Source organism: Bdellovibrionales bacterium (genome assembly GCA_041662785.1).
Lineage (GTDB): Bacteria > Pseudomonadota > Alphaproteobacteria > UBA9219 > UBA9219 > UBA8914.
Genome location: JBAZRW010000005.1, coordinates 1 through 53,809, shown reverse-complemented (window position 1 = coordinate 53,809; position 53,809 = coordinate 1). Strand labels below are relative to the sequence as shown.

At 54.1% G+C, this 53,809-nt stretch carries 63 protein-coding genes and 1 tRNA gene (1 of these 64 cut by a window edge); 30 read left to right on the top strand and 34 right to left on the bottom strand.

Features of this window, described 5'->3' with window-relative positions:
• From ftsA to WC612_05400, 16 genes are all read right to left on the bottom strand, one after another.
• Positions 1-1,195, bottom strand: the 5' portion of a protein-coding gene (gene ftsA, locus WC612_05475) for a cell division protein FtsA (GenBank protein ID MFA6280222.1). It extends 134 nt beyond the left edge of the window; only the first 1,195 of its 1,329 coding nucleotides appear in the window; the start codon lies at positions 1,193-1,195; its stop codon lies off the left edge, out of view.
• Entirely contained in the window at positions 1,192-2,055 is an 864-nt protein-coding gene (locus WC612_05470) for a cell division protein FtsQ/DivIB (GenBank protein ID MFA6280221.1), read from the bottom strand. The genes ftsA and WC612_05470 overlap by 4 nt, the downstream gene beginning before the upstream one ends.
• Positions 2,043-3,005 (bottom strand): D-alanine--D-alanine ligase, encoded by a 963-nt coding sequence (locus WC612_05465; GenBank protein ID MFA6280220.1) that lies wholly within the window; start codon positions 3,003-3,005, stop codon positions 2,043-2,045. Before WC612_05465 ends, WC612_05470 begins: the two co-directional genes overlap by 13 nt.
• A 229-nt stretch (positions 3,006-3,234) precedes the next feature.
• A complete protein-coding gene (murB, locus tag WC612_05460; GenBank protein MFA6280219.1) occupies positions 3,235-4,152 on the bottom strand; it encodes a UDP-N-acetylmuramate dehydrogenase in 918 nt (305 codons plus the stop codon).
• Positions 4,153-4,393: 241 nt separating this feature from the next.
• Positions 4,394-5,875 (bottom strand): UDP-N-acetylmuramate--L-alanine ligase, encoded by a 1,482-nt coding sequence (gene murC, locus WC612_05455; protein ID MFA6280218.1) that lies wholly within the window; start codon positions 5,873-5,875, stop codon positions 4,394-4,396.
• Positions 5,872-7,062 carry a UDP-N-acetylglucosamine--N-acetylmuramyl-(pentapeptide) pyrophosphoryl-undecaprenol N-acetylglucosamine transferase gene (locus tag WC612_05450; GenBank protein ID MFA6280217.1) on the bottom strand — a complete coding sequence of 397 codons (1,191 nt, stop codon included), beginning with the start codon at positions 7,060-7,062 and terminating at the stop codon, positions 5,872-5,874. Before WC612_05450 ends, murC begins: the two co-directional genes overlap by 4 nt.
• A gap of 102 nt (positions 7,063-7,164) precedes the next feature.
• Complete coding sequence (locus tag WC612_05445; GenBank protein ID MFA6280216.1) at positions 7,165-8,283, bottom strand: putative peptidoglycan glycosyltransferase FtsW; 1,119 nt, start codon at positions 8,281-8,283, stop codon at positions 7,165-7,167.
• A gap of 11 nt (positions 8,284-8,294) precedes the next feature.
• A complete protein-coding gene (gene mraY / locus WC612_05440) occupies positions 8,295-9,380 on the bottom strand; it encodes a phospho-N-acetylmuramoyl-pentapeptide-transferase (GenBank protein ID MFA6280215.1) in 1,086 nt (361 codons plus the stop codon).
• Positions 9,381-9,402: 22 nt separating this feature from the next.
• Entirely contained in the window at positions 9,403-10,827 is a 1,425-nt protein-coding gene (locus tag WC612_05435; protein ID MFA6280214.1) for a UDP-N-acetylmuramoylalanyl-D-glutamyl-2,6-diaminopimelate--D-alanyl-D-alanine ligase, read from the bottom strand.
• The gene (locus WC612_05430) at positions 10,824-12,302 is read right to left on the bottom strand and encodes a UDP-N-acetylmuramoyl-L-alanyl-D-glutamate--2,6-diaminopimelate ligase (protein MFA6280213.1); all 1,479 of its coding nucleotides are present in this window, start codon (positions 12,300-12,302) and stop codon (positions 10,824-10,826) included. The genes WC612_05435 and WC612_05430 overlap by 4 nt, the downstream gene beginning before the upstream one ends.
• The gene (locus WC612_05425) at positions 12,271-14,118 is read right to left on the bottom strand and encodes a penicillin-binding protein 2 (GenBank protein MFA6280212.1); all 1,848 of its coding nucleotides are present in this window, start codon (positions 14,116-14,118) and stop codon (positions 12,271-12,273) included. Before WC612_05425 ends, WC612_05430 begins: the two co-directional genes overlap by 32 nt.
• Positions 14,115-14,642 (bottom strand): hypothetical protein, encoded by a 528-nt coding sequence (locus WC612_05420; GenBank protein ID MFA6280211.1) that lies wholly within the window; start codon positions 14,640-14,642, stop codon positions 14,115-14,117. The genes WC612_05425 and WC612_05420 overlap by 4 nt, the downstream gene beginning before the upstream one ends.
• Positions 14,639-15,598, bottom strand: a complete 960-nt coding sequence (gene rsmH, locus WC612_05415) for a 16S rRNA (cytosine(1402)-N(4))-methyltransferase RsmH (GenBank protein MFA6280210.1) — start codon at positions 15,596-15,598, stop codon at positions 14,639-14,641. Before rsmH ends, WC612_05420 begins: the two co-directional genes overlap by 4 nt.
• Positions 15,599-15,603: 5 nt before the next feature.
• Positions 15,604-16,083, bottom strand: coding sequence for a division/cell wall cluster transcriptional repressor MraZ (locus WC612_05410; protein MFA6280209.1), 480 nt, complete (start codon positions 16,081-16,083; stop codon positions 15,604-15,606).
• Between the two features lie 578 nt (positions 16,084-16,661).
• Positions 16,662-17,141, bottom strand: a complete 480-nt coding sequence (locus tag WC612_05405) for a nucleoside deaminase (protein MFA6280208.1) — start codon at positions 17,139-17,141, stop codon at positions 16,662-16,664.
• A gap of 111 nt (positions 17,142-17,252) precedes the next feature.
• Positions 17,253-17,933 carry a hypothetical protein gene (locus tag WC612_05400; protein ID MFA6280207.1) on the bottom strand — a complete coding sequence of 227 codons (681 nt, stop codon included), beginning with the start codon at positions 17,931-17,933 and terminating at the stop codon, positions 17,253-17,255.
• 195 nt (positions 17,934-18,128) lie between these two features.
• Here WC612_05400 and WC612_05395 point away from each other — a divergent pair, with 195 nt between their 5' ends.
• The 4 genes from WC612_05395 to WC612_05380 are packed head-to-tail and all read left to right on the top strand — an operon-like array spanning position 18,129 to position 22,304.
• Positions 18,129-19,316 (top strand): efflux RND transporter periplasmic adaptor subunit, encoded by a 1,188-nt coding sequence (locus tag WC612_05395; GenBank protein MFA6280206.1) that lies wholly within the window; start codon positions 18,129-18,131, stop codon positions 19,314-19,316.
• Complete coding sequence (locus tag WC612_05390) at positions 19,313-21,250, top strand: MacB family efflux pump subunit (GenBank protein ID MFA6280205.1); 1,938 nt, start codon at positions 19,313-19,315, stop codon at positions 21,248-21,250. The genes WC612_05395 and WC612_05390 overlap by 4 nt, the downstream gene beginning before the upstream one ends.
• A gap of 47 nt (positions 21,251-21,297) precedes the next feature.
• Positions 21,298-21,774: a hypothetical protein gene (locus WC612_05385; protein MFA6280204.1), complete on the top strand. Its 477-nt coding sequence runs from the start codon at positions 21,298-21,300 to the stop codon at positions 21,772-21,774.
• A gap of 8 nt (positions 21,775-21,782) precedes the next feature.
• Positions 21,783-22,304: a prepilin peptidase gene (locus WC612_05380; GenBank protein ID MFA6280203.1), complete on the top strand. Its 522-nt coding sequence runs from the start codon at positions 21,783-21,785 to the stop codon at positions 22,302-22,304.
• Between the two features lie 151 nt (positions 22,305-22,455).
• Here the strand turns inward: WC612_05380 and secF are convergent, their stop codons facing one another.
• Entirely contained in the window at positions 22,456-23,373 is a 918-nt protein-coding gene (gene secF / locus WC612_05375) for a protein translocase subunit SecF (GenBank protein MFA6280202.1), read from the bottom strand.
• Between the two features lie 394 nt (positions 23,374-23,767).
• Between secF and WC612_05370 the strand changes: the two genes are divergently transcribed.
• On the top strand, positions 23,768-24,277 hold the full coding sequence (locus WC612_05370; protein MFA6280201.1) for a deaminase: 510 nt from the start codon (positions 23,768-23,770) through the stop codon (positions 24,275-24,277).
• 35 nt (positions 24,278-24,312) lie between these two features.
• On the opposite strand, the gene WC612_05365 is transcribed toward WC612_05370, so the two are convergent.
• Together WC612_05365 and WC612_05360 are read right to left on the bottom strand one after the other, a co-directional pair.
• Complete coding sequence (locus WC612_05365; GenBank protein ID MFA6280200.1) at positions 24,313-25,026, bottom strand: transporter substrate-binding domain-containing protein; 714 nt, start codon at positions 25,024-25,026, stop codon at positions 24,313-24,315.
• A 236-nt stretch (positions 25,027-25,262) separates the two neighbouring features.
• Complete coding sequence (locus WC612_05360) at positions 25,263-25,589, bottom strand: hypothetical protein (GenBank protein ID MFA6280199.1); 327 nt, start codon at positions 25,587-25,589, stop codon at positions 25,263-25,265.
• A 126-nt stretch (positions 25,590-25,715) separates the two neighbouring features.
• Here WC612_05360 and WC612_05355 point away from each other — a divergent pair, with 126 nt between their 5' ends.
• The 3 genes from WC612_05355 to scpB all read left to right on the top strand — a co-directional run bounded on the left by WC612_05355 (position 25,716) and on the right by scpB (position 27,611).
• Positions 25,716-26,072 (top strand): hypothetical protein, encoded by a 357-nt coding sequence (locus WC612_05355; GenBank protein MFA6280198.1) that lies wholly within the window; start codon positions 25,716-25,718, stop codon positions 26,070-26,072.
• An 81-nt stretch (positions 26,073-26,153) separates the two neighbouring features.
• Positions 26,154-26,966 carry a ScpA family protein gene (locus WC612_05350; protein MFA6280197.1) on the top strand — a complete coding sequence of 271 codons (813 nt, stop codon included), beginning with the start codon at positions 26,154-26,156 and terminating at the stop codon, positions 26,964-26,966.
• A gap of 24 nt (positions 26,967-26,990) precedes the next feature.
• A complete protein-coding gene (gene scpB / locus WC612_05345) occupies positions 26,991-27,611 on the top strand; it encodes an SMC-Scp complex subunit ScpB (GenBank protein ID MFA6280196.1) in 621 nt (206 codons plus the stop codon).
• 709 nt (positions 27,612-28,320) lie between these two features.
• Here the strand turns inward: scpB and WC612_05340 are convergent.
• The 4 genes from WC612_05340 to WC612_05325 form a co-directional block, all read right to left on the bottom strand.
• On the bottom strand, positions 28,321-29,808 hold the full coding sequence (locus tag WC612_05340) for a DegQ family serine endoprotease (protein MFA6280195.1): 1,488 nt from the start codon (positions 29,806-29,808) through the stop codon (positions 28,321-28,323).
• A 96-nt stretch (positions 29,809-29,904) separates the two neighbouring features.
• On the bottom strand, positions 29,905-30,771 hold the full coding sequence (locus WC612_05335) for a protease modulator HflC (protein ID MFA6280194.1): 867 nt from the start codon (positions 30,769-30,771) through the stop codon (positions 29,905-29,907).
• Positions 30,768-31,922: an FtsH protease activity modulator HflK gene (gene hflK / locus WC612_05330; protein MFA6280193.1), complete on the bottom strand. Its 1,155-nt coding sequence runs from the start codon at positions 31,920-31,922 to the stop codon at positions 30,768-30,770. The genes WC612_05335 and hflK overlap by 4 nt, the downstream gene beginning before the upstream one ends.
• A 65-nt stretch (positions 31,923-31,987) precedes the next feature.
• Positions 31,988-32,674, bottom strand: coding sequence for a hypothetical protein (locus WC612_05325; protein MFA6280192.1), 687 nt, complete (start codon positions 32,672-32,674; stop codon positions 31,988-31,990).
• 246 nt (positions 32,675-32,920) lie between these two features.
• On the opposite strand from WC612_05325, the gene WC612_05320 reads away from it, so the two are divergent.
• From WC612_05320 to WC612_05310, 3 genes are all read left to right on the top strand, one after another.
• A complete protein-coding gene (locus WC612_05320; protein ID MFA6280191.1) occupies positions 32,921-33,559 on the top strand; it encodes a hypothetical protein in 639 nt (212 codons plus the stop codon).
• A gap of 93 nt (positions 33,560-33,652) precedes the next feature.
• Entirely contained in the window at positions 33,653-33,847 is a 195-nt protein-coding gene (locus WC612_05315) for an antitoxin VbhA family protein (protein ID MFA6280190.1), read from the top strand.
• Positions 33,810-34,421 (top strand): Fic family protein, encoded by a 612-nt coding sequence (locus WC612_05310; protein ID MFA6280189.1) that lies wholly within the window; start codon positions 33,810-33,812, stop codon positions 34,419-34,421. Before WC612_05315 ends, WC612_05310 begins: the two co-directional genes overlap by 38 nt.
• A 400-nt stretch (positions 34,422-34,821) precedes the next feature.
• On the opposite strand, the gene WC612_05305 is transcribed toward WC612_05310, so the two are convergent.
• From WC612_05305 to WC612_05275, 7 genes are all read right to left on the bottom strand, one after another.
• Positions 34,822-35,448 carry a cell wall hydrolase gene (locus tag WC612_05305; protein ID MFA6280188.1) on the bottom strand — a complete coding sequence of 209 codons (627 nt, stop codon included), beginning with the start codon at positions 35,446-35,448 and terminating at the stop codon, positions 34,822-34,824.
• Between the two features lie 81 nt (positions 35,449-35,529).
• Complete coding sequence (locus tag WC612_05300; protein ID MFA6280187.1) at positions 35,530-35,721, bottom strand: Thivi_2564 family membrane protein; 192 nt, start codon at positions 35,719-35,721, stop codon at positions 35,530-35,532.
• Between the two features lie 215 nt (positions 35,722-35,936).
• Positions 35,937-36,212, bottom strand: a complete 276-nt coding sequence (locus WC612_05295; protein ID MFA6280186.1) for a hypothetical protein — start codon at positions 36,210-36,212, stop codon at positions 35,937-35,939.
• Positions 36,213-36,363: 151 nt separating this feature from the next.
• Positions 36,364-36,690 (bottom strand): YdbL family protein, encoded by a 327-nt coding sequence (locus WC612_05290; protein ID MFA6280185.1) that lies wholly within the window; start codon positions 36,688-36,690, stop codon positions 36,364-36,366.
• A 12-nt stretch (positions 36,691-36,702) separates the two neighbouring features.
• Positions 36,703-36,897 (bottom strand): YnbE family lipoprotein, encoded by a 195-nt coding sequence (locus WC612_05285; protein MFA6280184.1) that lies wholly within the window; start codon positions 36,895-36,897, stop codon positions 36,703-36,705.
• Complete coding sequence (locus WC612_05280; GenBank protein ID MFA6280183.1) at positions 36,884-37,909, bottom strand: YdbH domain-containing protein; 1,026 nt, start codon at positions 37,907-37,909, stop codon at positions 36,884-36,886. The genes WC612_05285 and WC612_05280 overlap by 14 nt, the downstream gene beginning before the upstream one ends.
• 51 nt (positions 37,910-37,960) lie before the next feature.
• Positions 37,961-38,036, bottom strand: a tRNA-Thr gene (locus tag WC612_05275).
• A gap of 114 nt (positions 38,037-38,150) precedes the next feature.
• Here WC612_05275 and WC612_05270 point away from each other — a divergent pair.
• On the top strand, positions 38,151-38,570 hold the full coding sequence (locus WC612_05270; GenBank protein MFA6280182.1) for a hypothetical protein: 420 nt from the start codon (positions 38,151-38,153) through the stop codon (positions 38,568-38,570).
• Between the two features lie 15 nt (positions 38,571-38,585).
• The gene (gene pyk, locus WC612_05265) at positions 38,586-40,040 is read left to right on the top strand and encodes a pyruvate kinase (protein ID MFA6280181.1); all 1,455 of its coding nucleotides are present in this window, start codon (positions 38,586-38,588) and stop codon (positions 40,038-40,040) included.
• Between the two features lie 75 nt (positions 40,041-40,115).
• Here pyk and ykgO read toward each other — a convergent pair whose 3' ends face one another.
• Entirely contained in the window at positions 40,116-40,241 is a 126-nt protein-coding gene (ykgO, locus tag WC612_05260) for a type B 50S ribosomal protein L36 (protein ID MFA6280180.1), read from the bottom strand.
• Between the two features lie 218 nt (positions 40,242-40,459).
• On the opposite strand from ykgO, the gene WC612_05255 reads away from it, so the two are divergent.
• The 7 genes from WC612_05255 to WC612_05225 all read left to right on the top strand — a co-directional run bounded on the left by WC612_05255 (position 40,460) and on the right by WC612_05225 (position 44,479).
• Positions 40,460-41,230, top strand: coding sequence for a PhoH family protein (locus WC612_05255; GenBank protein MFA6280179.1), 771 nt, complete (start codon positions 40,460-40,462; stop codon positions 41,228-41,230).
• A gap of 141 nt (positions 41,231-41,371) precedes the next feature.
• Positions 41,372-41,698, top strand: coding sequence for an AtpZ/AtpI family protein (locus tag WC612_05250; GenBank protein MFA6280178.1), 327 nt, complete (start codon positions 41,372-41,374; stop codon positions 41,696-41,698).
• Between the two features lie 11 nt (positions 41,699-41,709).
• Entirely contained in the window at positions 41,710-42,462 is a 753-nt protein-coding gene (locus WC612_05245; protein ID MFA6280177.1) for a F0F1 ATP synthase subunit A, read from the top strand.
• A 56-nt stretch (positions 42,463-42,518) separates the two neighbouring features.
• Positions 42,519-42,749 carry a hypothetical protein gene (locus WC612_05240; GenBank protein ID MFA6280176.1) on the top strand — a complete coding sequence of 77 codons (231 nt, stop codon included), beginning with the start codon at positions 42,519-42,521 and terminating at the stop codon, positions 42,747-42,749.
• Positions 42,750-42,785: 36 nt separating this feature from the next.
• Positions 42,786-43,343 carry an ATP synthase F0 subunit B gene (locus tag WC612_05235; protein MFA6280175.1) on the top strand — a complete coding sequence of 186 codons (558 nt, stop codon included), beginning with the start codon at positions 42,786-42,788 and terminating at the stop codon, positions 43,341-43,343.
• Positions 43,343-43,855, top strand: coding sequence for a hypothetical protein (locus WC612_05230; protein ID MFA6280174.1), 513 nt, complete (start codon positions 43,343-43,345; stop codon positions 43,853-43,855). The genes WC612_05235 and WC612_05230 overlap by 1 nt, the downstream gene beginning before the upstream one ends.
• 9 nt (positions 43,856-43,864) lie before the next feature.
• Positions 43,865-44,479: an exopolysaccharide biosynthesis protein gene (locus WC612_05225; protein MFA6280173.1), complete on the top strand. Its 615-nt coding sequence runs from the start codon at positions 43,865-43,867 to the stop codon at positions 44,477-44,479.
• A 12-nt stretch (positions 44,480-44,491) separates the two neighbouring features.
• Here WC612_05225 and WC612_05220 read toward each other — a convergent pair whose 3' ends face one another.
• On the bottom strand, positions 44,492-45,142 hold the full coding sequence (locus WC612_05220; protein ID MFA6280172.1) for a GGDEF domain-containing protein: 651 nt from the start codon (positions 45,140-45,142) through the stop codon (positions 44,492-44,494).
• A gap of 236 nt (positions 45,143-45,378) precedes the next feature.
• Here WC612_05220 and WC612_05215 point away from each other — a divergent pair, with 236 nt between their 5' ends.
• From WC612_05215 to WC612_05200, 4 genes are all read left to right on the top strand, one after another.
• Positions 45,379-46,260: a DUF1849 family protein gene (locus WC612_05215; GenBank protein ID MFA6280171.1), complete on the top strand. Its 882-nt coding sequence runs from the start codon at positions 45,379-45,381 to the stop codon at positions 46,258-46,260.
• Positions 46,257-46,919, top strand: coding sequence for a tRNA (adenosine(37)-N6)-threonylcarbamoyltransferase complex dimerization subunit type 1 TsaB (gene tsaB / locus WC612_05210; protein ID MFA6280170.1), 663 nt, complete (start codon positions 46,257-46,259; stop codon positions 46,917-46,919). Before WC612_05215 ends, tsaB begins: the two co-directional genes overlap by 4 nt.
• A gap of 1 nt (position 46,920) precedes the next feature.
• Positions 46,921-47,364: a GNAT family N-acetyltransferase gene (locus WC612_05205; protein ID MFA6280169.1), complete on the top strand. Its 444-nt coding sequence runs from the start codon at positions 46,921-46,923 to the stop codon at positions 47,362-47,364.
• An 80-nt stretch (positions 47,365-47,444) separates the two neighbouring features.
• A complete protein-coding gene (locus tag WC612_05200; protein MFA6280168.1) occupies positions 47,445-48,398 on the top strand; it encodes an acetyl-CoA carboxylase carboxyltransferase subunit alpha in 954 nt (317 codons plus the stop codon).
• Between the two features lie 18 nt (positions 48,399-48,416).
• On the opposite strand, the gene WC612_05195 is transcribed toward WC612_05200, so the two are convergent.
• Positions 48,417-49,001 carry a TIGR00730 family Rossman fold protein gene (locus WC612_05195; GenBank protein ID MFA6280167.1) on the bottom strand — a complete coding sequence of 195 codons (585 nt, stop codon included), beginning with the start codon at positions 48,999-49,001 and terminating at the stop codon, positions 48,417-48,419.
• Positions 49,002-49,071: 70 nt separating this feature from the next.
• Entirely contained in the window at positions 49,072-49,494 is a 423-nt protein-coding gene (locus WC612_05190) for a hypothetical protein (GenBank protein ID MFA6280166.1), read from the bottom strand.
• 290 nt (positions 49,495-49,784) lie between these two features.
• On the opposite strand from WC612_05190, the gene WC612_05185 reads away from it, so the two are divergent.
• The 6 genes from WC612_05185 (at position 49,785) to kdsA (ending at position 53,608) form a co-directional block, all read left to right on the top strand.
• The gene (locus WC612_05185) at positions 49,785-50,207 is read left to right on the top strand and encodes a hypothetical protein (protein ID MFA6280165.1); all 423 of its coding nucleotides are present in this window, start codon (positions 49,785-49,787) and stop codon (positions 50,205-50,207) included.
• Positions 50,208-50,332: 125 nt separating this feature from the next.
• Positions 50,333-50,692, top strand: a complete 360-nt coding sequence (locus tag WC612_05180) for a hypothetical protein (protein ID MFA6280164.1) — start codon at positions 50,333-50,335, stop codon at positions 50,690-50,692.
• A gap of 23 nt (positions 50,693-50,715) precedes the next feature.
• A complete protein-coding gene (locus WC612_05175; protein MFA6280163.1) occupies positions 50,716-51,177 on the top strand; it encodes a hypothetical protein in 462 nt (153 codons plus the stop codon).
• A 98-nt stretch (positions 51,178-51,275) separates the two neighbouring features.
• Positions 51,276-51,980 carry a phosphatidylserine decarboxylase gene (locus WC612_05170; protein MFA6280162.1) on the top strand — a complete coding sequence of 235 codons (705 nt, stop codon included), beginning with the start codon at positions 51,276-51,278 and terminating at the stop codon, positions 51,978-51,980.
• A 25-nt stretch (positions 51,981-52,005) separates the two neighbouring features.
• Positions 52,006-52,764 carry a CDP-diacylglycerol--serine O-phosphatidyltransferase gene (gene pssA, locus WC612_05165; protein ID MFA6280161.1) on the top strand — a complete coding sequence of 253 codons (759 nt, stop codon included), beginning with the start codon at positions 52,006-52,008 and terminating at the stop codon, positions 52,762-52,764.
• Positions 52,757-53,608 carry a 3-deoxy-8-phosphooctulonate synthase gene (gene kdsA / locus WC612_05160; GenBank protein MFA6280160.1) on the top strand — a complete coding sequence of 284 codons (852 nt, stop codon included), beginning with the start codon at positions 52,757-52,759 and terminating at the stop codon, positions 53,606-53,608. The genes pssA and kdsA overlap by 8 nt, the downstream gene beginning before the upstream one ends.
• Positions 53,609-53,809 lie beyond the last annotated feature (201 nt).

Below are 53,809 nucleotides of genomic sequence, written 5' to 3'. Positions count from 1 at the left end.
CGGGGCCGGATGTCGCTTCGGCAAGGCCTGTCAAGGTTGGGGACGTGCTGCGCTGTCCCTGATAAGGCCGTGTGATCCGAAGCGGACGGCCAAGACGAACCTGTTTATCCAAAATGCGGCTGGCCAGATCGCGAATGCCCGGAAGCTGGCTAGTGCCGCCTGTCAGCACGACGCGCCTGCCGGCCATCTCTGACACGCCGCTTTTGATAAGGCGTGCGCGGATCATTTCAAAAATCTCTTCAAGGCGCGGGCCGATGATGCGGATCAAATGAGATTTGGGCAGATGGTTGGCGAACTCTGGCGCTTCCTCACCGACTTGGGGCACGTTGATGATATCGCGCTCATCCGCAGGGGAAAGCGTGGCGTTGCCATAAAGCGTTTTTATCCGCTCGGCATAGGAAAAGGTGGTGGTCAGGCCGCGTGCTATATCGTTTGAGATATGAAGGCCGCCGATGGGCAGCCCATCGGAAAAGATCATATGGCCGTCGAAAAAGATGCCGATACTGGTCGTGCCCGCGCCGATATCGATCAGCGTGCAGCCCAAATCCATTTCATCTTCGACAAGGCAGGATAGGCCGCTGGCCAAAGGTGAGGCGACAAGCCGCTCAACCTCCAGATGACAGCGTGCAATGGCGGTTTCCAGCGTGCGTACGGGGCCAAAGGCAGCCGAGATCAAATGATAATCGGCTTGCAGCATATTGCCAATCATGCCGATGGGTTCCCTGATCCCATGGCCGCCATCCAATGCGTAATGAACGGGCAGGGTGTGGAGAAGCTCCATCGCGTGGCCGTCGCTATCTTCGGCGGCCATGGTTTGGGCTTGGGCCACAAGGCGATCCATATCCGCGCCCGTAATCTCACGCCCACCAAGTGGAAGCGCAACCGCAGCGGTTTGAGAAAGGAGCTGTGGCGCGGCGACGTTGACGATCACGCGCTCAATGTTCTCGCCAGCCATTTGTTCGGCTGTCGCAACGGCGGCGGACACAGCGCGGCGCACCGCGTCCATGTCGGCGACAAGACCGGCGCGAATGCCTTCGGACAATTGATGGCCAATGCCTATGACGTGCGGCTGGCCCATGTCATCCAGATGGGCGATAAAGCAAGCGACCTTGCTTGTGCCGATATCCAGCGCGGCAAAAACATCGCCCTGCGTTGCATTTGGTTTGTCAAAAAGCCATTGGGTGATGCGGTTCATTCGCTTGTCTCTCTATATTGCGGCGTCGTGGGTTGCGCTCCTGATTCAATCACGGTGCGATCAGGAAAGCGAAGATCAATTGAGGCGATGGCGCGATTAAGAACATTTTGTTCTTGGATCAAGGTTGTCAGCTTGACCAGCGCTTCATCGACGTTAATCTCCGGCAGACGTATCAGAATGTTGGGATTAAGGAAAAAGTTCCAGCGCCTTTGCCCAACGCGCACGGCGGCCTTTAGCGAACGGGCGACAGGCGGATAATCAAGAAGCAAGGTGAGAAGGGCTTGCGTTTGTTCGGGCGCCGCATTGCCGACGACCAACGGTAGGTTGGTGAATTCTTCGGGCTTGGCAGCGGATAGCTCTTGGCCATCTTGATCGATGACGATGGTCTTTTCATCGTGTTGCCACCGCGCGATGGGCTGACGTTCGGTAAGGCGAATAATGATTTTATTGGGTAGGCTGCGGATAATGGAAACGCTGCGCGTCCATGGGAGCGCCATGATTTTGTCGTGAGCCTCTTGGGGGGCAAAGGTGAAAATGGGGCTTCCCGCCGCGATGCCCAGCGCTGCGAAAAGGGCGGCACGATCCGTATAGTGACGGCCTTCGACCGTTACGTCGCTTACGGCAAAGCCGACGCTTTTTGTGGCGTTCAGAACTGTGGCTTCAAAGCTGGCCAGAAGGCGGTGTGGCCAGCGGTTGTGCCAAGACCAAGAGGCGAAGCTGAGGATGGCCAGCGCGATAAGAACCATAATGGCGAGGCGCGCGCCAAAGCCCAGACGCGGCGAGTCCTCTTCCACCATGCGGCGGCTTTGGGTATTTTGACGAACGCTGCCGCGCAGCGGTTTTTTAACTAGGCGGGGCATGTGGGGTGGTCCAGCATCCATTGAATCAGGTCGTTAAACGACATTCCAGCATATTGGGCCTGCTCTGGCAAAAGGGAAAGAGGCGTCATGCCCGGTTGAGTGTTGATTTCAAGGAAATAAAGGCCTTCCGTCCCTTTTTGAGCATCGTTCCAGCGGAAATCGGCACGCGCCGCGCCGTGACAGCCTGCCGCCCGATAGGCCAAAACGGCCAGTCGCATAGCTTCGTCATAGACCTCTTGGGGTAAAGGGGCAGGGAGAAGATGATCGGTCTCGCCGCTTGAATACTTGGCCGTGTAGTCATAGAAGGCGTGCCCGCCCTTGGGTCGCAATTCGGTCACCGCTAAAGCCTTGGCCTCGTGCCCATGCCCCAGAACCGCGACGGTAAGCTCATGCCCTGCGATAAAGGTCTCGATCAAAACCGTATCGCCATAGATCCAGCCGTCTTCTTCTATCTTTTGCAAGTCTTCTTCGGACGTCACCAGACGCACGCCAACGCTAGAGCCTTCGTTGGTGGGTTTGATGACAAAGGGAGGCTTCATGGGATAGCCGTCCTGCACGATTTTCTCGCGGGTTACGACAACGCCTTGCGGGCAGCGCACGCCCGCTTGGCTGGCCACAATTTTCATCATCGGCTTATCCATGGCGACGGCAGACGCCAAAACGCCCGAATGCGTATAGGGAATGCCGATAAACTCAAGGAGGCCTTGGATCGTGCCGTCCTCGCCCACGCGGCCATGAAGCGCGTTAAAGACGACATCGGGTTTGCCTGTCGATTGCAAGGTGAGCGTTTGAACAAGGCCCAGAGGATCGCGTTGCACATCGATGGCCAGAACCTCATGCCCCAGCTCTTGCAGGGCTTTGCACGCTGCGCCGCCACTGATCAGCGAGACTTCGCGCTCGGCGGACCAGCCGCCCATCAAAACGGCTACTTTCTTTTTGGTCTGGGTCATGGACGTAATCCTTTAGTAAGGGCTGGGGGTTAAGGTGGTATAGAGTCACACTTTCCCCATTAGCGTCATCCTCGACAAGCGATGCGGAAGCATCGCGCAGATCGGGGATCCCGTTTGTTTTCATGGCTGGACGATAAGCGCGAATCTATATCGAAAAAGCGAGAAAATAAACGGGATCCCCGCTTTCGCGGGGATGACGTTGTAGGAGCGCGAGTAACATAATCTCTCCCTAACTTCTAACCCCTATTCTGCGGATTTCCCATTGCAATTCAATACCTGATTGTTCGTGTACGCGGCGGCGGACTTCTTCGCCCAAAGCTTCAAGGTCGGCGGCGGTGGCGCTGCCTGTATTAATCATGAAATTACAGTGTTTTTCCGACATCATCGCGCCGCCACGGGTCAGGCCGCGGCAGCCCGCCTTGTCAATCAGCTCCCACGCCTTATGGCCTTCGGGGTTGGCAAAGGTCGATCCGCCTGTCTTTTCACGAAGGGGCTGCGCGGCGGCTCTTGCCTCGGCGATTTCTTTCATACGTGTGGCGATGACTTCAGGTGGCGCGGCGCGGCCTCGCAGCGTGGCGCTTGTGAAAATCCAGTCTGATGGCGCGGCGCTGTGGCGATAGGCAAAGCCCATTTCCTGTGGCGTAAGGGTGTGGACGTGGCCTGTGCGATCCAGCGCGGTGATAGAGGTCACGATGTCTTTAATCTCGCCGCCATGCGCGCCTGCGTTCATGCGCAAAGCGCCGCCCAGCGTTCCCGGTATGCCAGAGAGAAACTCCAGCCCTGCGATCCCTGCCTTTTGCGCCGCGCGGGCGATGTTCAGATCAAGCGCCGCCGTGCCTGCCGTAATAATCTCGCCCTCGGTGGTAATGGAGGCAAAGGCGGGGCCAAGCTTGACCACGACGCCTGCCACGCCGCCATCGCGGATCAGAAGGTTCGAGGCGACGCCAATGACGGTGAGGGGAATAGTGGAAGGGCATCCCCGCAAAAATGTGGCCAGATCCTCTGTATCTTCGGGCTTGAAGAGAGCCTCGGCGTTGCCGCCGACACCAAACCATGTGTTGTCTTTCAGCGGCGCATTCGCGGTCAGCTTCCCGCGTACGACAGGCAGGTGGGAGAGAAGGTTGTTGGGGAGGGGGGTGTCAGTCATGCGTACACTCTCCCTTCGTAGAAAGGCGTCTTTAATCCCCCTCCCCCTCGCGGGGAGGGGAGGCGAGAACCGCGTAGCGGTGCGAGCGGGGGAGGGGGGGGAGCGACTGGGTGGTTATCTTGCAAATTCGTGACAAGTGGATGCCCCCCCTCCCTATCCCTCCCCGCGAGGGGGAGGGGACACCAGCGAGCTTGAGGCAATGTTGTTGCCGACTCTTGAGGTGCGATGGGTGTATCTAGCATCACGCCCGTCCGGCTTGGGCGGGGGAGGCGAGGAGGGCGGTAAGCTCATCCGGCAGGGCATGCGCCCACGAAGAAACCGTTCCAGCGCCAAGGCAGATGACGTAATCGCCCTCGCTGGCCAGCTCATGGATCGTTTGCGCCAGCGCCTGCGGTGAGGAAAGGGCGATGGCCTCGCGGTGGCCGTGGGCGCGAAGGCCTTCGACAAGCGCTTCCTTATTCGCGCCTTCGATGGGGCTTTCGCCAGCCGGATGCACGTCTGCGATGATCACGCAATCGGCATCGTTAAAGCAGGTGCAAAACTCGGCCATCAAACTTGATAGGCGCGAATAGCGGTGGGGTTGCATCACGGCGATCACGCGGCCTTTTTCGCCCTTGGCTTGCAGTGCGGCTTGCAGCGTCGCTTTGATCTCAATCGGGTGGTGTGCGTAATCGTCTACAATGGTAATGCCGCCCACGCAGCCTGTGCGCGTAAAGCGGCGCTTGACGCCTTCGAACTTGGACAAGGCGCTCCGCATGACGTCGTGGGTAAAGCCCAGTTGCCAGCCGACCGCCAAGGCCGAAAGGACGTTTTGCACATTATGGCGGCCAATAATGGGCAAGAAAAGCTGCGTTAGCGTGGTTGTTTGATCCGTTTTGCGACAGGTAAAGTGGACATCAAAGGTCGAGCCGTCAGGGCTGGCCTTGATATTGACGGCGCGGACATCGGCTTGCGGCGATAGGCCATAGGTGATGATCTTGCGATCCTTGATCCGTGCGACCATCGCTTGCACTTCGGGATGGTCGATGCACAAAACCGCAAAGCCATAAAAGGGGATGTTTTCAACAAAGGTCGCATAGGCACGGCGCACCGCGTCAAAATCTTTGTAATGATCCAGATGTTCGGGATCCATGTTAGTGACGATGCAAATGGTGGCGGGAAGCTTGGTAAAGCTGCCATCGGATTCATCCGTCTCCACAACCATCCAGTCGCCGCTGCCAAGGCGGGCATTGGTTCCATAGGTGTTGATGATCCCGCCGTTGATGACGGTGGGGTCAAGGCCCGCTTCGTCAAACAGCGTCGCGATCATCGAGGTTGTCGTCGTTTTGCCGTGTGTGCCACCTACGCCAACCGCCCATTTCAGGCGCATCAGCTCGCCCAGCATTTCGGCGCGGCGCACGATGGGCAAAAAGGCCTCGCGCGCGGCGATGACTTCGGGGTTGTCTTTTTTAACGGCGGACGAGATGACGACGATGGCGGCGTTGCCAAGGTTCTCCGCGCTGTGCCCGATCATGATGGAAAGCCCCATGCCGCGCAGGCGGCGGGCGTTCGCGTTGTCGGTCAGGTCGCTGCCTTGCACCTTATAGCCAAGGGTGTGCAGGATTTCGGCAATGCCGCTCATCCCTATCCCGCCGATGCCGACAAAGTGGATCGTGCCAACATCAAGAGGGGGGCTGAACAGCTGCGTTTTGTTCGTCGTAAAAGGCGCTGTTGGTAGTATCATGAATAAAACTCGTGCGTTGCTAAAGCCAAAAGGCTTTCTTGGCCGTCCCTATCGGGATTGGCGCTTAGGGCGGCCAGTGTTTTGGGGGTTGGCAGACCCATGGCTTCGTATACACAGTCGGCCAAAGCGTCCGCTGCCGTGATGCTGCCCCAGCCTCGTGCGGCGGCCGCTGTTTTGGCAAGCGTGGCGGGGAGGGCCAACAGCGATTCAAGGCGCATCGCCAAGGACTCCGGCAAAAAGGCTTCTTCGGGAATAAGCCAAGCGCCGCCTGCATCCGCTAAGGCCGCCGCGTTGGCTTTTTGCTCGCCCGCATGGCCGTGGGGGAAGGGGACGAGGATAGAGGGGCGGCCAATCGCGGCCAGCTCGGCAATCGCGCCTCCGCCTGCGCGGCCAATAATCAGATGGGCGGTGGCCATGCGTTCGGGAACGTCTTTGAAGAAGGCTGAGACTTCGGCCACGATTCCTGCGGCGGCAAAGGCCGCGCGGGCGGTTTCAATATCTTCGGCGCGGCATTGCTGCGCGACGATCATGCGGCTGCGTAAGGTTTCAGGCATAAGTCCCAGCGCCTTGGGAACGACATGGCTGAAAACGTTGGCCCCCAGCGAGCCACCAAGCACGAGCAGTCGGATGGGATCGTCTTTGCCAAGAGGGGGATACGGATCACCTCGGTGTGCCGCAAAGGCGGGACGCACGGGGTTGCCCGTAGGGACAAGGCGCGTATCGCTAAGGACGGGGACATCTGCCACATGGGGAAAGGCGGTGCAGAGCGTATGGGCCATGGGGGCCATGGTGCGGTTGGCACGGCCCAGTACGGCGTTTTGTTCGTGCAGGATGATGGGTACGCCCGATCTTACGGCGGCGTAGAGGATTGGCACTGAAGGATAGCCACCAAACCCGACCACCGCCGAAGGGCGCTGGCGGTGGATGAGCCACAGGGCCTGTGCGACACCGACGCCCATGATGGCGATGCTAAGTGCCCTGCGGATCAGGCCTTTGCCCAAGGGGCAAGCGCGAAGGCGGTAAACGGGAAGGGATAGCTCGCCGCCAAACTGGTGGCCGCGTGAGTCTGTGACCAGAGCTACGCGAGCGCCTCGCCCCAGCAACTCGCGGGCGAGCGCTTCAGCGGGAAAGACGTGACCACCGGTTCCTCCGGCAGCCAAAAGGATCAAAGGTGGCGTATCGCGCATGGAACAAAACCCTTTAGACGGTGCAGTGCTTGAAACGCCCTTAATAGAGCCCTTTTCACGATGATCCGCAAGGGTAGGAAGGTCAAAGAGGGCAAAAAAAGATCAAATGTCCATAAGGCCATAGCGTTTGCGGGTGAGGGCAAGGAGCATGCCCATCTGGATCGCGATAGCCCACAGGGACGACCCACCATAGGAGATAAAGGGCAAGGTCATGCCTTTGGCGGGGATTAGGTGCAGGGTGGAGCCAAGATTGATGGCTGTTTGCAGGCCAAACTCGACCAAAAGGCCGCTGACGGCCAGCAGGATAAACAGGTTGTTTTCGCCCCTGAGCTTCCACAGGCCGCGCAGGATGATAAAGGAAAACAAGAGGACGATGACCAAAGCGCCGATGAGGCCCAGCTCTTCCCCCGCGACGGCAAAGATAAAGTCCGCGTGCGCGTCGGGCAGGGACATCTTGACCATTCCTGCGCCCGGGCCTGTGCCGAACAGGCCACCGTGGGTAAAGGCTTCCAGTGCCTTGTCGGTTTGATAGGTATCGCCGCTGTGGCTGATAAAGCGATCAAAGCGCGAGGCAAAATGCGGAAAAAAGGTATAGGCACAGAAAAGACTCGCGACACCTAAAACGGGAAGGGCGGCGGCAAGAACAAGCGGCATCCCCGCCAAAAAGAATTGGGCGAACCAGATCATAGAGACCAGCGTGGTCATGCCGATATCGGGTTGCGCCAAAAGGCAGAGGAGGATGAGCGCGTAGAGCGTCACGTTAACCCCCATCGCCGGAAAGCCAAGACGGCTGCATTGGCGGGAAAAGAGCCACGCGGCAATTACGGTGAAGAAGGGCTTGATAAACTCGGATGGCTGGATGGAAAGGCCAAGGAGGCTCAGCCAGCGCGTTGCGCCTTTAATCTCGACACCAAAAAAAGGTGTGACGGCCAAAAGCGGGAGGAAGAGGAGGACACCCCCCACGGCCAAAGTGCGAACATGGCGCGGCGAGAGAAGTGATAGTGCGAACATCATAAACAGCGCCGGAACCAGCATCACCAGATGACGCTCAACAAAGTAAAAGTTGCTCAGGCCATGTTTGACGGCGACGGCAGGCGTGGCGGCTTGGATCAGTAGAATGCCGATGCCCATCAATATGACGATGGTGGCCAGAGTCCAGCGATCGACTGTCCACCACCAGCGGCCAATAATCGTTTGATCGGTACGGGCAAGAGCTGGCATAATCCGTCCTTTTAACGCAGTTTCAAGGTGGACATGCCGATCAAAGCAAGGATGCAGGCGATGATCCAAAAGCGGATCACGACGGTTGGCTCTGACCAACCCAGTTTTTCGAAATGGTGATGAATCGGCGCCATTTTAAAGACGCGCTTGCCGGTCAGCTTGAACGAGGCCACTTGGATGATAACGGACACGGTCTCCATAACGAAGAGGCCGCCAATGATGGCCAGAACGATTTCGTGCTTGATGATGATGGCAATCACGCCAATGGAACTGCCAAGCGCGAGGGAGCCTGTATCGCCCATAAACACCTGCGCGGGCGGCGTGTTGAACCATAGAAAGCCAAGGCAAGCGCCGACAAGCGCGCCGCAAAAAACGGACAGCTCGCCCGCGCCAGCCACATGCGCGATTTGCAGGTAATTGGCGAAAACCATATTGCCGACGAGATAGGCTATCATCCCAAAGCACAAGGCGACGATGAGGACGGGCACGGTGGCAAGGCCGTCAAGGCCGTCCGTAAGATTGACGGCGTTGCTGGCCCCCACCATGACGAAAACGGCGAAGGCGATAAAAAAGCTTCCTAAAGGCAGCCACAAATCTTTGAAAAAGGGGATCGCGATGTCGGTGATATGGCTGCCTGTCGCCGTGCTCATAATGGCATAGGTTGCTATCGCTGCGATGACAATCTGGATGCTAAGACGAACCTTGGCCGGAACGCCATGCGCGTTGCGCTTGGTGAGTTTTTGATAATCGTCCAGAAAGCCGACCAGCCCAAAGCCTGCCGTCACAAACAGAACAATCCATACATAAGTGTTTTCTAAATCGCCCCATAAAAGCGTGCTGACAATCACAGAGATAAGGATCATCAGCCCCCCCATGGTGGGCGTGCCGCGTTTTTTCAGGTGTGTTTCAGGGCCATCGTCGCGGATGGGCTGGCCTTCGCCTTGTTTAGCGCGAAGCCAGCGGATCAGGCGTGGGCCAAGCACAAAACAAATGATCAAGGCGGTGAGCAAAGCACCGCCTGTGCGAAACGTAATGTAGCGAAATAGGTTGAACGCGATAAACTCATGCGCGTAGGGAAAAAGAAGATAATAGAGCATGGTGCGTTAAGGCCTTTTCTACTTAACTCGCTAATTGATGAGGCAAAGCGGACGGGGCGCTTAGCGCCGCAACGATGATTTCCATATGCATACTGTGTGAGCCTTTGACCATCACGGCGTCGCCCGCGTGGGTTGCCGCTGTCACCAGCGGCGCAAGCGTGGCGCTATCTTCTGCCCAGCCGCCGCGCATGGCAGCGGGGAGGGTGTCGAAAAGATGTGCCATCATCTCGCCGCAGCAAAAGACGTGGTCAATCCGATTTTCAAGAAGGGAGGCCATCAGATCGCGGTGTAGCTCGCTGGATGTTGCGCCCAGCTCTTTCATATCGCCCAGCGCGGCGATGCGGCGGCCTTGGCCTGTTACAGGCGTTTGTCCCAAAGCGGCAATCGCCGCGTGGGTGGAGGCAGGACTGGCGTTAAAGCTTTCGTCGATAAGCGTAAAGGTTCCTTCGCCTGCAAGGGAAACGCTTTGGCGCGTACCGCGCCCTACGGGGGGGCGATAGCCCGCCAGCGCTTCGGCGCAGGTGGCAAGGTCGGTATCAAGCGCGGCGCAGGCCAACAGGCAGCCGAGGGCGTTAAAGGCCAAATGCATGCCGGGTGTGCCAACGCGAAAGGTAATCTTTTGATCCAGAATAACGGCCTCGACCGTCGTGCCCTCACTGTCAGGGGCAAAGGCCAGCAGGCGTGCATCGCTTTTGGGATCTTGGCCAAAACTGAGAATCTGGCGAAGGCCTTGCGTGCGTGCGGCGGCGAGCAGCCGCCCGAAATAGGCGTTATCGCGGTTCAAAACGGCAATGCCGCTTGGATCCATGCCTAAAAAGATTTCGGCTTTCGCGTCGGCAATCGCTTCGACGGACGCAAAATGTTCAAGATGGACGGCTTCGATGGTGGTGATAAGCGCAAGGTGAGGCTTCACGTCGCGTGTCAGCGCTGCCAGCTCACCCGTATGGTTCATGCCAAGCTCTACAATGCCGAACTTGGCCGAAGCGGGCAGCCGCGCCAGCGTCAGGGGGACGCCCCACTGGTTGTTCAGACTGCCTTCATTGGCATAGGTATCATCGATAGCGCCCAGCATCAGGCGCAGTTGTTCCTTGCTGCTTGTTTTGCCGACCGAGCCTGTGACGGCCACGATTTTGGCCTGTGAGCGGCAGCGACCTACGCGGCCCAAATCTTGCAGCGCGGTGAGGGTATCGTCAACGAAGAGAAGGGGGGCATCGGGCGCGACTTGGGGCGGTTGGTGGCCCACGATGGCCGCCGCCGCGCCGCGTTCCATCGCGGCGTGAACATAGGCATGCCCGTCATAGGAATCCCCTTTGATTGACACAAACAGATCGCCCTTTTGCAAGGTGCGGCTGTCGATGCTGACGCCGCCCGCAATCCAGTCTTGGGTGTGCAGACTTTGGCCGCGCACGGCGCGCAAAACTTCTTCGGCTGTCCAAGAAACTTTCATAACCCGTTTAAAACCTTTCGTGCCTCGTCGGCATCGTTAAAGGGAAGTACCTGATCGCCGACGATCTGTCCTTCCTCATGCCCTTTTCCAGCGATAACCAAGACATCGCCTTCTTTCAATGATTCGATTCCGGCTTGGATGGCCTCTGCGCGGTTGCCAATTTCCTTTAAGTGGGGACACGGCACGCAAGCGGCTAAAATCTCTTGCCGGATGGATGCGGCGATTTCGTGGCGCGGGTTGTCGTCTGTCACAATCACGTCATCGGCCAAGCTCTGCGCTATATTGCCCATTAGGGGTCGTTTACCCTTATCGCGATTGCCGCCGCAGCCGAAAACGACGCGCAGCTTGGCGTTGTTGCCATGGGCTGTAACATGAGGGCGCAAGGCGGCCAGAACATTTTCCAAAGCGGCGGGCTTATGCGCGTAATCGACAAAGACCACGCCGCCTGAAGGGGTTGTCCCGATTTTCTCAAGTCTTCCCGCAACGCCCGCCAGCTTCTCCATGGCTTGCACCATGATTTCTTGATCTTCGCCGCTGGCGATAGCAAGGGTCAGGGCGCACAGGCTGTTCCAGATTTGAAACTCGCCGATAAGGGGGAGGGTGATTTCGTACGGTTTGCCCAAAAGCTCAAAGCGCATACGTTGGCCGCCCGTTTCTGGCGCGTTCGCTTTTAAAAGGAGATGGCAGCCACTTCGCCCAAAGCACATGACTTTGATCCCACGCGTTTCGCAGGCGGCTTTGACGTCGGCAAACTCAGGGACATCGGCGTTGATGATGGCTGTGCCGCCATCCGCCAGAAGCGTCGTGAATAGCCGCAGCTTGGCCGCGAAGTAATCGTCCATCGTTTTGTGATAGTCCAAATGATCGCGTGACAGGTTGGTGAACGCGGCTAGCGAAATTGCGACGTGATCCAGCCGGTTGAACTCGATCCCGTGGCTAGACGCCTCCATCGCCACATGGGTCACGCCTTGCGCGGCAATCTCATCCAGCGTTTTGTGCAGCGTGATGGGGTCGGGCGTCGTCAGCGAGCCATAGCGCTGAACCTGCGGCGCAATTAGCCCCAGCGTGCCAAGGCTGGCGGCTTGCTTGCCGCCTTGCGTCCATAGATCGCGCGTGAACTGTACGGTTGAGGTCTTGCCGCTGGTTCCCGTGACGGCGGCGATGGTTTGGGGCTGGCGCGGATAGAAGGTAGCCGCGATGGCGGAAAGCGCGGCGCGAGCATTCGGTACAGTAACGTAAGAGGCTCCCTGTGGCAGGGTGGCGATGTCCGTCCCTTCCTCAACCATAACGGCGACGGCACCCTTGGCGACAGCGTCTTGGATAAAGGCGCGGCCATCGGCGGTCAGCCCCGACACGGCCATAAAGAGGGACCCTTGTTCAATGGCGCGTGAGTCCGCGCTGATGCCGGATATGTCGGCATCAGAACCCTGTAGGTTGGCGCCCTTAATGGGCGCGATTAGATTCGACAGCCGCATAATCATCCGCTTCATCACCAAGGTTGAGGCTTTCTAGTACATCCGATCCCAAGGGGCGCAGCAATTGCCTCTCTGTGGCGGCCATAACATCGGCATCGACAGGGGCCATATCCAGCAAGGGACCAATTTGACTCACGACATTACCGACCACGGGGGCCGCCGTCCAGCCGCCCGTCGCAAAGCCATAGGTTTTAGCGTTGCCTTTAGGGTCATCCAAAAGGGCAAAAACGATATAGCGCGGGGCGGAGGCGGGGAAAACGCCCAAAAACGACGACATACGGGCGTTTTCGCTGTAATGCTTGCCCGTGATTTTATCGGCTGTGCCTGTCTTGCCGCCGACCAGATAGCCCGCCACTTCGGCCTTTTTGGCCGTGCCGTGCTTGACGACAAGGCGCATCAGCGCCCGCATTTGCGCCGAGGTATGTTCTGAGACCACGCGAATCGTCCCCTCTTTTTTTGTGAGGGCGTCGTTCGTGCCTTTGATCAGGGTCGGCTTCACCAGAAGGCCGCCATTGAGCAAAGAGGCGGCGGCAGAGCAAAGCTGCACCGCATTGACGGCGATGCCGTGGCCGAAGGCAATGGTCATGGTGGCCGTGTCGCGCCAGTTAGCGGACGAGGGCACAATCGGCGCGCCGACTTCGGGTAGCTCAAGCGACGTTTTTTCCGTAAGGCCCAGACGCCCAAGGAAAAGGCGTTGTTGCGTCGTTCCAATCTTATTCGCCATACGCGCTGAGCCGATGTTCGAGGATTCCATAAAAATCTCGGCGACGTTCATCCAGTGCTTGGCCGGATGATAGTCACGAATAGTCTTGCTACCGATGACGATGGGTTGTGTGGTGTTGAAACGTTCACCAGCTTTGATTTGGCCTGAATCAAGCGCCATGGCGGTGTTGAAGGTTTTAAAGGTCGATCCCATTTCATAAACGCCCAACGTCGCGCGGTTGAACTTGGTATCATCGTCCGCCGCGCCTGCGCTTTGAGGATTAAAGTCGGGGAGGGAAACAAGCGCCAGAATCTCGCCGTTACTGACATCCATAATCAGCCCCGCCGCGCCGATGGCGTGAAAGGTCTCGACGGCCTGTGATAGCTCACGATGCAAGATAGTTTGCAGGCGAATATCCAGTGTTGTGACCAGCGGTGTGTCTTGGGTTTGAAGACGCTCGTTCTGGTTTTTCTCCAGCCCTGCGATGCCGTCATTATCCGTATCCGTATAGCCCAGAACGTGAGAGGTGATGGACCCTGCGGGATAGATGCGGCTTTCGTCGGGGATAAACTCTAGCCCTGCGATGCCCATTTTGTTGATTTCATAATACTGGCGCGGCGTCAGGTGGCGTTGTAGGGTGATAAAGCGTTTTGATGTTTGAATCTCTTGCGTTAGCGCGGCGACGTCCAAAGCGGGCAAAACAGTTTTAAGTTTTTTGGCCGCGTCTTGGGCATCAAGAATTTTGCGTGCATCGGCCATCAGCATTACGGTCGGTAGCGATGTTGCCAAAACCGTTCCGTTGCGGTCGGTAATGTCCGAACGCGCGGTGATGGAGCCGGTGCCCGAAGCGGCTTGGAGAGGTTGGGTTTCCGCTGTTTCGTGGCCAAGGGTTAAAAGAGCCAGACGGCCCGACACCAGTACGAAAAAAAGGAAGAAAGATAAAAAGACAAGGCCAAGACGGGCGCTCGCTAAGGTGAGGGCGTATTCAGAGGGAGAGGCGGGTGTGCGCGTGTTTTTAGCATCGGCTCGTGCGCTTAACCCAGCGAACAAGCCCGGAAGTGACGGCTGGCTTGTGCTAGAGCGGCGGCGACCATGCTCGCGCCACGATTTCATGGCTCATCGCCGGAATTGGCCAGAGTGTAGGACGTGTCTTGATGCCAAGGAAGACCAGCCGTTTCATGCGCCGACGGTTGGACGCTGGCCGTTTTTTGAAGGATCATGCGCGTGTTCAGACGGTTTTTCTCGTCGCTTGTCGCCTTGGGGTTTGGAGCCGCAGGATGTTGTTCCTTCGCGGTGACGATGGGGGCGGGGGCAGCCTCAGCCACCTTTGTTGTTTCTGTGGCCTCGTTATGGGTCGGCAAAAGCGCCGCCAGCTTGCTCAGCTTTGTGATTTGCGAAGGCGTCGTGGGTTGCAAGGCAAGATACTTACGCGCAGCGACTTCAAGCCGCGCGGGATTGGATAGGAAAACCCATTCGGCTTTTAGGATATGAAGGGAGCGCTGCTGCGCTTCGATTTGCGCGTTAATGTTCTTAAGCTGCTGGACGTTGTGTTCAACCTGATAGCTTGTGTGATAAAGGCCCAGACTGACGAACAACGTCAGGGAAAACCAGAACAGGATGGTTGAGGCGCGTGTCATGCGGCATTCTCCGTTGGGATCGATATGGCCGTTCTTTCGGCAATACGCAACCGAGCGGAACGCGATCTTGGATTCGCATCGATCTCGGCTGCGGAAGGGCTTTGGGGTTTGCGCGAGCGCAAGAGAAAAGTGGGTTCGACCGTTTTCTCGTTCGTTGGTTCATGGCGTGAAGCACGCGGCGCAGTAGAGCTGCGCGAGCGTAGGAATTCTTTGACGCAGCGATCCTCTAGCGAGTGAAAGGACACGATGGCCAGCCGCCCTTGCGGTTTCAGGAGTTGCTCGGCGGCGGCAAGGCCGCGCTCTAGCTCGCCCATCTCATCATTAACGGCGATGCGCAGCGCTTGAAAGGTGCGTGTGGCGGGATCGACGCCGTCCTTGGAACGCGGCACAACATCGCGCACCAGTGCCGCCAACTGCGTGGTGCGGGTGATGGTTTTTTCTTTGCGGGCTTCAACGATGCGTTTAGCCACGCGGCGCGAGAAACGCTCATCGCCGTAGGTGTAAATAATGGTTGCCAGCTCACTCTCGCTGGTTTCGTTGACCAGATCGGCGGCGGTGGGGCCATCACGGCTCATGCGCATATCAAGGGGGCCATCGGCTTGAAACGAAAAGCCGCGCTCGGCTTCATCCAACTGGGGGGAGGAGACGCCAAGATCCAGCGTCACACCATCCACGGCCATGATGTTCTGCCCCGCCATCATCTCTTTCATCGCGCCGAAGGTTCCTTGCAGCAATGTCAGGCGCGGCGCAAAGGCGGCCACCATTTCTTGCCCCGTCGCGATGGCATCGGGGTCGCGGTCAATGCCAATCACGTTCGTTTTTGCGCAATCGAGGATTGCGCGGCTATAGCCGCCACGACCAAAGGTTCCGTCGATATAAATCCCGCCCTCGCGTGGCGCGAGTGCCTCGACGACTTCTTGTAGCATCACGGGGATATGGGTTTGCGACGTTGTCATGGCGGTCAAACGCTCCCTTCCATTTTCAGGGAGGCGGCAGCGATGATTTTGCTCAGCGACAAATCCTTGGCCCTTGCGGCGCTGCGCGTAGCGGCATCGTGCGCGGCGAATTTTTCAGGATTCCAAAGTTGAAAGGTTTTGCGACGCCCGACAAAGACGATCTCGTCCGTGATGCCTACGGCTTCGGTGAGCGAGGGGGGCAGGGACACGCGCCCTTCGCTGTCAAAGGCAACCTGCTGTGAGCCACCGAAGATAGTGGTTTCGATCAACTCATAGGCCTCGGGCGGCAGGTCGAGTTTTTCAAGGCTCTGACTCAGCAGCTCAAGGTGCGCGATAGAGCAGCCATCCAGCGCATCGTATTGCAAAGAGCGGAAGACAACGATGCCTGTCGCATCAGGGCCCAAAACCGAGCGGAAGGAGGCCGGAACCGACACGCGTCCCTTCTTGTCAACCCTATTGACAAAACTGGAAAGGAACACGGCCATAAAAAGCCTCTACAATCAAAAGGTTACACCGTATTTTGCGCTGCGCACCACCGCAACGCACAAAACAGTATGTTTGGGTATATATGGGATAACATGGGTCGTCATGGGAAATCAAGGGATTATGTGATAAAAATGTATTAATTATGTGGAAAAAATAGTTACTAAACGGGAATGACAAAGGATTGATTTCTTCTAGTTTGTCAGGATGAAGTAAACAAAGAGTGAACAAGCAGGTTGTTCTTTGTTTGTTCTTGTTTTAGCTGTGGAGAAGATGGTGTGGCCGCTAGTTTCTTGATCGCAATCTATCTTTACCTCCCCCCTGCGGCGGGATCGACGCCGAAGGGCGTCGATGGAAAAACTTGGTGTTACAACGTAACGCCTTAGTTTTTTCAGGAAGGGGGTTATATAACCTCCTGCCCCCATCATAACCCCCCACCTCGTTTTTCTAAGGCCTTACTGTCCGCCTTCGCGTCTTCAACGCTACGGCGCGACGAGTAAGCCCAAGAAAAACGTTCCTCCCCCGCAAGAGGGGAGGCCTGTATATGTTACTTCTTGAACGACGAAAGGTTTTAGGAAAATCAGCCGACCTTGGGTGCGGCCCATTGCTTTTCCCATGCGCGAACGATAGCCAGTGCCTCGGGTTCAAGCTTTTTCAAATGATCAAGCTTTATAGGTGTCAAAAAAGTGTTGTTGAGGGCGGCCATTTCATAATGCCCGCCATAATATTGGGCGGCTACTTTTTCCTGTGCCAAAGCATAGACAATTCTGACCACGCCGCTCCACATCGCGGCGCTTAAGCACATGACACAGGGCGACATCGCGGCATAGAGGACAGCGTCTTTGAGTTCAGTGGTCTTGAGCGTTGCACAAGCACTGCGGATAGCGGCGATTTCGCCGTGGCTTGTTGGATCGTGCAGAGCCCCGCCAAGGCAAAGCCCCTCGCCAATAACTTCTCCATCTTTGACAAGGATGGCTCCAGAAGGAAAGCCGCCCTTGGCGACGGACTCTTTTGCTTTTTCTATGGCGCGTTCAAGAAAGGGTTGATCAGCGTTTTTCATGTTCCTGCCTTTAACAAAGAAGGATGAGATCACGCGGGCACGACAGCCGCAAGGCTTGGCCTGCGAGGGCTTTCTATAGTCCTAAAAAAAGATTTGTCAAAGGGCTTGCGCTTAGGGGGCGGGGACGGTTTCGACGGTGAAACCTTTTAGCGCATTAGGACTGATAGAATAGCGCCCGTTTTTGCCTTTTGGCTTCTTTTCGACAACGGTTTGTCCATCGGCCATAAAGAAGGTCAAGTCTGGATCGGTATGCACAAGGACGTGAATAGTCGCTTCTTTGTGGGAGGATAGGAAGTCCGCTTTAACAAGGCCTTGTCCGTTATAGAAAAGATCAAGGGACGCCCCATCGGTAAGGATAAGAGATGTCGGGTTCTTAGCGCGAGTGTATAGGACGATTTTTTGCGCCTTAATCCAGCTTTCTCGAACATCTACATCCAGATCAACCATCACTAGCCCAGTTGTTTCGCACTCCAGCTTGGCCAAAGGACCTTTCATGGTGAAATCAAGAGAAATATTATTTGGCAAATAAATCAGAATGGAATCCACATTGTCGTCGCTTGCGGGGCGGTTTTGTTTCGCGGTGAAGCTGCTGGAGTTCTGGTTATAGGTGAAATGACGATCTTCCGGCGTGTTGGTGAAGTACTGGATCAGCAGCGTTTCCGGTGAAATTGTTGGCGCGTTAAGGGAAGGCATCACCTTGACAGGGCATGATGCGTTAACATGCAGCGCTCTGAAAGAAGGGGGTGTGAATTCAAATTGGATTTTGTGAATATTGGCTGTGGGTTGCGTCATGGAATGGTTCCTTTCAAAAAGGGTCGGTGTATTCAAGCTGCCTTTATAAACGCCTTAAGGGGCGGGGGGAACGTGAAAGCATAGTTAATGCCACAATTTCCCCTCTTTTTAAGCTTAACTTGCCGCTTATCGGCTGGGGGAGTAGAAAAGAGTGATATCTTTCCCGCCTGACGCCTCCTTTTTTCAGAAAAGACCATGATGCAGAAAATAAAAGCCAAAGGCTTTATGCTGATCCTTGCCCTTGTTCTTTTGGCAGGCGGGGGAGCCGTTTATTGGTTGGGGGGCAGTGCCTCTAATGAAGAAAAGGCGCCGAGCTTTGCCGTTGTGACGCGCGGGCCTATCGAAGAGACCGTGATGGCGCTGGGCGCGTTAGAGCCGAAGGACTATGTCGATGTCGGTGCTCAGGTGTCGGGGCAGATCAAGAAGCTTTATGTCGATATTGGCGATAGCGTGAAGGCGGGCGATTTGCTGGCCGAGATTGATCCCAAGGTTTATCAGTCGCTGTTGGAAGCGGATCAGGCGAAGCTGGCGTCTCTTGAAGCCCAGATGATCCAGCAAAAGGCGCAAGTCGATTTTGATCGCTTGCAGTTTGAGCGTGCGGGTAAGCTGGTGGGAAGCAAATCCATCAGCCAAGAAGAGATGGAAGATAAAGACAGGACGCTGAAAATCGCCGAGGCCGCTGTGCTGTCGCTCGACGCGCAAATCCGCGAGATCAACGCGGCGTTGGAAAAAGACACGATTAATCTTGGCTATACCAAGATTTACGCGCCGATGGACGGCATCGTGTCCGACCGCACGGCGCGGGAAGGGCAAACGCTTAATGCCAATCAGACGACTCCCACGGTCTTGCAAATTGCCAATCTGGACGTGATGACTATTCGCGCCGAAATCGCCGAGGCCGATGTGTCGCGGCTTAAGCCTGAGATGGCTGTTTCCTTTACGACGCTCGGCTCACGGGATCGCGCGTGGCATGGTGTGATCCGCCAGATTTTGCCGACGCCTGAAATCATCAACGATGTCGTTTTGTACAACGCGCTTGTCGATGTGGAGAATAAGGATCGTTCGTTGATGAAGGGGATGAGCGTTCAGGCCAGCTTCGCGATTGCCTCGGTGGATAATGTGTTGCGCCTGCTGCCTGCGGCGTTGGGCTTGCGTCTGCCAAAGCAGGATAGCGAGAAGGGCAAGGCTTATCAGGTGAGCGTGGACACGCCCTCTGGCGCGGCAGATCGCGTTGTGTTTGTGGGGCTTAGAACCCGCGCCTTTGCTGAAATTCGCGAAGGGTTGGCCGAGGGCGAAAAGGTTTTGCTGGCTGCGCCTGAAGGGGCGAACGGTTCAAAGAAAGATGCGCCGCGCTTGCCGCCTTCCATGGGGGCGCGTTTATGACCCAGCCTTTATTAAGGCTTGAGCATATTTCCCGTCACTATGGCGAGGGCGATACGATTGTGCGGGCGCTTGATGATGTCTCACTAGAGATTCAGGCGGGCGAGTTCGTCGCGATCATGGGCCAATCCGGCTCTGGTAAGACGACGCTGATGAATATCCTTGGCTGCCTTGATCGTCCTACCGCTGGCCGCTATGCGATCAAGGGCGAAGAGGTCGGGGGGTTTGATCGGGATGAACGCGCCACGCTGCGTTCACGCACCTTTGGTTTTATCTATCAGCGCTATAATTTGTTGGCCTCCGCGACGGCCAAGGAAAACGTGGAGCTTCCCGCGATCTATGCCGGTCTGCCCAAGGCCGAGCGTGCGCGCCGCGCGACCCAGCTTTTGGCTCGTCTTGATATGGCAGAACGTCAAGGCAATAGGCCTAATGCGTTGTCGGGTGGGCAGCAGCAGCGCGTGGCCGTTGCCCGCGCCCTTGTTAATGATCCCGTCGTTATTCTGGCGGATGAGCCGACGGGCGCTTTGGATAGTCATAGTGGCGAGGAAGTGATGGCGGTTTTGACTTCGTTGAATGGCGAGGGGCGCACCGTTATTTTGATCACGCATGATGAAAAGGTGGCGTCTCATGCGCGGCGGCAAATCCGTATCGCGGATGGCAAAGTTCTTTCGGATACTGGCGCGGATGCCTCAGTAACGGAAAGCTTGCCGCAGGCTTCGTCAAAGCCAAGAGGCGAGGGCGGCCCCGTGGACGAGATGCAAGAGGCCGCCGCGATGGCGGTTCGGGCTTTGCGCGTCAATATGTTTCGCACTATTTTGACGCTGCTCGGCATTATCATCGGCGTGGCTTCGGTGATCGCGATGCTGGCGATTGGCGATGGCAGCAAGCAAAAAGTGATGGATCAAATTACCGCGATGGGAACCAATTTGCTGATGGTGCGTCCGGGCGCTCCGGGTGTGAGGTCTAGTGGTTCTCTTTCGACGCTGACCGTTCAGGATGCCGAAGCTATCGCGGGACTGGCGAACATTAAAGCCGTCGTGCCTGAGCGCAGCGGTTCGTACACGGCGCGGTATGGCGAGGTGGATTCAAGCGTTTCTGTCACGGGAACCAATCAGGCTATGTCGGCCGTCAACGATTGGCCAGTGGCTGAGGGCAATCCCATCACCGAGGACGATTATCGCCGCATGGCAACCGTTGCGATGATCGGCAAAACGGTTAAGGATTCCTTTTTTCTTCATGGCGAGGATCCGATTGGCAAAATTATTCTCATCAAGAACATTCCTTTTGAGGTTATTGCCGTGATGGATAAAAAGGGAGCTTCGCCCATGGGCTCCGACCGCGATAACGTGATCTTTGTGCCGCTGACGACGGGGACGGTGCGGCTTTTCGGGCGCTCGTTCCTCAGCGGGATTACGGCGCAAGCCGATGACCTTAAAACCATCGATCAAACAGAAAAAGCGATCCATGATTTAGTGTTAGAGCGCCATAGGAAAGAGGACTTTTCCGTTCGCAACTCGGCCTCGTTTATTCAGATGGCGGCTGAAACGCAGAACACGCTGAAAATCATGCTGGGCGCGGTCGCGGCGATCTCTCTTCTGGTGGGTGGCATTGGCGTGATGAATATCATGCTCGTCAGTGTGACCGAGCGTACGCGCGAAATTGGCGTGCGTATGGCAACGGGCGCACGAACGCGCGATATTCTTTTGCAGTTCGTGACCGAGGCCGTGGTGGTCTGCGTCACGGGCGGCCTGCTTGGCGTTTTGCTGGGCGTTGGCGTGGCGCTTATCGTGGACGCTTTGGGCACGCGGGCGATTTTAAGCCTGCCGCCTATCCTGCTTGCCTTTACCTGCGCGGTCTCCACGGGCTTGCTGTTTGGCTATTTGCCCGCCCGTAAGGCGGCGATGATGGATCCCGTCACCGCCTTGGCCAGTGAATAGGAAACTCGCGGCTTGGACGACTCAACCGTTTGTGCTAAGAAAAAAGGATGAATGAAAAAGTCGTTGATCAACTGGATAAAGTCCTTGCGCTAGCCGACTCCGATCATGAGGGGGAGGCTTTGGGCGCGCTTCGCATGGCGCGGCGGATCCTGTCGCGTGAGGGGCTGTCTTTTTCCGATTTGGCAAGGATCGCGCAGCGCTCTGGCTTTTCACTGGCCCGTGGTTTCTTTTCTCCCGCCGATGTGCAGCTTGAGGCCAAGATTGACCGCATGCACGATGAGCTGGATGCCCATGTCGAGCAGAACCAGAGTCTCACCACGCAAATTGAGTTTTGGCGCAAACGCGCTTTTGAATTAGAGCAAATGCTAACCCTCAACCAAGCCGAAACGGCTCGGTGGAAGGAAATGGCGCGTGAGACGGCAGAGCGTCTTTGGGATCTGGGGCAAATCGCGCATGAGGATGCCTTTTCCTCGAAGGAGCCGTTTGACGAACAAGAGGCCGAGCCGCTTAAGGCTGTTGGATAGGGCTTTTTATGGCGCTTGATCTCCAATCGATCCTTATTATCTTAAAGGCCTCGTACCCCGATCCTCTTTGGTTTATGCCCTTGTTGATCCTGCTGGTTTTGGCGTGGGTATCGTTCGTTGATGCGCGGACAGGACGCGTTCCCGATGGGCCTGTCGTGGGCATGTTTCTCGTGGCGCTCTTTTCGTTGGCCTATGTTAGCGGGTGGCATGTCGCGGTTGTGCCCTTCCTCTATGCGGTGGCGGCTGTCGTTGTTTTAAGGCTGTCGAACCAGCTCTATTTCAAGCTGTGCAATCATGATGCTTTTGGCTTTGGCGATGCCAAATGGACGGCGCTGGCTGTCTTGGGCTTTGGGGTTAAGCCTGTCGCGTGGGCGTGGGTTTTTGCGGCGTGGCTCGCGTTAGTGTGGATGGGCCTACGCAAGCTGTGGGCGCGATTCAGCCCGACCTATGCAGGGCACTGCTACGTTCACTTCGCGCCGTTCTTATTTCTGGGCTTGCTGATCGCGCTTGTTGTCCTAAAGACCCTATAGTCTGGCGCATAAAGAAAAAGAAAACTGGATCCCCGCTTTCGCGGGGATGACGGTAGAAGGTTTAACTTAAACACAAATCCTGTCATTCCCGCGAAAGCGGGAATCCCGTTTGTTTTCTTGGACGATGAGTCGTTTAATGCGCCGTTTTGTGTTATTTTTTCTTAAGGTCGATCCGGCGTAAGGCTGGCATATAAAGTAGGAACGATGCCGCCACATAGATGGACGAATAAGTTCCCACTAAAATGCCCCATGTAATTGCGATCGAGAAGTTGAACAACGTCGGCCCGCCGGAGACGAGTAGGGGCATCAGCGCCAGCAAGGTCACGCCCGCCGTCATCAGGGTGCGCGACAGCGTCTGATTGACGGAATCGTTGATGACGTCTTTCAGGCTGGTGGCCTTATGGCGGCGCAAGGTTTCGCGAATGCGGTCGAAAACAACGACCGTATCATTGATGGAATATCCCGCCAGCGTCAAAAGGGCGGCAATGGCCGTCAAATTGAAATCAAGCTGAAAGACGGAATAAAGGCCGACGGTCACAAGCACATCGTGCAACGTGGCGGTAAAGGCCGCTACGCCGAATTGCCATTCAAAGCGAAAGCCGACATAAATAGCGATGGCCAGAACGGCGAATAAAGTGGCGAGGATACCGGCTTGGAAAAGCTCTTTACCGACGGTGGGACCGACGACTTCGACGCGGCGGTATTCATAGCTGGTTCCCATTTTCTCGCGGATAAGCTGGACAGCGCGTTGTTGGGCGTTTTCATCGCCTTCCTGACGTTGCACGAGAACCAATACATCGTTGGGCGAGCCAAACTCTTGCAAGGTCACTTCGCCAAGGCCTAGGGAGCCTAGATCGCCCCGCAAGGCGGCCATATCGACGGCCTGCGTGGCCTTGGCCTCAATCAGGATGCCGCCCTTAAAATCAATGCCGAGATTGAGGCCGTTGAGGGCCAAAGAAACGACGGTGGCTATGGTCAAAACCAAAGTCGCCGAGAAACCCCACCAGCGCTTGGCGACAAAGTCGATTTTCGTGTTATGGGGAACAAAATTCCAAGGGCGCAAAAACATGGGGAGCGATTCCTTTGCTATCTATCGTGTTGCTTTTATCTATAGAAAGCAAAGGGCTCTGTCTAGGGGCAAGACCCTAGGTTATTAATGAGTCCATAAGGTAGCGCACATACAAACATTCTGCGTCATTCCGGCGAAAGCCGGAATCCAGCGCCGAGCGTCCGCGAGGCATAAGAGTTATGTCGGTCAAAAACAGCCTGTTTTCTTATGTTTTTGACTTACATGCGCCGTAGACACGGCGCAACTGGATACCGGCTTTCGCCGGTATGACGCTAAAAGGGAAGTTGCCTTCTTGTGCTTTACTTATGGTCGGATTCATAGAGCCCCCGCGCACCTTAACAATTTCGTAAAAACATTGGGTTATACTACCCATCCCATTCAAGGACGGTGTTTTATGGCTAAAATAAACAAAAATGAGCAACAAGCCGACCATAGCGCGTGGTTGAAGAAGGCCTTGGCCTTTAGCCAACGTGAGCCTCAATGTGGCGGAAGCCCTCATCCGATGGTGAAGGTCGGCGCGATCCTTGTCGATCCTCAAGGCAAAGAGATTGCCCGCGCTACTAATCGTTTTGCGCATGGCGTTGATGAAAGCGTGGCCGAGCGTTATGCGGATGGCTCGCGCTCGCTTTGGATCAATTGCGCCGAGCAACTGGCGATCATTGGGGCGGCGCGCAAGCTAGCTTGCCTGAAGGGGGCGCGGCTATATGTGACGCTTGCGCCTTGCACCGTTTGCGCGGGCCTTATTGCCGAAAGCGGCATCCGCGAGGTCATTGTGCCCAAGGATTCTGATCGCGCCCATGGTCGGCTTAAGGCTAAATGGAAAAAGAGCATCGCCATCGGCCAAACCAAGCTTCAAGAAGCGGGCGTAGCTGTGACGCTGGTTGATATGGGCGAGGTTTCTTAGGTATTCAGCATTTGGTGGATTGCGGCGCAGCTCTGTTATCTTAGGGCTGTTTCTCGAATATAACTGTTCGGGTATTTTTCATATTTGCTTATTGCTTGATCCATAAACCCTGTATTGAAGAGTTCTCGCAAACCGTTGTCGATCATTTCCTTGAAGGCGAATTGATTGTTTGGGATAAGAAGGATGTTTGGCACCGTTACCAACGGTTTATCGGCTTTGACCTTTTCAAGAGTATTCGGGTTTTGTTCCATAAATTCGAAAACAGCGGTCGGTTCTGCAAACGTAATATCGGCTTTTTTTGTCGTCACTTGTAGCATCAGTTCTGAAAAACTGGCCGACTGTGGCAACGATACGGCTTGTGCCAATGGAAAGTAATTGCGCGCGAATGTTGCTGTTTGCTCACCATCCAATACCGATATTTTGACTTCTGGTTTGTTGATGGTCTTCAAACTTGCTTGTGCTAAGGGATCGCCAGTGCGTACCCAGATTTCAACGGGACTATAATAAAGGGGGATTGAGAAATCCGCAGACCTTGTCCGGCTGGCGTTAAGACTGGTGGGGGAGCAAATCATATCGTAACGATTGCTTTGTAAGCCTTCAATTTGTTGCCCCCAGCCAACTTCTTCGACATACTCGATTTTTAATTGAAGATTTTTGGCAAGTTCTTTTACAACGTCGACGTAAATGCCGCTCATTTTACCAGTGTTGGGGTCTTTCATAAACCCAACGGAATAAGGCGTATACCACACCGTATGGTTCCAGTCCGCATAATGCGTTCGTAAACCGTTTCTGTTTTTGTAACGTTTGTTGTGCGCGAGTTGTGTATCGAAAGGCCAAGTGCGAAAAAAGCCATGACAACGGCAAATAAAGAGAATTTGTTATTCATTGTTCCTCTGGGGGCCTGTTGGAAATAGATTTTCTGTGCCGCATCTTAATCTAAAATCCCAGTAGGAACAAGCCGTAGGGGGTAGATTATGCAAGAAATCTAATGCAAAAGGCGCGGGGTTGAGGAAGGGTTGAGGTCGCGCTCGGTCATCTCTAAACGGCCATCCAGATGATTGATGTCCTGCCTCATGCGAAGGGAGGCCTCTGTCAGCGTCTCCAGCCTTTGTTCGTAACGCTGCTGCTGCCGCTCAAGAGAGGCGAGCGTATCACTGAGCCTTTGTGCGGTTTTGATTTGCTGGCTGGCGGTCTCGCCAAGGGTAACGGCCAGTGTTTCGCGAAGTTTCTTCAGCCACAAAACGGCCACAACGACGAAGGCGCAAGCGGCCGCGCCCGTTGAAATCACAAAAACAAGCCCCCAAAGCGACATGATTGGCCTTCCTTTCCAGTCGGGTTGAGAATAGCATGGTTCTTGCCCAAAAACTATGACGCTTACCGTATCTTAGGAATTAAGGGGTATCCTGCCATGGATTTGATCGCGTTAAAGGAGAAAGAAATGTCGGAGCAATACCTTACAGCCAAAATCCATGAGGCGCTTAAGGCGACGAACGGCGATAAAAAGGACGCGCAAAAGCTGCTTATTACATGGGCGGTGCGCGATCAGGCTCTTTTGTTGGGTCTTGCTAAGCCGCACCTTAAGGAACTGGCCTCCGCGCATATTGATCAAGTGTTGCGCGAGACCAAAAAGGGGGGCAAGGACCCGATGTTAAGCAAGGAAGACGTCGCGGCGTTGCTTCACAGCCATACAAAGGGCGAAAAACGCTCTGCCGTCAAAGTGCCCCCGCCCAAATCCTCCCTGCGGCAGGCCTCGGTCATGAACCAGATCGTCGCAGCGTTTAAGATGAAGAAATAAGAGAATTTTCTTGGTGCAACGCGCGGCGATAGAGGGCAAAATCACGCCTTCTTGAAACAATAGGCTCGATTCGCACGCCCCATGAATGATACTTTGCCTCCTTCCCCCGACACGACCTTGCCGCAAGATTTGCCTGTGGCAGCCTCGCCGCAAGACCTTGTGGTTGCCTTTGAGGGCTTTGACGGCCCCATCGATTTGCTTTTGACGTTGGCGCGGGAGCAAAAGGTCGATCTTTCCAAGCTTTCCATTCTGGCGCTGGCCGAGCAATATCTGGATTACATCAACTCGGCGCGCTCGATGCGCCTTGAGATTGCCGCCGATTATCTGGTGATGGCCGCGTGGCTGGCGTATTTGAAATCGCGCCTGTTGCTGCCGGAATTGCAAGAGGACGAAGCCAACCCCGCCGATATGGCCGAGGCGCTGAAGTTCCAGCTGCTCCGCCTTGAGGCGATGCAGAAAGCGGCGCGACAGGTTTTGGATTTGCCGCAGCTGGGCGTGGATTTCTTCCGGCGTGGCCTTCCCGAAAAGCGCGAGGTTGAGGAAAACCCCGTCTATTTCCTGCCGCTTTATGATTTGCTGTCAGCTCTTGGCGCGCCGCAACGCCGCCGCAAGCCCGATCATTACGATATTGCGCCCACGCGCCTTTACAGCATGGAAGAAAGCCTGACACGCCTTCGCCGTATGCTGGGTGGTTTGCCGCAGTGGGGCAGCTTGCAAATGTTCCTGCCCAATATGCTGGGGCATGATACTTTGGAATCGCGCTCGGCCATCGCGTCGACTTTCGCCGCCGTTTTGGAAATGGTGAAAGAGGGCGAGCTGGAAGTGCGGCAAGGACAGACTTTCTCGACGCTTTATGTGAAAAACCGCTCCCCCAACGATGAAAAACAAACGTGACCCTTTATGAATGAGACGACGCCTATGACCGAGATTGAACCTGCCTTGCGCCTTTTAGAGGCTATCCTTTTCGCAAGCGACGAGCCGATGACGCTGCCCATCTTGCAAAGCCAATTGGGCGAGTCCGCCGATGTCCCTGCGCTGTTGGCAGAATTGCAAAAGCATTATGAGGGCAGGGGCGTCAATCTGGTCGAGACGGGCGGCGTGTGGGGCTTTCGCACCGATCCCGCGCTTGCGCCGCTTATGAAGGTGACCAAACAGACGCGCCGCAAGCTGCCCAAGGCCGCTTCGGAAGTGCTGGCGATCATTGCCTATCACCAGCCTGTCACGCGCGGTGAGATTGAAAGCGTGCGCGGCGTGGAGACGAGCCGAGGCACGCTGGATATTTTGTTAGAGCTGGGGTGGATCAGACCGGGCAAACGGCGCGAGACGCCGGGTCGCCCGCTGACATGGAAAACAACGCCTGAGTTCCTTGGCCATTTTAATTTGGAGTCTTTGAAGGACTTGCCCGGTATGGAAGATTTGAAGGCCGCAGGCCTTTTGGATGCGCGGCCTATTTTGGCGACGATGAGCGCGGAGGGCGGCGAGGCCGCTGACCCCGATGATGCCGATTTTGCCAATTGGGTTGACGAGGGCGAAGAGTAAAAAAGAGGCATTTGTCCTTTGAGACACGCTAATGTACTGAAAATAAACAAAACATTTTTGGTGTAAAAATGCGTTTTTTCCTTGACATGTGGGGACGATTCTGCTATTGACATTGCTGTGCGGAGCTGTGTCCGGAATCAGAGTTTAGGGGCCAGAGCGCAGAGTTCAGGGAAGAAGGGGCTTCGTGGTGGCGCGAAGCCTTTTTTGTTGGGTCCCTTTACGTCATCCCAAGACATTTTCTCTTCGCGCGAAAGCGCGAAAGAAAATGGACGTGGGATCCAGTGTTTCTATCGGCAGGCGATGAATGAACGGCGATGCGGGCGGCAAGAGTGTCTGGATCCCAGATCAACTTTCTTTCGCGCATCCGCCTTCGCTGCTCCGCAGCTATGGCGCGACAAGGGGCGCGAAGAGAAAGTTTTCTGGGATGACGGGAGAGAGGGCTTCGCGGGGCAGACAGCGGATGACGCAAAGCGTCAGACGCGTGATGCGGGATCCAGTTGAATTCTCTTTGTTTCGCCAAAAAACAATGATCGGGATTGTTTAAAGGAAAAGTTTTCAACCTGCCTACGCTGCTTCGCAGCTTCGGCAAGGCAGGCTGGTTCCCGCATCTTCGTCCCTCTATACGCGGGACTTCGTGCGGGATGACGAAGAAGTGGATAGGAGGAAATCCCGTCAAGGTTTTATGAGTCATCTCATAGGGCGGTTGGTGTTATTTCTTCTTCTCAAACTTGATGGCGATGAAGCGCAAATCGCCTTGCCGATCAACCAAAAGCAAGATGGGCTTTCCCGCCTCTTTGGCTTCCCCAGCGATAGCGGAAAGCTCTTTGGCTGTTTTGATTTCCTTCTGGGCGGCTTCGCTGATCACGTCGCCAACCTGAAGGCCTGAGTCAGCGGCCACGCTGCTGGATGCAGCCTTGACGATAACGACGCCGCCGACATCCTTGCCGATCTTGAATCTTTTGCGCAAAGCCTCGGTTACGGGCGCAACGTCGATCCCCAAGGATTCAACCTTGTCGGCTTGAGGGGTTGTTGCGGGGGCACCCGTCAAGAGGGTTTCCTCTTTGTCCTCGTCCTCGGCATTAAGCTTAGCGATTTTGATCTCTAGCGAGATCTCTTTGCCTTTGCGAATGACGGTCAGGGGAACCGTCTTGCCAATTTCCGTGTCAGCAACATAACGCGGCAAGCGGTGCATTTCGGAAACCAGCTTGCTGTCATACGTCACGATGATATCGCCAACCTCAATCTTGGCTTTGGCGGCGGGGCCGTCTTTCGTGACGCCTGAGACGAGGGCTCCTCGGGGTGCGCCAAGGCCAAGGCTTTCAGCTATTTCAGGGGTTACGGCTTGAATGCGTACACCTATCCAACCGCGTTTAGTCGCGCCGGTTGCTTTCAGCTGATCAATGACGTTCTTGGCCATCGATGAGGGAATGGCAAAGCCAATGCCGATAGAGCCGCCCGATGGCGAATAGATGGCCGTATTCACGCCGATAACCTCGCCGTTCATGTTGAACATGGGGCCGCCCGAATTGCCGCGATTGATGGGCGCATCGGTTTGTAGGTAGTCGTCATAGGGACCCGAATTGATGTCTCGCGCGCGAGCCGAAAGAATACCCGCCGTGACCGTACCGCCAAGGCCAAAGGGATTGCCGATAGCCAGAATCCAGTCGCCGACACGCGCTTTGTCGCTATCGCCAAAGGTCAGAGCGGAAAGAGGCTTCTTGCTTTCGACCTTCAAGACGGCCAAGTCCGTTTTTTTATCGCTGCCGACTACCGTGGCGGGCAGGTTCGTGTTGTCTTGCAGGATGATGGTGATTTCCTCGGCATCTTGGATGACATGTTGGTTTGTGACGATATAGCCAGCGGGATCGATGATAAAGCCAGAGCCTAGGGCATTGGTCTTATGCTTGCGGGCTGGGGCGCTGCCTTCCTCTTGGGGAAGAATTTTGCCGTTACGTTCTTTAAAGTCGCGGAAGAATTCCTCGAAGGGCGAGCCTTCGGGAAACTGGAATTCAAAAGCCTGCATGGGGTCTTCTTGCGTGACCGTTTGTGTCGTTGAGATATTGACGACGGCGGGCAAAAGCTTTTCGGCCAGATCGGCGAAGCTTTCGGGGCCGCTACGCGCCTGTGCGGTCAGCGGCGAAAAGGCGGCGGCGAGAAAAAGGACAAGAAGGAGGGAATGACGAAGAACGTGGCGCATGTTTCTTAACCTCGCTTTGGGTGGTTTTGAATCCTAGAAGTGTCGAGAGGCTTGAGGAAACCTCTTTAGCAAGAAACTTTGGCCGTTTTGTGGCGCTTACTTGGTGGACGCGCCGCCAAAATAGCGGAAGAACTCGCCGTCAGGATTCAGAATGTAGGTTGTGTTTTCAGGCTTCAGCCCTTCGCGGTAGGCCAGCATGGAACGCCAGAAAGCAAAGAACTGGGGATCGCGCCCCGTGGCCTCGGCCATGATCTCTAACGATTTGCGGTCGCCTTCACCCTTGATCTTTTCGGCCGCGCCTTGCGCTTCGGCTAGAATGATGGTGGCCTGACGGTCAGCGTCGGCCACGGTTTGCGTCGCTTCTTGCTGTCCACCGGCGCGGATTTGCGCGGCCTCTTGCTCACGCTCGGACCGCATGCGGGAGAAAACGGCATCGCTGGTCTTTTCGGGCAGGTCGGTGCGGCGAATGCGCAAGTCAACGATCTCAACGCCGAAATCTTTGGCCTCGGCATTAAGAAGATCACTGATTTTGCTCATCACGCCGACGCGTTCAGGGGAAAGGAGGGTCGCAAGCTTGATCGTGCCGAGCACGCTGCGCAGGGTCGAGTTGAGCATGCTGCTCAATCGGTCATGCGCGGTGCGTTCGGTGCGCAAACGCTGGAAGTACAAAAGGGGATCCTTGATGCGGTAACGGGCGAACGCATCGACCTCCAGCGGTTTTTGTTCGGCCAGCATGATTTCCTGTGAGGGCGCATCGACTGCCAAAACGCGCTTTTCCAAAAAGGCGACGCTTTGGAAAAAGGGAACCTTGAAATGCAGGCCAGAGGTATCCACCACACGCACGATATCGCGGAACTGAAAGACGATGGCTTGTTGCGTTTGTTGAACGACGTAATAGCTATCGCCGATCCCGAAGAGGGTGATCACGATGGCGGCGAGAGCAAGCATAAGGCGGCCGTTCATGGGGCGTTTCCTTCTCGTGTTGAGGCGCGATTTTTCATCATGTCTTGCAAGGGGTACAAAGGCATGGTTCCCGCCCCTTTATCGGTAATGATCTTTTGCGCGTTACCAAGGACAGCTTCCATCGTTTCAAGATAAAGGCGTTTACTGGTGACATCCTTGGATACAACATAGGCGGTCAGAACTTCTTTGAAACGATCCGCATCGCCTTTAGAGACGGCGATCTTTTGGTCGCGGTAGGCCATGGCTTCTTGCACCAGCTTAGAGGCTTGGCCTTTGGCATCGGGAATGACTTTATTGACGTGCGCCGCCGCCTGATTTTGGAAACGCTCCATATCAAGACGGGCGTTCACGACGTCTTGGAAGGAGGCTTTGACTTCAAGTGGAACCGCGACGGTTTGCAGGTTGATCTGTGTCACAATGATTCCCGCTTTGTATTCGTCGGCGATCGCTTGCAAACGCTTGCGGGCTTCCTCGGCAATCTGGGCGCGGCCTTCGGTCAAGGCAAATTGCAGCTTGCTTTGGCCGATGACTTCGCGCATCGCGCTTTCCGCTGCCATTTTGATGGTGACTTCGGGGTCGCGAATTTCGAACAGGTAGTCCTTGACGTCGCCCACGCGCCAGAAAACGGTGAACTGCACGTTGATGATGTTTTCATCTTGCGTCAGCATCATGCTTTCTTCGGGAACGGCGCGCGCGCCTTCCGTATCGCGTGAGAGCTTGCGAAAACCGATCTGGATTTCGTTTTGCGCGGTCACAACGGGGGTCGAAACGCTTTCGATAGGTGAGGGCAGGTGATAGCGCAGCCCTGGTTGTTCGGTGCGGTTAAAAGCGCCAAAGCGCATGACCACGCCGACCTGATCCGCGCCGACCATATAAAGGCCGCTGACAAGCCATAGGCCGACGATTAGGGCTAATCCCGCCGCCGCAGCCTGCAAGTGGCCTTGGGGCTTATAGGGATCGATGAAATCTTTAAATTTCCGCCAAAGCTCTTGAAAGTCGGGGGGCGGGATGACGTTGTTTGGCGGGCCGCCAAGGGGACCGTTGCCATTGTTTTTAGATTGCTGCGCCCAGTTCTTGTTGCGAGGGGGAGGATCATTTGATTCGTTGGGTTTGTTTGACCCCCAAGGGCCGTCATCATCGCTTCCGGTCATAGGCTTGATTCTTTCATGGTGAGCCGAGGGCTCACCATGAAAGAATGAGGGCGGAAAGTCAAATGCTAGAGAAAAGGCGCGTGAAGCGCAGCGGCTAGATTCTGAACGCCTCTGTGAAAATAGCGTCCTGTGCGGGAATATTTAAAGTCGCCTCTTTTGTTGCATCTTTCATTGTTCAGCTCTTTGACTTCATCAGAAGGCTCAAACACAGGATTTTTGAACAAAGGCAAGGGTATCCACACAATTCGCCCCATTTCGCTGATATGTTCTTTTTGCGTTTTAGTGGCAGTTTCAAGGAGTGCGTTGTAGGCCGCTTTGTCCAGATAATCACCGTCACCAAGAGGCTTGACACCGTCCCCGTGATCCGGAAGAACAGCGATTATGGTGTCGCCTAGTTTGCTGGCTCTTAATTCGTGACCTGCCTTAGGATAATGGATTTCAAAGTAAGGCAGCACATAAGCAAAATCTTTACAGAATTTTGATGCTTTTATAGGCTTGAAATAGCCCAGACAGTCCATAAACCAACCCGCAAGAGGCGCTTTTTCGTCGGTATAGTGAAGTCCGTCAACGACAACGCGGCGGATACCAAAAAGCATATGGGCGCTGTTGGCATCATATTTTTTGACGAGTTTTTGGGCATATTGAATAAAATCAACGCATTTTTGATGATAAGACGTGATCGCTTGATGAAGCTCAGTGCCCTGTCGCACGCGGTAACAGTGAAAATTGATTGCGTCGTTGGGGCAAGACATCCAGCGGCCTCCTTTTGTTATAAAAATAAGGGCTTAAAACGAAAAACTCTCTCTGATGGGAGACTATAGTGGAATTGTGGCAATTTTATGGGGGAGGAGAGAGGTGGGGACTGATTATTTACCGCCGCCTTTTTTTTCGCTGATGGCGATGGTCGTTATCCATGTGCTAGCGTTCAAATCCTGTCCGGCACGCCATTCTGGTATGAATCTGAGTGCGGGCTTTTCAAGTTTAGGAGATATGTATCCATGAATACCGTTCACTCAAAAACGATGTTAGTAATTTTTGCTATCATTGCGGTATATTATATTGTTGACTACGCGCTTATTGAACTTAATTTCGGCCCCCCTGAATTTAGAGTACGTATTGTCAACTCTCGTCCTAAGAGACAAAACTCTTTGCCATTAAGACACTATGCTGTGCTGACACATTACGGACTGATTCGTGACCAAACAGGTCCTTGGCCGCCTGCTATTGGTAGCAAAGCAATTATAATCACAACTGAAGGCAGCGCCTTATATACGTGTGATGCTATGTTGAGCTCGCCTAATATTTTATTAATTACCTCGATGAAAAAGCCAAATTTTTTAGAAGCATTTTTTCCTTGGGTTCACAATTGGAAAGAAGACAACATTACACTTAGCGTCTCGGGATGCCGCGATAAGGTCTGTCCAAAACCAGAAATTAACGAATATTTTCTAGTAACAAGTTTGGGACGACACCAAAAAGCGTCTAAAACTGACGTTAAAGATAGTGTCGACTGGAAACCAGGGGATCCTCCCTATAATAGCACAAATGAGTCGTTACCTCAGGAATGCGAAAAGTTAATTATTGAGAACGCAACAATGAATAAGGACGTCTTGCTTTCATCCAAAGCATGGTTCTGATCCACTTTACAGTCCCCAGCTCACCCTGTCCGGCACACCATTCTGGTATGATTGTGGGTACTCTGCTATAATCCCAGATATAAGGGGGGACAAGTGACAGATTTCGAAATGCTGGAAAACAAAAGGGTTCTTAATCACGCGCTTGCACAGCAGCGCCTTGAGGGATTGTCCGTGTCCTCTAAAACCGAAACCGACCTCACCCGTGTTGCCAACGGTGAAATTCCGCTTTCTATCGTTATCAACGAGCTGTATGCCCGCTATGCACACGTCGAAGTACTCCAACGCTGATCATTATATTGATTCTGAAACAGGCGTTCTCAAAAACCGTCTTGGTATCGTACTGGAAGAAGAGCTCGAAAAAGCCGAGGCAGATTTTGCCACCGCGCGTTCCTATGAACTTGGCAAAACGCCTTTAAAGGGCGATTTTGATTTTGATCATCTGCTGGCTATTCATCATTATCTGTTCAGAGATTTGTATGAGTGGGCAGGCCAGCCGCGAGACATCGACATTTCAAAAGGCAGCAACTTCTTTGCGCATCATGCACATATTCATGTTGCCGCGACAACTCTGTTCAACAAGTTGGCGGAAGAAAAACATTTATCCGGATTATCGAAGGAAGATTTCAGCGAACGCGCAGCCTTTTACTTGGGTGAACTCAACGCCCTACACCCTTTCCGCGAAGGCAATGGACGCGTCCAGCGAGAGTTTATCTGTCAACTCGCACAAAAGAATGGCTATGTGATTGAGTGGGGCAACATTGACCAAGCCGCCATGATTCAGGCGAGCATTGAGTCTTTTAAAGGTGATTGCACAAAGTTTGCAGCATATCTTCGCGCCAATATAAAAGATTCCAATAATTGACAATGAAGGGGCGTTTGTCCCGCGCAAGCGCTGGCAAGAGACAGCGTGAGGCTACGGCAACCCCAGTCCTTGCGGATAGTCCGTTTTTGCCTTTGTGGAAGAGGAAAAACGTCGGGCGCGGCTCTCGAACGGCGACGACAGGATATGCACAAGAGGTTGAAGGGTTGCCTTGCAGTGATGATCTTTACCAATCGAATAAGGACGCAAAATCTTTTTTCAAAAAGGCATTGGCGGCACATAAAGGTGATGCCCTATCGCCATAAGTCAGAATTAAGCCATAGAAACAGGAAAGAATTTGTTCATCCTCAACGAATAGGAATGGATACTTCCCAGTGCCCAGGTTTATCCTGTCCGGCACGGCAACAAGGCTTTAAAGCATTATATGGGTGGATCATCCTGCTTATTTTGCTTTGCCGCCATGCGGTTTATAGAAGGCAAATTCGCCAATTTCGGCTGTCTTGATGTATTTCTTAGACCAACTCGGGTTTACTTTTTTATGATGGAAATATGTCGCGCCTTTGGTTTGATCTGTGAGTTGCCGGTTGAGTGCCTTTCGGGCTATTTCTTTGGCTATCGCGTAAGGCGCCTCCTCCTCTGCATCATCTGAACGGCCATCACACCACCATGAGAACTGGCAAGCGCCCTGTTCCTGACCCTGTTTAACGACACCACAAATCGTGTTTGGAAAGCCGTCATGGCCTAGCCTGTTCATCACGACATTGGCGATCGCCTCCATACTGGCAACTTGCTCGCCTCTTGCCTCCCAGTAGATAGTGCGCGAAAGGCAGGTGATTGCATCATTCAAAGACTTTTCACCGTCATGGTCGACCCCTTGTGCCTCAGACCGCGTGATTTTCTCGGATGGCGAAGCGGGAGCCGCCTTGTTGCCCTCGTCCACGATTTCCTTCTCGAGTACTTTCGCCTTGCCCTGAGCGGTTTCTGACATCTGTGTGTGGTCAGCGAAAGCCGGTTGGCTCAAAAGAAAAAGTGTCGCAAAGCAGATTGCTAGAGCTCTTATTCGGCGCATAATCAGACCTCCCATATGTTGAAGGACAGCAATTAATACAACAATGTGCTATGGCCTATCAGAAGCGCGCACTGATCAACATCACTTACCGATATGAAGGCCATTAATCGAGCCCAGCAATCCGAACGTCTGCAGTAACCAAATCACTACAACAATGACGACCACGCCATTCAGGATTTTTTTGATCTTTTCATCCATCGGAATATAGAAGTTGACAAGGCCTAACAGCACACCAACCACGATTAATGTAATCGCTACGTTTACTAAAGACATGTGAACCCCCTATATTGCTTTGTCCTAGGACGAAAATATCAGTGGCCTTTTGCCGTTAATCAGATGACTTACCGCCAGAATAGGGCGAGGAGAATGATTATGGGAATGGGGATGCCAATCAGCCATAGAATAACAGCTCTTCTCATATGGGGTCTCCCTCTCGGTTGAGTTCGATGTAATCGAAAGATTCAAAAACAAAATCTTATATGGGTGACTTATCTTACTGTTGTGTGTGTTTCAGTGGTGCTTTTGTTAAACAAGCCCTCTGGATCTGTGCTTGTCGTTTTATCAATGGTCGCTTTTTTGTTTCCGTCTTCGTCATAATAAACGTCGGTCGTGCTGTTCACAGACCTTTCCGTTCCCACTGAATCTGTAGAGCGTGAGCTTTGCTGATATTTTCCGGGGGGCAGTGATGAAACTTCATCGTGCATACAGCCGAAGAGGATGAAAGAGGCCATCGCCATGCTGCCTATTTTTAAAGCTGTTTTCATTGTCGTCTCCAAAATGTTGTGTTGTCTATGCATTCAACCTTTATTTTGGTCGTCGCCTTATAAATATACAATATGGTGTGTGGCGCCTTAGCTAAGGAAAACGTAAGGCCTGCTTAGAAAACAGTGAAAGGCTTTTCGTTGGGTCTTCGCTTTACTTCTTCTTCCACTCGCCGCTGGGGGTTTGGTAGGAGGCTCCGGCGCCGAGGTTGGTGATAATTTGCTGCGCCGCCAGCTTTGCCACCACGCTGGTGGGTTGGCCGTTTTCCTTAGAGATGCGGGCATATTCCTGCTGCCGTTTGGCGTTGACATCGGCCACAAGGGCTTGGACCTCCGGCGTGGCTTTTAAGGCCTGCGCGTAGCCGTCCGCTTTCTCGCCCACCAAACCGGTGGAGCGGGCGCTGTGTAGATCAAGCGCGAGCGCGGGCGTGGCCGTCAGAAGGCCAAGAAGGATAAGTAAAGTTGCAAGGCGTGATTTCATGGGAGCCTCCTGTTAAAAGACGTTTGGGTTCTTGGCGATGGCTTGTTGCACATCTTTTTGGATCTCGACTTTGATATGCTGCTCGATATTGACGTTCAGGTTGATCTCAATCGGTTTGTCCGGCGCTTGCAGCTGAACGGTTGGCGTACAGGCGATTATGGTCGCCAGCAAGAACGGGAGGGCTATTATCAATCTACTTGTTTTCATTTTGGCCTCGCTCCAGAAGTTTTTGGGGATCAGATAGCCAGATAAGATTTTGCTGCACGAAATTTAGCATATCGCCGGTCAAATGCACATTTAATTCGACGGCTCGACCGTTTTGAACGGCGGGATTGTTTCCATGGAGCGTCATCAGTACCGAAAGCCTGTTGTTTTTATCACTATCCAGACGCACGGAAAAAAGCGTGTAGTGAAGGTCTTTCATCACGTTGCGCACAAAATCAACCTGTGGATTGTCGCCTGGGATAACATCGGGCGACAGGGTTATGATGCCGGGCTCTTGTGCCTGCAAAGTGCCTTCATGAACGGCGATGGTTCCGTCTTTGTCGATGGTTACGGGAAGCGTGCCAGAGATTGTGCCCGTGGCGGAGGCTTTCTGGCCCGTCAATTGTTTCAAAAGTGCATCCGCCGAAACGCGCTCAAGATTCAGTTTCACGTCCAAAACTTGTCGGTCTTCAAGCAGGATTTTCACGTTTTGTGTTGCTACCGTCCCACCGTTCCACGGCATCACGGCGGAAAGGATCGTAAGCTCTCGCTTATTGGGATCGCGGAAAGAATAATCCGTTTGAAAACGAAGCTTATAGGCGTGATCAGCGCTTTCGAACTGGCCTTGAATCGCCACATGGTCTGATTGCGCAAAAATCGTTCCCTTGCCATTCAAAGCGGGGAGGGGGAAAGCGTCGTTTCTAATTTGAAGGTTCTTGACCTGCCATGTCCCCGTTTTTCCCGCGAGAAGATCAAGCGGCGCATAGGTTACGGTTATGTTTTCTGCGCTAAGCGGCACGGGCGCACCAAGCTGCACGTCTTTAAAAGAAAGGCTGTCCTGCTCTTCATTTGAAAGCGTCAGTTGAACATTTTCAAAACCGCGCTCTTCAAGCGCGTTCTTTATTTGGGTCTCAAGCAAAGGCCGCCATGACAACACCACCGCGACAATGATGACAAACACGCTAAGCGCCAGTGCCGCAAAACCAATCTTTGTTTTTTGGGAAAAACCAACCATAACGCATCATAATCGGGAATTATGGCCAAGGTGAGGCTTAGTTTTAAGTTATGGTGCCCCCAACATGATTCGAACACGTGACCTACTGATTACAAATCAGTTGCTCTACCAGCTGAGCTATAGGGGCCTTGGGATGGACGCTGCTTGCGCGTCATGGAGACCTACATACATCACCTTTTTGGTCTTGTCATCCCTCCTTTAAGCTCTTGTCTTCACTTTCAAGAAGCCGTATGAATTAACCATGCGTTTGCGCCTATCCTTTTATTTATCCTTGATCCTTTTGCTGTCGGCCTGTTCCGGCGGGGGAGAGGGGAGTGGAAAACTGCCCACCCGTTATACGCTTCCGGCGAATCCAGGGGGGCGGCTTTGCTCTTTTCAGTGCCGTGAGGCGCAGGATCACTGCCATGAGTCGTGTGGTCTCAAGGAACGCGGCTGCACGAACGTTATGCAAGCGCAAGCGATTAAGGACTATGAGGCCTATACGGTTGAACAGTTCAAGACCAAGCAGCCTGTGGAGCTTCGCCCGCGTGACTTTGAAAGGCCTGAGCGCTGCGTTGCCGAAGAGTGTCGCCACGAATGTCAGGCTGTATATGACACCTGCTTTACGCAATGCGGGGGTAAGGTGATCGAGCCTTCCGCTTGCCACTTTTTTTGTTACTGAAAAGGGAATTAATCTATGACCACGCCCCCGCCTTTGCTTCGTCACCGTTTGCGCCAAACGAAAATCGTCGCGACCTTGGGGCCAACCTCGTCCACCAAGGAAATGATCCGCGCTTTGTATGACGCGGGAGCCGATGTCTTTCGCTTGAACTTTAGTCATGGCACGGCGGCGGATCATAAGGCGCGCATGGACGCCATCCGCGCGGTCGAGGCCGAGGTTGGCCGTCCCATCGCAGTGCTGGCGGATTTGCAAGGGCCCAAGCATCGCCTTGGGGTCTTTAAGGACGGTTCTATCGCCATTAAGGCGGGGCAGGCGTTCCGGCTGGATCTGGACGCGACGGCGGGTGATGAAACGCGCGTGCAGATGCCTCATCCCGAGATTTTTACGGCGCTAAAGGATGGCAGCATTCTTTTGCTGGACGATGGCAAGGTTCGCTTGCGCGTGACAGAAGCGGGTGAGGGGTATGTCCAAACGATTGTCGAAGTGGGAGACAAGCTCTCTGACCGCAAGGGCGTCAATGTGCCGGATTCGGTTATTCCGGCCTCTGTTTTGACGGAAAAGGATCGCCGCGATTTAGAGATTGCCTTGGATTTGGGCGCGGACTGGATTGCTTTATCCTTTGTGCAAAGGCCGGAAGACGTGATGGAAGCGCGGCAGCTGATTGGCAATCGCGCGGCCATTCTGGCCAAGCTGGAAAAGCCCATGGCTATTCAAAGCTTGATCCCGATTTTAGAACGTGCCGATGGCGTGATGGTGGCGCGTGGCGATTTGGGCGTTGAAATGCCGCCTGAGGACGTGCCGCGCACGCAAAAGCGCATCATTCGTGAAGCGCGCAAGTTCGGTAAGCCCGTGATTGTCGCGACGCAAATGCTGGAGTCTATGATCACTGCGCCAACCCCGACGCGGGCGGAAGCGTCCGATGTGGCCACCGCCGTCTATGACGGCGCGGATGCCGTGATGTTGTCGGCGGAAACGGCCAGCGGGCAATACCCGCTTGAGGCGGTCATGATCATGGATCGGATCATTCAACATACGCAGGCCGATGCGATAGAGCAGGATGGCTTGTTGATGGGGAAGGTGGGTTTACTCAGCACGGGGGCCGATGCGATCACGGCAGCGGCGCGGCAAGTGGCCGAGACGATTGGCGCTGTCGCGATTGTTACTTTTACGACTTCGGGATCGACAACATTGCGCGCTGCGCGTGAGCGGCCTAACGTGCCTATTTTGGGGCTGACCTCACAGTTGGCGACGGCGCGGCGGTTGGTTCTTTCCTATGGCGTTCATGCCGCCCATACGCCTGAGGTGACGGGCCTTACCGAGGTTATCAGCACGGCGGTTAAAATCGTGCGCGGGGATGGCCTTGCCAAGCTGTATGATCGCGTGGTCATCACCGCTGGCGTTCCCTTTGGCACGTCCGGCACGACGAACGTGCTGCGTATCGCCGTGATCGATGAAGCGGGGCAGGGGTAGGCTCAATTGGAATCTGTTGGAACAACAAAAAAAGGCGCGGAATCCGCGCCTTTTTGAATCGTCTTATCAGAAAAATTATCCCTGACGCGCCTTATAGCGTGGGTTCACTTTGTTGATAACATAAACGCGGCCTTTGCGCTTCACGACTTTACAGGCGGCATCGCGCTTTTTAAGGGCTTTAAGAGAGTTGGTGACTTTCATGGTCTTGATCCTATAGCAAAAGAATATCTAAAGAGCGCGCAACCTAAGGTTTTGCGGCTAGCTTGTCAAGAAGGGCTTTTTAAATCGTATCCAAAGGGGCATTAACCATAGGGTTTTAGGGAGTTGTTAACCGAAGCGGCCTGAACATAGCTTGGCGTGCGAATCGTTTTTTCTCTTTTTAAATTATGGCGTTGAGCCACACATAGAAGGGAGGCTTTATGACCAAACGGCGTTCGCGTCAGGAAGAAAAAGAATTCCGTCATGAAAGAAGCGGGCGCGAGCGGCGCGATATTCCTGAGTTTGCTCGTGCCGAGCAAGAGGGCTGGGATCCCATCGGCAGTCCCATCACCAGCCGCCGCGAACAGAAATATGTGCGTAAGGTGCGCCCCCAAAACGAGCATCAGGCGGCTTTGATTGAGGCTATGGCTAAGGATAACCTTGTGGTGGCTGTTGGGCCTGCCGGAACGGGCAAGACCTATCTGGCGATCAGCGCAGCGGTTGAGGCGCTTGAGACGGGGAAGGTAGATCGAATCATTCTCTCCCGCCCCGCCGTCGAATCGGGCGAGCATTTGGGCTTTTTACCAGGCGATTTGCAGGAGAAGATGGCTCCTTACCTTAGGCCCCTGTATGATGCCTTGAATGACAGGCTTGGCGTTAAGAAGCTTAAACAATCCCTTATGGATGGAATTATCGAAATCGCGCCTATCGGCTTTATGCGGGGGCGCACCCTTAACAATGCCTTTGTGGTGATTGATGAGGCTCAAAACTGCACTTATGTGCAGATTAAGATGCTCCTCACGCGCCTTGGATGGCATTCCACAATGGTTTTAACGGGCGATCCCGACCAAAGCGACCTTTTGGGCGGGCTTTCGGGCTTGGCCGACATCGCGCAGAAATTATCCGTTGTCGAGGGCGTTTCCGTCGTCCAACTAACGGATCAAGATATCGTTCGTCACCCGCTTGTCGCCAGTATGCTGCGGGTGTTATAAAAGCAGCAAGATTCGCATAGAAATCACACCGCTGGACGGTGATGGCCCTATGATGCGGGGACCCTTATAATGCCCGCTTGACTTAGGCGGTCAGGCCTCCTACTTTGCGGCGGATTTCTCCGTTCGTGAAGGATTAGGTCTATGGTCAACGATAGTGATCGCGGCAGGCTAGAATCCTTGGCTAAGCGGATTGATCAGGCGCAAAAGGTGGCGAATCCCATGCAAAGCGGGAGGGTCTCTGAAGGGGCGAAGGCTCACACCCAAGCGGCGCAGATGATACGGGTCGGATCGGACTTTGTCGCTGGGATCGTTTTGTCGGGGGCTTTGGGGTGGTATTTGGATCGACGCTTGGATACGGCGCCTTGGTTGATGCTCGCGCTTTTGGTTGTTGGTTTTGTTTTTGGGTTCTGGACGATCCTTCGCTTTTTGTCTAAGAAGACAGACGACGATGAAGGACGCAAGGAATAGGGGTTTTACGTATGGGTATGCATTCGCCTATTGAACAGTTTGAGGTTCATGATCTGACCGCGCCGCTTTTTGAGTTGGGCGGCCACGCGATTACATTCACTAATTTTTCTTTAGGCGCTGTGCTGGCCGTTGTTTGCGGCACGCTGCTTGTGCTTTTGCCGATGATGCGCCGTAATGTCATTCCTGGTCGCTGGCAGGTTTTGGTCGAAATGATTTATAATATGGTCGATGGCATTTTGCTGGAAAGCGCGGGGCCGAAAGGCAGGCCTTTCCTGCCGTTCCTTTTCACGATCTTCCTGTTTATCGCGATGAGTAACATTCTGGGGCTTGTGCCTGGCTTTTATACGGTAACGAGTCAACTTGTAGCCAACCTTTGTCTGGCGCTTGCTGTGATTGCCGTTGTTTTGACTACGGGTTTTGTCAAACATGGGTTTCACTTCCTCCATGTCTTTTTACCATCGGGCGTTCCTGGGTTTTTAGCCCCTGTTATTTTTCCGATTGAGATGGTGTCTTTCTTTATCAGACCCTTCAGCCTCTCCCTTCGTCTTTTTGCCAACATGTTGGCGGGTCATATTCTACTTAAAGTTTTTGCAGGCATGACGGCGGCTATTGCGACCTCCGGTTGGGTTGCAAGCGTTGGTGTCTTGCCCTTGCTCTTGAACGTGGCTATTGTGGGCTTTGAAGTGTTTGTCGCGCTTCTTCAAGCCTACATTTTCACGGTTTTAAGTTCGGTTTATTTGCGTGATGCGCTAGAGATGCATTAAGCAGGTAACTGAGATTTCGTCTAATCCTAAACCCAAGTCAGTTAAAGGAGTTCGTTATGGAAGGTTCTGATCTGAAATACATCGGTGTTGGTCTTACGATGCTGGGCGGCGGTATCGGCGCTGGTTACGGTATTTCCACGGTGTTTTCATCGTGGCTGAGTGCCATCGCCCGCAATCCTTCGGCTGATGCCAAGTTGCGTATGGTAGGCTTTATCGGTTTTGCCGGTACCGAGCTTGTTTTGCTGATGAGCTTCGTTGTCGCGGCTTTGTTGATTTTTGTCGTTTAAGGCGTCCCGCGAAACATCTGATAGAAAAGTACGATTATGAAGCGTATTGACGTTCCTGTTGCGGCCTTATGGGGTCTTCTTGTATGGGCTTCTCCGGCTATAGCCGAAGAGCAAGGGTCTAAGACCTTGCCGCAACTGGACGTCGCGCTTTATCCCGGTGTGCTTTTTTGGATGGTGTCGTCTTTTCTTGTTCTTTTTGTGCTGATGACGGTCTTTGGCATTCCGGGTATTCGTAAGACGATTGACAAAAGAAAGCGTCTTTTGACCATCGATTTGGAAGCCGCGCGTTTGGTGAGTGAGCAAGCTGCCGAGGTTGTCAGGGCGTATGAAGAGGATATTCATGACGCTCGCCGCAAGGCTCAAGATACAGTTAGCGCCATCGTTGTGGCCGCCTCGCATGAGGCGGCGGCTCAAAGCGATCAGCTGGAGCAAGAGCTTCGCCATCGCATGATTGTGGCCCAAGAAAACATCGCGCAGGCCAAACAAGAAGCGCTGAAAGAAACACAGGAGCATATCAATGATCTTGTCCATTTGGTTGTGACCAAGCTGATGGAGGCTGGAATCAGTCCATCGCCCGATAAAGGGAGGGCGTAATGCACGAAACATCATCCTTTCTCAATAACACAACATTCTGGTACGCTGTGGCGGTTGTCGCGTTCTTGGCTGTTGCCATGAAATCGATCCGCGGGCCTCTTCTTAGTTGGCTTGATGGCGAGATTGCCAAGGTTCGCTTTGATCTTGACGAAGCCAAGCGGCTTCATGCCGAAGCTGAAGCGACCCTTCAGGATTACAGAAGCCGTGAGCGCGATGCCGTGATGGAGGCTGAACGTATTGTCGAACAAGCGCGCGAAGACGCCAATCGGTTGCGGAGCGAGGCTCAGGATGATTTGCGTTTGATGTTAGAGCGTCACGAGAAAATTGTTGTTGACCGTATTCGTTTGGCACATGAGGATGCTCTGGCCGAGGTGCGCGCCTATATCATTGACGAAGCGTTAAGCGAAGCGCGCGGCAAGCTGAACACCATGGCTGGCGGGGCGGAGACATCGGCGCTTCTTGACAAAATCATTGAGGATTTACCCTCTTTAAAAATAGCCAAGACAGCCTAGGGCCTTTTTATGGAAGAACCCGACGAAACGACATCTAAGCCAGATACCGTTTCCTCCCTTGTCCGTCATCTTGAACAGACCTTGCCTGAGGGGGAGGATATGACGGTTGCGCGCCTTCTGTCTTTTCTTGGTGTGCATGGTTTTATTTTTCTGCTGCTTATCCTTGCCTGTCTGAACATTTTTATTTTTATGTTGCCCGGCCTTTCGATTGTCTTCGGACTTCCGATGGTCATCTTGTCGGTGCAAATGCTTTTGGGACAGCGCGCCCCAATCTTTCCTGCCTTTGTCCGCCTGCGTAAGATTCGCTCAACCCTTTTGCGCCGTGGGCTTCATCTGGCCGTCGTGGGCCTTGAAAAGATTGAGCCGAGAATTAAACCGCGCCTTTGTTTTTTGACGTCGAGCCTTATGATGCGCGTGCATTCTCTGGTGGCGCTATGCTTGGCGTTAATGGTGGCGATCCCCGTTCCGTTTATCAATTTGCCGCCCAGCCTTGGCATGGTTTTTTTGACGATTGGGTTGCTGCAACGCGATGGCGTTTTTATTGCTATCGCTTACGCGGCCACGTTATGGAGCTTCCACCTCTATGAGTCCCTTGGGCAAATGGCCCAGCACCTTGTGGGGTAGGACGCGCTTTTTTTAGGCCATGCCCATTTTCCGCCGCGCCTTGCTGCTGTAGAGCTTCATGTCCGCGGCGATCATCAGCGACTCTGCCGACTCTGTTTCGCAAACAAGCGCAAAGCCAAAGCTGCCACAGAGCGGCAGACTGTGTTCGCGGTGGTGCATCACGCGTTTGTTGAACGCTTTTTCCAAAAGGTCAAGACGCTGCGCCGCATCGCGGGGGGTCAGTTGCGTTAGCAAAACGGCGAACTCATCGCCGCCCAGCCGTGCGACATAATCCGTGCTGCGCACCTCGGTAAGGAGAACGGAAGCCGCCGTTTGCAGATAGACATCGCCAATAGGATGACCATGAAGATCGTTGATTTGTTTGAAGCCATCCAGATCGATCAGGATCAGCAAACCGACATTCTTTTTATTGCGTCGCGCGGCGGATAGCTCGCGCCGCAGAGCCATCATTAAGGCGCGTCGGTTCATAAGGCCCGTCAACTCATCCGTCATGGCAAGCGTTTCAAGCTGGCGAATGCGCTCTTGCTGCGTTTGGATCAAGAGGAGGGCTTCCTCAATATCGATTGATGCCGTTGGCACAAGGGCTGGTTGCAGCTTTGTGGGAAAGGTGAGGGGGATAGAGGGGCGAAGAGTTCTTTGTGTGGCTGTTGACAGGGTTCTCATCGAAAATCTCCATTGGTTATGTCTTATCCACAGGCTGTGCAAAACTCAGGCCAAACAGAGGGGTGATCAACTAACGCGATGATTATAAAAGAAACATTGCCGATACGGCGCAATGCCTTTGCGGTGCGGATCAGCCTTATGGCGCGCAAGATACGAAGGCTGCAGGCATTTTTTGCCGCCCGCGTCTTATTTTCTTCATATATGCGCCCCTGATAATCGTGATAGGCTGTGCCCCCATGATGACACGGTTTCTTTTCTTGATCGCTTTTTGGCTTTCGTTGGCTGTTCCCTGCGTTGCGCAGGAGAAGGCTGGCGCGGGGGCGGTTGCGCCTTTGGCGTCTGTTGTGGCTCCTTCTGTTGTGCCGCATAAGGCGCTGTATAAGATGAGGCTTGGAAAAACCAAGGCGAGCAACGGTGTCGCGGCTATTGACGGCATGATGGCGTTTGATTGGCAAGACACCTGCGATGGATGGGCCGTCCAGCAGACGATGCAACTGCATATTTCTTATGCCGAGGGAGAGGCCTCTGACATCGTTAGTCCCGCCGCAACATGGGAGTCTAAAGACGGACGCTCGTTTGAGTTTCAGGTTAAGCGCTTGGTCGGCGGTGAGGAGGATGAGGCCTTTCGGGGGCGCGTCAAGCTAGACGAAAAAAGAAAGGGTGTCGCGCATTATTCTGTGCCGATGGATAAAAAGGATATTGCGATTAACGGGGATGTTGTTTTTCCCGCTGCGCACACGTTGATGATTTTACAAAAGGCGCAGGCGGGCGAGAAGATGTTCTCCCAGCGCGTTTTTGATGGGGCGGATGTGGAAGGCATTGTTGATATCAGCGCCTTTATTGGCCCGCGCCTTGAGCGTAGGGATGAGGCGACCATCGTGGCCGAGCTTAAGGGCAATCCTTTGTTGACGGAGCAGGCTTGGCCCATGCGCCTCGCTTTTTATAAACCGGATAGGCCGGACAGTGAGCCGGACTATGAAATGGCAATGCTCATGCAGCCCAACGGCATCGCCCGATCGATCAGCATTGACTATGCTGATTTTACCATCGAAGGCTCTTTGGTGAAGCTGGAATCTTACCCCGCTTATACATGTCCCAGTGGGGCAGCGGCGCAATGAGAATTCTATCCCTCGATTGTGCCAGCGCCTTGTGCAGCGTGTGCCTATGGCACGATGGAGCCGTGGCCGCGCAAGCCATCGAAGAGATGGAGCGTGGGCAGGATGCGCGGCTGATACCGATGGTTCAGACGGTCATGACGCAGGCGGGCATAACCTATGCCGACCTTGACCGCATCGCCGTGACGCGTGGGCCGGGCAGTTTTACGGGGCTTAGGATAGGCCTTGCAACAGCGCAAGGGATTGGCTTTGCGGCGGGTAAGCCGGTTCTGGGCGTAGATCGCTTCGCGCTTTACAGGGAACAGAATAAAACTTTTTCAAAGGCCCTGTTGGTTGTTTTGGAATCGCGTCGGCGCGAATTGTATTGCTGCCTTTATCCGGCTAATGCGTTGCCGCTAGAGCCAGCGTTACTGACCGCTGATGAGATTGCCGCTAAACTGGCTCACGACCGTTCCTTGATGATTGCGGGCGATGGCGCTCTTGCGTTAGCGGGGGCGGGCGTGGAAGCTTCGCGCTTTCTGCCGCGCAGCAGTGAGGTTGAGGCTATCACCTGCGCCCGATTGGCCGCAGAAGCGGGCGAGGGTGATCCCGCCTTTTTGCCGCGTCCCTTTTATCTGCGGCCCCCCGATGTGACGGTCAAACGGTGTGAGGGGACGGTTTGATATGGGGAATTCTCGCGCTCTAGTTGACGGGGATGTTCCGGTGCTTGCAGCGCTGGACGCCCTTTGCTTTGGCGAGGAAGCGTGGAGCGAAGAGCAGATTAAGGGAAGCCTTTCCCTGCCCACAACGAAGGGGCATGGCTGGTTTGAGGGGGAGACGATGGTCGCTTTTTACCTTGTCCAGACAAGCGGGGATGAAACGGAAATTCTAACCATCGGCGTTCATCCTTCCCATCGGCGGGCGGGGTTGGGGCGGCAGATGATAGGCCATATTCTGGCTGCGCAAGCGGTGGGCATGGTTTTTCTGGATGTGGCTTGTGATAATATGGCGGCGCGCCGTCTTTATGAGGGCGCGGGGTTTATGCCCTTTGGCTTCCGTCCGCGCTATTACCAGCGGCAAGGGAAAGCGGTCGATGCCATTAATTATTCTTTTGTTTTAAATGGATAGGGCTCCATTCTCTTATTTGCCTTTAAGTGCGTGACCGTGGTAGGTTCAAGGAAGTTTCAGTAACAGCAAGGTTGGTTTTGATGCAAGTGCTAGAGTTTGAAAAACCTGTCGCAGAGATGGAAGCCAAGATCGAAGAGCTTCGCCATCTGTCGGATGACGGCCAAGTGAATATTGTCGATGAGGTTGCTCGCCTTCAAACCAAGGTCGAAAAGCAGCTGCGCGGCCTCTATGGACGCTTGACCCCTGCACAAAAGGTGCAGGTGGCGCGGCATCCCGACAGACCCCATTGCCTTGACTATATTGGCGCGATGGTGACCGATTTTACCGCGCTGGCGGGCGACCGCGCTTTTGCCGAGGATCAGGCGATCATCGGCGGTCTTGGCCGCATCGCGGGGCAGGCCTGCGTGATCATTGGACAGGAACGCGGACACGATACGGAAAGCCGCATCCGTCACAACTTTGGCATGGCCAAGCCGGAAGGTTATCGTAAGGCTCAGCGCCTTATGCATCTTGCCGAGCGGTTCAACTTGCCGATTGTGACCTTTGTGGATACGGCAGGCGCTTTTCCGGGCGTTGAGGCCGAGGCACGGGGGCAGGCCGAGGCGATTGCTCGTTCCATTGAGGTTTGCCTTAGTGTTGAGGTTCCCTTGATCACGGTTGTGATCGGTGAGGGCGGATCAGGCGGCGCGATTGCCATTGCGGCGGGCGACCATGTGATGATGATGGAGCATGCTATTTACTCTGTTATTTCTCCCGAAGGGTGTGCGTCGATTTTGTGGCGCAGCCGCGATCAGGCGGGCGAAGCTGCCGCCGCCCTGCGTCTGACGGCGCAGGATTTATTGCAGCTTGGCGTGATTGACCAGATTATCCCCGAGCCTTTGGGCGGCGCGCATCGCCAGCCTCAAGTCGTTTTTGATGCCGTGAGCAAGGCCATCGCGCATGAGATGAGCGTCCTGATGGGCTATGATGGGAAAACGCTACTAGAGCGCCGCCATGCCAAGTTTCTGGCGATGGGGCAAAAGGGACTGAGCTGAGCCGAGTCTAGGACGGTTCTACCGTCCCCACTTTTCTTCGGGATTACAGCTAAAGGTCGCGGGGGTGTTAAGCGCCTCAAGCATGGCTTCGACCGTTGTCACGGGCTTAAAAATAAGCAGGTTGTCAGGCATGGCGAATTTTTTGTCCACCAGATGATTGATGAGTTGAAAAGCAGGCTGCCAGAAACCATTGACGTCAAAAAACACGACGGGCTTGGTGTGAAGCCCCAATTGTTTCCATGTCAGAATCTCAAACGCTTCATCCAGTGTGCCAAAGCCACCGGGTAAAACAACAAAAGCATCGGCTTTCTCGGCCATCATGTTCTTGCGTGTGTGCATGTCATCAACGACGATGAGTTCCGTCAGGCCGGTATGCTGCATTTCATGGGCGCGGATATGTTCGGGGATGATGCCCGTGACTTCGCCGCCAGAGGCCAAGACGGAATCGGCGATGATCCCCATAAGGCCGACATGCCCTCCACCGTAAATAAGGCGCAGGTTGTTTTGGGCCAAGGCCGTTCCAATAGCATGGGCGGCTTCTTTGTAAACAGCGTCAACGTGGTTCGACGAACCGCAGTAAACGCAAACGGATTCTATGGTCAATGTCTTGTCCTGCTTGGGGTTTTCCAATGGACATTATAGCCTGTCATTTCTTAACAGGTCGTCACCAGAATTATAGAAAAGAGCCAATAAGACGGGTAAAAGCCCTTGATTCCTGCAAAAACTGCGTGAGGGGATGAAAAAGATAGGTCGGTGTTGGCGGGGTAGGAATGGTGTAGGTTCCGCTGACGATAATCTTCATTTCGCGATCAATGCCAAAAGTCACGACGGGCAGGGCGCGTGTGCCTTCTAAAAGGGTAATAAGATTCTCCCTTTTTTCCACCGATGTCACGGAGTAGGGCAAGAACCCCAGCGTGCCCCAAATAACAAGCTGCGCGGTTGCGCCGTTCGGAACATGACGAGCGTTATATAGGACGCCATCGACTTCAAAACTTAGATTGCTGACGTGAGGGACAATGACTTGTCGAATAAATTGGTCTGTATCGGCAATAAGCGATACGCATTTTTTCGAATTCGAATCGTTAGACTCCGTCATAGAGGACAAGACCCCCAATGAGGCAAGAGGGCGACCATATGCGGTGGAGGGGTCAAGGCTGGACATTGTGAGGGACTGTGACCAAAAAGATGAGGTGTCATGGCATTTTAAGCAATAAACTTTAACAGGTCTTTAAAATTGGGAGGGGAATTTTAATAATTTTACGACCTAAATCCGCGCTTCGTTACGGTTCGTTTACGTTCTTTTGCTAGGCTTTAGCTGAGAAGGCCATCGTCATTAGTTAACAAAAGATGAAAGCATTTTGACAAGGTATTGAAAGGGGATGTATCATGAGCAGGAAAATTAACATTGCCAATGGCCTTAGCCACGTTGTCACATTGGCAAAGCAATGGATTGACAAAGTGCCCGTCAACAAAAAAGAGCGCAAATACGAGTGCCTGAGCACTTGTAGAGACAAAGAACATGCCTCAATCATGGAGTATGGCGGACGCGGCATGATCGTGCGCGAAAAAGGAAACCCTGACGGACAATTATATTATGTCGACTCTCTTTCTGATCCGACAAAGTTTGAAGGCAAAGAGTATGCCACAATCGGTCATTATGGCGTTATGAAGCTAAGGAAAGATTTTCCAATAGGTGATCTTTTGGGCACGAAGGATGTTGCCGGTCTTATCGATGCTACAGGCAAATGGGATATTAAGGACGTCATCCCTTTCTTCGATGGACATCCTGACCCAGAAATAGACGAATGATATTCGCACCGATCTTCGTTTTATGCCTTTAGAGGTCGAAGGGCAGTATCATATTAGGATTAGGCAGCTTATCAGAGCAGCGGCTCTCGGTTAATCGTCACTTCTTTTTAAAGCAGGAGCGTACGATGCCGAAAGCTGGCCTTTTTGCAGCCGCCTATCGTGACCGCGTTGTCAGGATTGTTCTTCGCGCAGGTCTTGCCCGTGCCATGGCGCATTTGCCGCTTGGCATTATCTATTCAGGGTCATGGGATAAAGTTTATCAAGAATTGAACGTTGATTATAAAGGCCACCACTTTGCTGATAACAACACCCGTTCCGAAGGCATGGCTTTGCGTCTGCGCGGAACGCGTATTAATCATACGCGAGCTGGGACGTGGCTTGAGACAAAGAATCTGTTCCCTTATTTTGAAGCCGTTTATGCGCCTTTTGTTGATGGCCATCTAAACCCTATATTCTCAAAGAAATTCTTAATGCTTCTTACATAACTGTTTGGGGTGGCGTATCAAAGTTGTTTGCCGGTCTGCCGTTCCGTGAAGTCGCAACAGCGATTTGCGGCGCATCGAAAAGTAAAGTGTTTCGGCGTTATGAACTGCCAACGTTGGTTGCCAATCCATCTATCGAGGTTTTCAATAAAATGGATATGAAGGCTGTTCGGCAGATGTATAACGACGTGCATCCCGACGAAGCCTACAACCTTGCCTGTCTGAGCGAGCTTTCCATGACCTTCCGTCGCGCCGAACAAGAAATGGTCACGCCTGCACCGGCGTGGCAGGATTTTGTGGATAGGTTGCGCTTTTATCAAACCGAGCGTGCCCTTGTGACTTCTGCTGGTGATCTTCCTGTCCTTACCCCCGTCCAAGAACGCCGCAAGCAGGAAATAATCCGTGACTTTGGGCTTGAGCGTTTTTATGCCGTCCATCCTGCGCGTTGGGGCGGAGGAATTGTTCCGGCAAAAGTCCTTGCTCGTTAGGCGATTCGGAATCTTGTGTTTTTTCTTCCATTTCAGTCCTTTTCAAACAAGTCCGAATTCTGCTAGTCTATGCCGCTTCTAACAGCTAGGGGATTTCTATGAAAAACAACGGCTTTCTATCTTTTATTCATCCGGCGGGTTGGCCTTTTATCGGCATCGCTGCGCTTATAGCTGTTTTCTTATCCCTTTTTGGGGGTGTGACCTTGATGGTCGGCCTTATTCTTTTGGGCTGGGTTGTCTATTTCTTCCGCGATCCTGCCCGCGTGACGCCTGTGCGTTCTGGCCTTGTCGTCAGCCCTGCAGACGGGCGTGTGTGCCTGATTGCTGACGTCGTGCCTGAAGCGGATTTGGGCCTTGGTGAGGAACCGCGCACGCGCATCAGTATTTTTCTCAACGTGTTCGATGTGCATGTGAACCGCTCGCCTGTCGATGGCGAGGTGGCCTATATTGGCTACCGTGCGGGCAAGTTCGTGAATGCCTCGCTGGATAAGGCGAGCGTCGATAACGAGCGCAACGCGCTGGCGATCACCATGAGTGGCGAGCATCCCTATGCTGGACAAAAAATGGGTGTTGTGCAAATCGCGGGGCTTATCGCGCGGCGCATTTTGTGCAGTGTTGTTCCATCGCAAAAGTTGCAGGCGGGCGAGCGCTTTGGATTGATCCGCTTTGGCAGCCGCACAGATGTTTATTTGCCTATGGGCATCAAACCGCTCGTTTGCGTGGGACAGCGCGTTTTGGGTGGCGAGACGATTCTGGCCGATATGACAAGCGAGGAGCCTCGTCGCGTTGGCGAAGTGCGCTAATTTTAAGGTCAACAAAAAAGGGTTTATGACCATGAAAGAATATCCTTTATCGCGTCTTTTGCCCAACATGCTCACGATGGTGTCCTTCTTTGGGGGGCTGACGGCGGTTCGTTTTGCGATGCAAGAGCGGTGGGACATTGCCGCACTGGCCATTGTGATCGCCTCTGTCTTCGATATTCTGGATGGTCGCGTGGCGCGGATGCTGGGCACAACCTCCAAGTTTGGGGCCGAGCTTGACTCGCTTGCCGACCTAACCAGCTTTGGCGTTGCGCCTGCGCTTGTTTTGTATCTGTGGAATCTGTCATCGGGCGGTGGCGCGTTTGGATGGACGGCGGCGCTGGTCTTTGCCGCTTGCTCGGCCCTTCGCCTTGCGCGGTTTAACACGATGCTAGAGGACCTTACCGCGCCCAAATGGACAAAGGGCTATTTTACGGGCGTTCCGGCTCCGGCGGGGGCAGGGCTTGTTCTTTTGCCCTTGTTCTTGTTCAACGAGTTCGGCGAGGCGATGCGCCCCGCGCCCGCGCTGCTTGCTGTGTGGATGATCCTTGCGGGTGGCTTGATGGTAAGCCGCCTTCCCACCCTTGCGATGAAGGGAAGGCGCGTGCCCCGCGTTCTTGTCGCGCCGATTATGGCGGCTGTCTGCCTCCTTGTTGCGGGCCTGTTTACCAACACGTGGGTGACGCTGTCGGTGATGTCAGCCCTCTATTTCGTGATGATTCCCGTGGGGTGGTTGAGCTACCGCGCACGCGCCAAAAAAGAAAGCGAAGGAGCCTTCCATGCCTAAATCTGTTGACATTGCTTTGCCCAAGGGCGGCTCGATGACGATTGCGAATGATCGCAAGCTGACGTTTATCGCGGGGCCGTGCCAGATGGAATCGCGCCAACAAGCGCTGGAGATGAGCGCCGCGATTGCAGAGCTGGGCCGCAAGTACGATGTCGGCATGATCTATAAAACATCGTTTGATAAGGCGAACCGAAGCTCGATCAATACGCAACGCGGGATTGGACTTGATGAATCCTTGCCGATTTTTGCCGAAGTGCGTGAGACGTCTGGGCTGCCCGTTCTGACCGATATTCATGAAATCGCGCAAGTTGCTCGGGTGGCCGAGGCCGTGGACGTTCTGCAAATCCCTGCCTTCTTATGTCGTCAAACGGATTTGCTTTTGGCCGCAGGGCAGACAGGCCGCGCGATCAACGTGAAGAAGGGCCAGTTTCTTGCGCCATGGGATATGAAGAACGTGGCCGCCAAGATTGCCTCTACGGGCAATGAGCGCCTGATGCTGTGTGAGCGCGGCGTGAGCTTTGGCTACAACACACTTGTGTCCGATATGCGCAGCCTGCCGATCATGGCCGAGACGGGCTATCCCGTCGTTTTCGATGCGACCCATTCGGTGCAACAACCCGGTGGCAAGGGCGAGTGCAGCGGCGGCGAGCGCCGCTTTGTCTCGGCTCTGGCGCGTGCGGCGGTGGCCGTGGGTGTGGCGGCAGTCTTTATCGAAACGCATCCCGATCCCGATCATGCGCCCTCGGATGGCCCCAATATGGTGGCGTTTAAGGATTTCCCCGCGCTGATCGAAAATCTTCTTGCCTTTGATGCCCTTGCTAAGCAAAGTGGTAAAAACACTTAAAAGGAGAAGGGGTATGAGCGTGATGTTGATTCCGGGCGGTGTTCTATTGCCTCATGGTGCAGAAAATGCAAACGGCGGCATAATGATCAAAAAGGTGTGGGTAGATTTCGTATAAGTTTATGATAGATTTGAGGAAAAGGGAGTTTTTGAAGGTGTCACAACAAAAACTGTCCGAAGTGTGGATGTTTTTCGATCTATCGA

What these genes read in the sequence shown, in the direction of transcription:
- WC612_05390 (MFA6280205.1), top strand. Translation starts at nt 19,313, where the DNA reads ATGACCCAGCCTTTATTAAGGCTTGAGCATATTTCCCGTCACTATGGC.
- WC612_05270 (MFA6280182.1), top strand. Translation starts at nt 38,151, where the DNA reads ATGCGTTTGCGCCTATCCTTTTATTTATCCTTGATCCTTTTGCTGTCG.
- WC612_05185 (MFA6280165.1), top strand. Translation starts at nt 49,785, where the DNA reads ATGAGCAGGAAAATTAACATTGCCAATGGCCTTAGCCACGTTGTCACA.
- WC612_05370 (MFA6280201.1), top strand. Translation starts at nt 23,768, where the DNA reads ATGGCTAAAATAAACAAAAATGAGCAACAAGCCGACCATAGCGCGTGG.
- WC612_05465 (MFA6280220.1), bottom strand. Translation starts at nt 3,005, where the DNA reads ATGACCCAGACCAAAAAGAAAGTAGCCGTTTTGATGGGCGGCTGGTCC.
- WC612_05355 (MFA6280198.1), top strand. Translation starts at nt 25,716, where the DNA reads ATGTCGGAGCAATACCTTACAGCCAAAATCCATGAGGCGCTTAAGGCG.
- mraY (MFA6280215.1), bottom strand. Translation starts at nt 9,380, where the DNA reads ATGCTCTATTATCTTCTTTTTCCCTACGCGCATGAGTTTATCGCGTTC.
- WC612_05305 (MFA6280188.1), bottom strand. Translation starts at nt 35,448, where the DNA reads ATGCGCCGAATAAGAGCTCTAGCAATCTGCTTTGCGACACTTTTTCTT.
- WC612_05205 (MFA6280169.1), top strand. Translation starts at nt 46,921, where the DNA reads ATGGGGAATTCTCGCGCTCTAGTTGACGGGGATGTTCCGGTGCTTGCA.
- WC612_05400 (MFA6280207.1), bottom strand. Translation starts at nt 17,933, where the DNA reads ATGACGCAACCCACAGCCAATATTCACAAAATCCAATTTGAATTCACA.
- WC612_05190 (MFA6280166.1), bottom strand. Translation starts at nt 49,494, where the DNA reads ATGACGGAGTCTAACGATTCGAATTCGAAAAAATGCGTATCGCTTATT.
- WC612_05235 (MFA6280175.1), top strand. Translation starts at nt 42,786, where the DNA reads ATGAAGCGTATTGACGTTCCTGTTGCGGCCTTATGGGGTCTTCTTGTA.
- WC612_05350 (MFA6280197.1), top strand. Translation starts at nt 26,154, where the DNA reads ATGAATGATACTTTGCCTCCTTCCCCCGACACGACCTTGCCGCAAGAT.
- WC612_05425 (MFA6280212.1), bottom strand. Translation starts at nt 14,118, where the DNA reads ATGAAATCGTGGCGCGAGCATGGTCGCCGCCGCTCTAGCACAAGCCAG.
- pyk (MFA6280181.1), top strand. Translation starts at nt 38,586, where the DNA reads ATGACCACGCCCCCGCCTTTGCTTCGTCACCGTTTGCGCCAAACGAAA.
- WC612_05470 (MFA6280221.1), bottom strand. Translation starts at nt 2,055, where the DNA reads ATGCCCCGCCTAGTTAAAAAACCGCTGCGCGGCAGCGTTCGTCAAAAT.
- WC612_05420 (MFA6280211.1), bottom strand. Translation starts at nt 14,642, where the DNA reads ATGACACGCGCCTCAACCATCCTGTTCTGGTTTTCCCTGACGTTGTTC.
- rsmH (MFA6280210.1), bottom strand. Translation starts at nt 15,598, where the DNA reads ATGACAACGTCGCAAACCCATATCCCCGTGATGCTACAAGAAGTCGTC.
- kdsA (MFA6280160.1), top strand. Translation starts at nt 52,757, where the DNA reads ATGCCTAAATCTGTTGACATTGCTTTGCCCAAGGGCGGCTCGATGACG.
- WC612_05325 (MFA6280192.1), bottom strand. Translation starts at nt 32,674, where the DNA reads ATGTCTTGCCCCAACGACGCAATCAATTTTCACTGTTACCGCGTGCGA.
- hflK (MFA6280193.1), bottom strand. Translation starts at nt 31,922, where the DNA reads ATGACCGGAAGCGATGATGACGGCCCTTGGGGGTCAAACAAACCCAAC.
- WC612_05295 (MFA6280186.1), bottom strand. Translation starts at nt 36,212, where the DNA reads ATGAAAACAGCTTTAAAAATAGGCAGCATGGCGATGGCCTCTTTCATC.
- WC612_05280 (MFA6280183.1), bottom strand. Translation starts at nt 37,909, where the DNA reads ATGGTTGGTTTTTCCCAAAAAACAAAGATTGGTTTTGCGGCACTGGCG.
- WC612_05180 (MFA6280164.1), top strand. Translation starts at nt 50,333, where the DNA reads ATGCCGAAAGCTGGCCTTTTTGCAGCCGCCTATCGTGACCGCGTTGTC.
- WC612_05335 (MFA6280194.1), bottom strand. Translation starts at nt 30,771, where the DNA reads ATGAACGGCCGCCTTATGCTTGCTCTCGCCGCCATCGTGATCACCCTC.
- WC612_05230 (MFA6280174.1), top strand. Translation starts at nt 43,343, where the DNA reads ATGCACGAAACATCATCCTTTCTCAATAACACAACATTCTGGTACGCT.
- WC612_05340 (MFA6280195.1), bottom strand. Translation starts at nt 29,808, where the DNA reads ATGCGCCACGTTCTTCGTCATTCCCTCCTTCTTGTCCTTTTTCTCGCC.
- WC612_05430 (MFA6280213.1), bottom strand. Translation starts at nt 12,302, where the DNA reads ATGCGGCTGTCGAATCTAATCGCGCCCATTAAGGGCGCCAACCTACAG.
- WC612_05215 (MFA6280171.1), top strand. Translation starts at nt 45,379, where the DNA reads ATGATGACACGGTTTCTTTTCTTGATCGCTTTTTGGCTTTCGTTGGCT.
- murB (MFA6280219.1), bottom strand. Translation starts at nt 4,152, where the DNA reads ATGACTGACACCCCCCTCCCCAACAACCTTCTCTCCCACCTGCCTGTC.
- WC612_05300 (MFA6280187.1), bottom strand. Translation starts at nt 35,721, where the DNA reads ATGTCTTTAGTAAACGTAGCGATTACATTAATCGTGGTTGGTGTGCTG.
- scpB (MFA6280196.1), top strand. Translation starts at nt 26,991, where the DNA reads ATGACCGAGATTGAACCTGCCTTGCGCCTTTTAGAGGCTATCCTTTTC.
- WC612_05435 (MFA6280214.1), bottom strand. Translation starts at nt 10,827, where the DNA reads ATGAAAGTTTCTTGGACAGCCGAAGAAGTTTTGCGCGCCGTGCGCGGC.
- WC612_05285 (MFA6280184.1), bottom strand. Translation starts at nt 36,897, where the DNA reads ATGAAAACAAGTAGATTGATAATAGCCCTCCCGTTCTTGCTGGCGACC.
- pssA (MFA6280161.1), top strand. Translation starts at nt 52,006, where the DNA reads ATGACCATGAAAGAATATCCTTTATCGCGTCTTTTGCCCAACATGCTC.
- ykgO (MFA6280180.1), bottom strand. Translation starts at nt 40,241, where the DNA reads ATGAAAGTCACCAACTCTCTTAAAGCCCTTAAAAAGCGCGATGCCGCC.
- WC612_05200 (MFA6280168.1), top strand. Translation starts at nt 47,445, where the DNA reads ATGCAAGTGCTAGAGTTTGAAAAACCTGTCGCAGAGATGGAAGCCAAG.
- WC612_05225 (MFA6280173.1), top strand. Translation starts at nt 43,865, where the DNA reads ATGGAAGAACCCGACGAAACGACATCTAAGCCAGATACCGTTTCCTCC.
- WC612_05220 (MFA6280172.1), bottom strand. Translation starts at nt 45,142, where the DNA reads ATGAGAACCCTGTCAACAGCCACACAAAGAACTCTTCGCCCCTCTATC.
- WC612_05245 (MFA6280177.1), top strand. Translation starts at nt 41,710, where the DNA reads ATGGGTATGCATTCGCCTATTGAACAGTTTGAGGTTCATGATCTGACC.
- WC612_05290 (MFA6280185.1), bottom strand. Translation starts at nt 36,690, where the DNA reads ATGAAATCACGCCTTGCAACTTTACTTATCCTTCTTGGCCTTCTGACG.
- WC612_05405 (MFA6280208.1), bottom strand. Translation starts at nt 17,141, where the DNA reads ATGAAAAACGCTGATCAACCCTTTCTTGAACGCGCCATAGAAAAAGCA.
- WC612_05395 (MFA6280206.1), top strand. Translation starts at nt 18,129, where the DNA reads ATGATGCAGAAAATAAAAGCCAAAGGCTTTATGCTGATCCTTGCCCTT.
- WC612_05410 (MFA6280209.1), bottom strand. Translation starts at nt 16,083, where the DNA reads ATGGCCGTGTTCCTTTCCAGTTTTGTCAATAGGGTTGACAAGAAGGGA.
- tsaB (MFA6280170.1), top strand. Translation starts at nt 46,257, where the DNA reads ATGAGAATTCTATCCCTCGATTGTGCCAGCGCCTTGTGCAGCGTGTGC.
- WC612_05450 (MFA6280217.1), bottom strand. Translation starts at nt 7,062, where the DNA reads ATGCGCGATACGCCACCTTTGATCCTTTTGGCTGCCGGAGGAACCGGT.
- WC612_05445 (MFA6280216.1), bottom strand. Translation starts at nt 8,283, where the DNA reads ATGCCAGCTCTTGCCCGTACCGATCAAACGATTATTGGCCGCTGGTGG.
- WC612_05170 (MFA6280162.1), top strand. Translation starts at nt 51,276, where the DNA reads ATGAAAAACAACGGCTTTCTATCTTTTATTCATCCGGCGGGTTGGCCT.
- WC612_05320 (MFA6280191.1), top strand. Translation starts at nt 32,921, where the DNA reads ATGAATACCGTTCACTCAAAAACGATGTTAGTAATTTTTGCTATCATT.
- secF (MFA6280202.1), bottom strand. Translation starts at nt 23,373, where the DNA reads ATGTTTTTGCGCCCTTGGAATTTTGTTCCCCATAACACGAAAATCGAC.
- WC612_05385 (MFA6280204.1), top strand. Translation starts at nt 21,298, where the DNA reads ATGAATGAAAAAGTCGTTGATCAACTGGATAAAGTCCTTGCGCTAGCC.
- WC612_05360 (MFA6280199.1), bottom strand. Translation starts at nt 25,589, where the DNA reads ATGTCGCTTTGGGGGCTTGTTTTTGTGATTTCAACGGGCGCGGCCGCT.
- WC612_05250 (MFA6280178.1), top strand. Translation starts at nt 41,372, where the DNA reads ATGGTCAACGATAGTGATCGCGGCAGGCTAGAATCCTTGGCTAAGCGG.
- WC612_05240 (MFA6280176.1), top strand. Translation starts at nt 42,519, where the DNA reads ATGGAAGGTTCTGATCTGAAATACATCGGTGTTGGTCTTACGATGCTG.
- WC612_05255 (MFA6280179.1), top strand. Translation starts at nt 40,460, where the DNA reads ATGACCAAACGGCGTTCGCGTCAGGAAGAAAAAGAATTCCGTCATGAA.
- murC (MFA6280218.1), bottom strand. Translation starts at nt 5,875, where the DNA reads ATGATACTACCAACAGCGCCTTTTACGACGAACAAAACGCAGCTGTTC.
- WC612_05380 (MFA6280203.1), top strand. Translation starts at nt 21,783, where the DNA reads ATGGCGCTTGATCTCCAATCGATCCTTATTATCTTAAAGGCCTCGTAC.
- WC612_05310 (MFA6280189.1), top strand. Translation starts at nt 33,810, where the DNA reads ATGCCCGCTATGCACACGTCGAAGTACTCCAACGCTGATCATTATATT.